The 51,507-nt window shown below is 70.0% G+C and carries 54 protein-coding genes and 8 pseudogenes; 26 read left to right on the top strand and 36 right to left on the bottom strand.

Features of this window, described 5'->3' with window-relative positions:
- Positions 1-261 precede the first annotated feature (261 nt).
- Positions 262-1,425 carry a hypothetical protein gene (locus tag ACF073_RS37120; protein ID WP_392075901.1) on the top strand — a complete coding sequence of 388 codons (1,164 nt, stop codon included), beginning with the start codon at positions 262-264 and terminating at the stop codon, positions 1,423-1,425.
- Here ACF073_RS37120 and ACF073_RS37115 read toward each other — a convergent pair.
- From ACF073_RS37115 to ACF073_RS37100, 4 genes and pseudogenes are all read right to left on the bottom strand, one after another.
- Entirely contained in the window at positions 1,396-3,522 is a 2,127-nt protein-coding gene (locus ACF073_RS37115) for an ATP-binding protein (protein ID WP_392075900.1), read from the bottom strand. The genes ACF073_RS37120 and ACF073_RS37115 overlap by 30 nt on opposite strands.
- Complete coding sequence (locus tag ACF073_RS37110) at positions 3,452-3,712, bottom strand: transposase (RefSeq protein WP_392075937.1); 261 nt, start codon at positions 3,710-3,712, stop codon at positions 3,452-3,454. The genes ACF073_RS37115 and ACF073_RS37110 overlap by 71 nt, the downstream gene beginning before the upstream one ends.
- A 230-nt stretch (positions 3,713-3,942) precedes the next feature.
- Positions 3,943-4,138 (bottom strand): annotated as a pseudogene (locus ACF073_RS37105) (IS630 family transposase); the annotation flags it as partial.
- Between the two features lie 300 nt (positions 4,139-4,438).
- Positions 4,439-5,026: an HdeD family acid-resistance protein gene (locus ACF073_RS37100; RefSeq protein WP_392075899.1), complete on the bottom strand. Its 588-nt coding sequence runs from the start codon at positions 5,024-5,026 to the stop codon at positions 4,439-4,441.
- Positions 5,027-5,248: 222 nt separating this feature from the next.
- Here ACF073_RS37100 and ACF073_RS37095 point away from each other — a divergent pair, with 222 nt between their 5' ends.
- Together ACF073_RS37095 and ACF073_RS37090 are read left to right on the top strand one after the other, a co-directional pair.
- Positions 5,249-5,671 carry an Hsp20/alpha crystallin family protein gene (locus tag ACF073_RS37095; protein ID WP_392075898.1) on the top strand — a complete coding sequence of 141 codons (423 nt, stop codon included), beginning with the start codon at positions 5,249-5,251 and terminating at the stop codon, positions 5,669-5,671.
- A 50-nt stretch (positions 5,672-5,721) separates the two neighbouring features.
- Positions 5,722-5,901, top strand: a complete 180-nt coding sequence (locus ACF073_RS37090) for a hypothetical protein (RefSeq protein WP_392075897.1) — start codon at positions 5,722-5,724, stop codon at positions 5,899-5,901.
- 967 nt (positions 5,902-6,868) lie between these two features.
- Here ACF073_RS37090 and ACF073_RS37085 read toward each other — a convergent pair.
- The 21 genes and pseudogenes from ACF073_RS37085 to ACF073_RS36985 all read right to left on the bottom strand — a co-directional run bounded on the left by ACF073_RS37085 (position 6,869) and on the right by ACF073_RS36985 (position 21,862).
- Positions 6,869-7,897 carry a collagen binding domain-containing protein gene (locus tag ACF073_RS37085; RefSeq protein ID WP_392075896.1) on the bottom strand — a complete coding sequence of 343 codons (1,029 nt, stop codon included), beginning with the start codon at positions 7,895-7,897 and terminating at the stop codon, positions 6,869-6,871.
- Positions 7,898-7,931: 34 nt separating this feature from the next.
- Positions 7,932-8,222 carry a DUF317 domain-containing protein gene (locus tag ACF073_RS37080; protein WP_392075895.1) on the bottom strand — a complete coding sequence of 97 codons (291 nt, stop codon included), beginning with the start codon at positions 8,220-8,222 and terminating at the stop codon, positions 7,932-7,934.
- A gap of 256 nt (positions 8,223-8,478) precedes the next feature.
- Positions 8,479-8,568 (bottom strand): annotated as a pseudogene (locus tag ACF073_RS37075) (hypothetical protein); the annotation flags it as partial.
- A 224-nt stretch (positions 8,569-8,792) separates the two neighbouring features.
- Positions 8,793-9,281, bottom strand: coding sequence for a hypothetical protein (locus tag ACF073_RS37070; protein WP_392075894.1), 489 nt, complete (start codon positions 9,279-9,281; stop codon positions 8,793-8,795).
- Positions 9,282-9,311: 30 nt separating this feature from the next.
- Positions 9,312-10,181, bottom strand: coding sequence for a DUF317 domain-containing protein (locus ACF073_RS37065; RefSeq protein WP_392075893.1), 870 nt, complete (start codon positions 10,179-10,181; stop codon positions 9,312-9,314).
- Between the two features lie 28 nt (positions 10,182-10,209).
- On the bottom strand, positions 10,210-10,830 hold the full coding sequence (locus ACF073_RS37060; protein WP_392075892.1) for an HAD-IA family hydrolase: 621 nt from the start codon (positions 10,828-10,830) through the stop codon (positions 10,210-10,212).
- Positions 10,827-11,952: pseudogene (locus tag ACF073_RS37055) on the bottom strand (MFS transporter). Before ACF073_RS37055 ends, ACF073_RS37060 begins: the two are co-directional and overlap by 4 nt.
- Positions 11,949-13,175 carry an ATP-grasp domain-containing protein gene (locus ACF073_RS37050; protein WP_392075936.1) on the bottom strand — a complete coding sequence of 409 codons (1,227 nt, stop codon included), beginning with the start codon at positions 13,173-13,175 and terminating at the stop codon, positions 11,949-11,951. The pseudogene ACF073_RS37055 and the gene ACF073_RS37050 overlap by 4 nt, the downstream one beginning before the upstream one ends.
- Positions 13,176-13,445: 270 nt before the next feature.
- Positions 13,446-13,748, bottom strand: coding sequence for a hypothetical protein (locus ACF073_RS37045; protein WP_392075891.1), 303 nt, complete (start codon positions 13,746-13,748; stop codon positions 13,446-13,448).
- A 32-nt stretch (positions 13,749-13,780) separates the two neighbouring features.
- A pseudogene (locus tag ACF073_RS37040) lies at positions 13,781-15,015 on the bottom strand (MFS transporter).
- A complete protein-coding gene (locus ACF073_RS37035) occupies positions 15,012-15,530 on the bottom strand; it encodes a regulator (protein ID WP_392075890.1) in 519 nt (172 codons plus the stop codon). Before ACF073_RS37035 ends, ACF073_RS37040 begins: the two are co-directional and overlap by 4 nt.
- Complete coding sequence (locus ACF073_RS37030) at positions 15,527-16,369, bottom strand: winged helix-turn-helix transcriptional regulator (RefSeq protein WP_392075889.1); 843 nt, start codon at positions 16,367-16,369, stop codon at positions 15,527-15,529. Before ACF073_RS37030 ends, ACF073_RS37035 begins: the two co-directional genes overlap by 4 nt.
- Before the next feature lie 42 nt (positions 16,370-16,411).
- On the bottom strand, positions 16,412-16,825 hold the full coding sequence (locus ACF073_RS37025; RefSeq protein WP_392075888.1) for a hypothetical protein: 414 nt from the start codon (positions 16,823-16,825) through the stop codon (positions 16,412-16,414).
- Between the two features lie 10 nt (positions 16,826-16,835).
- Entirely contained in the window at positions 16,836-17,279 is a 444-nt protein-coding gene (locus ACF073_RS37020; RefSeq protein WP_392075935.1) for a hypothetical protein, read from the bottom strand.
- Positions 17,276-17,758 carry a hypothetical protein gene (locus tag ACF073_RS37015; RefSeq protein WP_392075887.1) on the bottom strand — a complete coding sequence of 161 codons (483 nt, stop codon included), beginning with the start codon at positions 17,756-17,758 and terminating at the stop codon, positions 17,276-17,278. The genes ACF073_RS37020 and ACF073_RS37015 overlap by 4 nt, the downstream gene beginning before the upstream one ends.
- A 97-nt stretch (positions 17,759-17,855) precedes the next feature.
- Positions 17,856-18,203 (bottom strand): SH3 domain-containing protein, encoded by a 348-nt coding sequence (locus ACF073_RS37010; RefSeq protein WP_392075886.1) that lies wholly within the window; start codon positions 18,201-18,203, stop codon positions 17,856-17,858.
- A gap of 150 nt (positions 18,204-18,353) precedes the next feature.
- Entirely contained in the window at positions 18,354-19,097 is a 744-nt protein-coding gene (locus ACF073_RS37005) for a hypothetical protein (RefSeq protein ID WP_392075885.1), read from the bottom strand.
- An 18-nt stretch (positions 19,098-19,115) separates the two neighbouring features.
- Positions 19,116-19,814, bottom strand: coding sequence for a hypothetical protein (locus ACF073_RS37000; RefSeq protein WP_392075884.1), 699 nt, complete (start codon positions 19,812-19,814; stop codon positions 19,116-19,118).
- A gap of 17 nt (positions 19,815-19,831) precedes the next feature.
- A complete protein-coding gene (locus tag ACF073_RS36995) occupies positions 19,832-20,317 on the bottom strand; it encodes a hypothetical protein (RefSeq protein ID WP_392075883.1) in 486 nt (161 codons plus the stop codon).
- Entirely contained in the window at positions 20,314-20,856 is a 543-nt protein-coding gene (locus ACF073_RS36990) for a DUF4913 domain-containing protein (RefSeq protein WP_392075934.1), read from the bottom strand. Before ACF073_RS36990 ends, ACF073_RS36995 begins: the two co-directional genes overlap by 4 nt.
- Positions 20,857-21,106: 250 nt before the next feature.
- The gene (locus ACF073_RS36985) at positions 21,107-21,862 is read right to left on the bottom strand and encodes a DNA-methyltransferase (RefSeq protein WP_392075882.1); all 756 of its coding nucleotides are present in this window, start codon (positions 21,860-21,862) and stop codon (positions 21,107-21,109) included.
- A 512-nt stretch (positions 21,863-22,374) separates the two neighbouring features.
- On the opposite strand from ACF073_RS36985, the gene ACF073_RS36980 reads away from it, so the two are divergent.
- From ACF073_RS36980 to ACF073_RS36895, 18 genes and pseudogenes are all read left to right on the top strand, one after another.
- Positions 22,375-23,508, top strand: coding sequence for a C40 family peptidase (locus ACF073_RS36980; RefSeq protein ID WP_392075881.1), 1,134 nt, complete (start codon positions 22,375-22,377; stop codon positions 23,506-23,508).
- Positions 23,509-23,648: 140 nt separating this feature from the next.
- Positions 23,649-23,963: a DUF6112 family protein gene (locus tag ACF073_RS36975; protein WP_011031268.1), complete on the top strand. Its 315-nt coding sequence runs from the start codon at positions 23,649-23,651 to the stop codon at positions 23,961-23,963.
- Positions 23,963-24,655, top strand: coding sequence for a hypothetical protein (locus tag ACF073_RS36970; RefSeq protein WP_392075880.1), 693 nt, complete (start codon positions 23,963-23,965; stop codon positions 24,653-24,655). Before ACF073_RS36975 ends, ACF073_RS36970 begins: the two co-directional genes overlap by 1 nt.
- A 36-nt stretch (positions 24,656-24,691) precedes the next feature.
- The gene (locus ACF073_RS36965) at positions 24,692-26,077 is read left to right on the top strand and encodes an ATP-binding protein (RefSeq protein ID WP_392075879.1); all 1,386 of its coding nucleotides are present in this window, start codon (positions 24,692-24,694) and stop codon (positions 26,075-26,077) included.
- Between the two features lie 82 nt (positions 26,078-26,159).
- The gene (locus ACF073_RS36960; protein ID WP_392075878.1) at positions 26,160-27,632 is read left to right on the top strand and encodes an SCO6880 family protein; all 1,473 of its coding nucleotides are present in this window, start codon (positions 26,160-26,162) and stop codon (positions 27,630-27,632) included.
- Between the two features lie 106 nt (positions 27,633-27,738).
- Positions 27,739-28,200 carry a DUF6238 family protein gene (locus tag ACF073_RS36955; protein ID WP_370666686.1) on the top strand — a complete coding sequence of 154 codons (462 nt, stop codon included), beginning with the start codon at positions 27,739-27,741 and terminating at the stop codon, positions 28,198-28,200.
- Between the two features lie 28 nt (positions 28,201-28,228).
- The gene (locus tag ACF073_RS36950; RefSeq protein ID WP_392075877.1) at positions 28,229-29,743 is read left to right on the top strand and encodes a VirB4 family type IV secretion system protein; all 1,515 of its coding nucleotides are present in this window, start codon (positions 28,229-28,231) and stop codon (positions 29,741-29,743) included.
- Positions 29,744-29,820: 77 nt separating this feature from the next.
- The gene (locus ACF073_RS36945) at positions 29,821-30,603 is read left to right on the top strand and encodes a ParB N-terminal domain-containing protein (RefSeq protein WP_392075876.1); all 783 of its coding nucleotides are present in this window, start codon (positions 29,821-29,823) and stop codon (positions 30,601-30,603) included.
- The gene (locus ACF073_RS36940) at positions 30,600-31,103 is read left to right on the top strand and encodes a hypothetical protein (RefSeq protein ID WP_392075875.1); all 504 of its coding nucleotides are present in this window, start codon (positions 30,600-30,602) and stop codon (positions 31,101-31,103) included. Before ACF073_RS36945 ends, ACF073_RS36940 begins: the two co-directional genes overlap by 4 nt.
- A 385-nt stretch (positions 31,104-31,488) precedes the next feature.
- A complete protein-coding gene (locus tag ACF073_RS36935; protein ID WP_392075874.1) occupies positions 31,489-31,668 on the top strand; it encodes a hypothetical protein in 180 nt (59 codons plus the stop codon).
- Between the two features lie 344 nt (positions 31,669-32,012).
- Positions 32,013-32,927 (top strand): hypothetical protein, encoded by a 915-nt coding sequence (locus tag ACF073_RS36930; RefSeq protein WP_392075873.1) that lies wholly within the window; start codon positions 32,013-32,015, stop codon positions 32,925-32,927.
- A 29-nt stretch (positions 32,928-32,956) separates the two neighbouring features.
- Positions 32,957-33,730 carry a hypothetical protein gene (locus tag ACF073_RS36925; protein WP_392075872.1) on the top strand — a complete coding sequence of 258 codons (774 nt, stop codon included), beginning with the start codon at positions 32,957-32,959 and terminating at the stop codon, positions 33,728-33,730.
- Between the two features lie 290 nt (positions 33,731-34,020).
- Entirely contained in the window at positions 34,021-34,803 is a 783-nt protein-coding gene (locus tag ACF073_RS36920; RefSeq protein WP_392075871.1) for a hypothetical protein, read from the top strand.
- 167 nt (positions 34,804-34,970) lie between these two features.
- Positions 34,971-35,486 (top strand): hypothetical protein, encoded by a 516-nt coding sequence (locus tag ACF073_RS36915; RefSeq protein WP_392075870.1) that lies wholly within the window; start codon positions 34,971-34,973, stop codon positions 35,484-35,486.
- A gap of 48 nt (positions 35,487-35,534) precedes the next feature.
- A pseudogene (locus ACF073_RS36910) lies at positions 35,535-35,900 on the top strand (glycosyltransferase family 2 protein); the annotation flags it as partial.
- Between the two features lie 25 nt (positions 35,901-35,925).
- Positions 35,926-36,831, top strand: coding sequence for a glycosyltransferase family 2 protein (locus ACF073_RS36905; protein WP_392075869.1), 906 nt, complete (start codon positions 35,926-35,928; stop codon positions 36,829-36,831).
- A 128-nt stretch (positions 36,832-36,959) separates the two neighbouring features.
- On the top strand, positions 36,960-37,730 hold the full coding sequence (locus tag ACF073_RS36900; protein WP_392075933.1) for a MerR family transcriptional regulator: 771 nt from the start codon (positions 36,960-36,962) through the stop codon (positions 37,728-37,730).
- A gap of 52 nt (positions 37,731-37,782) precedes the next feature.
- Positions 37,783-38,118: a YnfA family protein gene (locus ACF073_RS36895; RefSeq protein WP_392075868.1), complete on the top strand. Its 336-nt coding sequence runs from the start codon at positions 37,783-37,785 to the stop codon at positions 38,116-38,118.
- A 16-nt stretch (positions 38,119-38,134) separates the two neighbouring features.
- Here ACF073_RS36895 and ACF073_RS36890 read toward each other — a convergent pair whose 3' ends face one another.
- The 6 genes and pseudogenes from ACF073_RS36890 to ACF073_RS36865 form a co-directional block, all read right to left on the bottom strand.
- Positions 38,135-38,917 carry a sulfite exporter TauE/SafE family protein gene (locus ACF073_RS36890; protein ID WP_392075867.1) on the bottom strand — a complete coding sequence of 261 codons (783 nt, stop codon included), beginning with the start codon at positions 38,915-38,917 and terminating at the stop codon, positions 38,135-38,137.
- A gap of 79 nt (positions 38,918-38,996) precedes the next feature.
- A complete protein-coding gene (locus ACF073_RS36885) occupies positions 38,997-39,716 on the bottom strand; it encodes a cation transporter (protein WP_392075866.1) in 720 nt (239 codons plus the stop codon).
- Positions 39,713-40,051 (bottom strand): ArsR/SmtB family transcription factor, encoded by a 339-nt coding sequence (locus tag ACF073_RS36880; protein ID WP_392075865.1) that lies wholly within the window; start codon positions 40,049-40,051, stop codon positions 39,713-39,715. Before ACF073_RS36880 ends, ACF073_RS36885 begins: the two co-directional genes overlap by 4 nt.
- A 504-nt stretch (positions 40,052-40,555) precedes the next feature.
- Positions 40,556-40,803 (bottom strand): annotated as a pseudogene (locus ACF073_RS36875) (transposase family protein); the annotation flags it as partial.
- A gap of 166 nt (positions 40,804-40,969) precedes the next feature.
- Entirely contained in the window at positions 40,970-41,164 is a 195-nt protein-coding gene (locus ACF073_RS36870) for a DUF1918 domain-containing protein (RefSeq protein ID WP_392075864.1), read from the bottom strand.
- A 223-nt stretch (positions 41,165-41,387) separates the two neighbouring features.
- Positions 41,388-41,612, bottom strand: coding sequence for a hypothetical protein (locus ACF073_RS36865; protein WP_392075863.1), 225 nt, complete (start codon positions 41,610-41,612; stop codon positions 41,388-41,390).
- A gap of 368 nt (positions 41,613-41,980) precedes the next feature.
- On the opposite strand from ACF073_RS36865, the pseudogene ACF073_RS36860 reads away from it, so the two are divergent.
- Together ACF073_RS36860 and ACF073_RS36855 are read left to right on the top strand one after the other, a co-directional pair.
- A pseudogene (locus ACF073_RS36860) lies at positions 41,981-42,108 on the top strand (IS5/IS1182 family transposase); the annotation flags it as partial.
- 309 nt (positions 42,109-42,417) lie between these two features.
- The gene (locus ACF073_RS36855; RefSeq protein WP_392075862.1) at positions 42,418-42,963 is read left to right on the top strand and encodes a hypothetical protein; all 546 of its coding nucleotides are present in this window, start codon (positions 42,418-42,420) and stop codon (positions 42,961-42,963) included.
- A gap of 197 nt (positions 42,964-43,160) precedes the next feature.
- Here the strand turns inward: ACF073_RS36855 and ACF073_RS36850 are convergent, their stop codons facing one another.
- The 3 genes from ACF073_RS36850 to ACF073_RS36840 are packed head-to-tail and all read right to left on the bottom strand — an operon-like array spanning position 43,161 to position 47,511.
- Complete coding sequence (locus tag ACF073_RS36850; RefSeq protein WP_392075861.1) at positions 43,161-43,745, bottom strand: DUF6262 family protein; 585 nt, start codon at positions 43,743-43,745, stop codon at positions 43,161-43,163.
- Positions 43,742-46,339 (bottom strand): tyrosine-type recombinase/integrase, encoded by a 2,598-nt coding sequence (locus ACF073_RS36845; protein WP_392075860.1) that lies wholly within the window; start codon positions 46,337-46,339, stop codon positions 43,742-43,744. Before ACF073_RS36845 ends, ACF073_RS36850 begins: the two co-directional genes overlap by 4 nt.
- On the bottom strand, positions 46,336-47,511 hold the full coding sequence (locus ACF073_RS36840; RefSeq protein ID WP_392075859.1) for a tyrosine-type recombinase/integrase: 1,176 nt from the start codon (positions 47,509-47,511) through the stop codon (positions 46,336-46,338). The genes ACF073_RS36845 and ACF073_RS36840 overlap by 4 nt, the downstream gene beginning before the upstream one ends.
- Positions 47,512-47,643: 132 nt before the next feature.
- On the opposite strand from ACF073_RS36840, the pseudogene ACF073_RS36835 reads away from it, so the two are divergent.
- Positions 47,644-48,012 (top strand): annotated as a pseudogene (locus tag ACF073_RS36835) (glycosyltransferase); the annotation flags it as partial.
- A 76-nt stretch (positions 48,013-48,088) separates the two neighbouring features.
- Here the strand turns inward: ACF073_RS36835 and ACF073_RS36830 are convergent.
- Positions 48,089-49,132 (bottom strand): hypothetical protein, encoded by a 1,044-nt coding sequence (locus tag ACF073_RS36830; RefSeq protein WP_392075858.1) that lies wholly within the window; start codon positions 49,130-49,132, stop codon positions 48,089-48,091.
- Between the two features lie 473 nt (positions 49,133-49,605).
- Here ACF073_RS36830 and ACF073_RS36825 point away from each other — a divergent pair, with 473 nt between their 5' ends.
- Positions 49,606-50,064 carry a hypothetical protein gene (locus ACF073_RS36825; protein ID WP_392075857.1) on the top strand — a complete coding sequence of 153 codons (459 nt, stop codon included), beginning with the start codon at positions 49,606-49,608 and terminating at the stop codon, positions 50,062-50,064.
- Positions 50,061-51,248, top strand: coding sequence for a hypothetical protein (locus ACF073_RS36820; protein ID WP_392075856.1), 1,188 nt, complete (start codon positions 50,061-50,063; stop codon positions 51,246-51,248). Before ACF073_RS36825 ends, ACF073_RS36820 begins: the two co-directional genes overlap by 4 nt.
- Before the next feature lie 93 nt (positions 51,249-51,341).
- Here the strand turns inward: ACF073_RS36820 and ACF073_RS36815 are convergent.
- A partial coding sequence (locus ACF073_RS36815; RefSeq protein ID WP_392075932.1) for a transposase occupies positions 51,342-51,507 on the bottom strand: 166 nt, incomplete at its 5' end.

Here is a 51,507-nt window from a genome sequence, read left to right as displayed (position 1 = left end):
CGTGCCGGGAGCCGGGAGCCGGGAGCCGGGAGCCGGGAGCCGGGAGCCGGGAGCCGGGAGCCGGGAGCCGGGAGCCGGGAGCCGGGAGCCGGGAGCCGGGAGCCGACGTTCGGCCTGTCTCGCGAGTGGCTCCTCGTCGATGGCGAACCATTCGTGGACGGTCTCGTCCTGTCCCACCCGGAGCAGTTCGAGCGCCTGCGCCGCGCGTGCCCGGAGGCCGAGAGTGCAGCGGTATTCGCCGGGGATCCCTGCTTCGACCGCATGCTGGCGGCCCGCCCGTACCGTGAACGGTTCCGCCGCGCCTTGGGCGTACGTCCAGGGCAACGGCTCGTGGTACTGAACTCCACCTGGAACCCCGAAGGCTTCTTCGGGAACGGGGGAGGGAAGGACGTCCTGCCGAGTCTGCTGCCGCGCCTTACGGCCGAGTTGCCGGCCGACGAGTACCGGCTGGCCGCGATCCTGCACCCGAACATCTGGTATGGGCACGGACCAGGTCAGATCCGTGCCTGGCTGGACCGAGCGCGCCGCAGCGGGCTCACCTTGATCGACCCCGTGCACGCCTGGCGGCAGGCCCTCATGGCCGCGGACGTGGTTCTGGGCGACTTCGGCGCGGTCTCCTACTACGCTGCGGCTCTGGGCCTCCCCGTGATGCTGGCGGCTGCCGCGCCGGACCGGCTGGATCCGGTGGCACCGCTCGCGTCGTTCGTGCGGGACGCACCGCGTCTCGATCCGAACGATCTCTTGCGGGAGCAGATCGAACGGGTGCTGACCAGGCACCGGCCACTCGCCGAGCCGGCCGGGTTCACTACTTCTGCTCCCGGTGCCTCGGCGGCCTTGCTGCGAGAGCATTTCTACAAGCTAATGGACCTCCCGGAACCCGAGGCTCCCGCTCTCCTGGAGCCGTTGCCGCTACCGGCGTATGACCCACCGCGGCGCACGGCCCCCCTGCACGTGTGGACACGTGTCCGGGGAACGGACGTCATCATCGAACGCTCCACGGGGCGTCCGCGCCGGACCGACGGCAACTCGCACCTCGTCGTCCACGAGGACGACCTGGACCCCGACAGCCTGGAGACTGCCGACGTGATCACGCGTGAGGGACAGCCGGATGACCCGCGACTCGGAAGCCCAGAGGCTTGGACCGCCGAGGTGCTGCGCCGCTATCCACGCTGCCCGGTCGCCGCGTACGTATCGGGCCCGCACACGTGCACCGTGCGGGTGCGCGACCACGGTGCGTTCCGGCTGTCGGCCGAACCGGGCGCGGACGCCGATCCGGCGGCGTACGCGTCCTCGCTGGCCGCGTGGTTCGCCACGGGCGGCAGGGTGCCACCCAGCGGCATCACGCTCCGGGTGCACGTCGCAGGCGGCGTGCACCCAGTGACTGCGGAGCCGGTCCTACCCGGCGACCTCGCAGCGCAGCCGTAGGGCAGCCAGGTATCCCAGGTGCGGGGTGGCGCTCGACGGGAGGAGACGTTCAGCCTCCTCGATCTTCGCCAGCGCCTCGGTATTCTCGCCCATGTCGTGCAAGGTCTCGGCCAGGTCCGTAAGGGCACGGGCCTGGTTGTACGCCTCCCCCTGCTCACCGAAGAACTCCGCCACAGCCGTCAGCAGGCTGCGCGACTCGTCGAGCCGTCCCATGCCGCGCAGCGCCCGTCCTCGGTGGCGCCGTGACAGCGCAAAGGCGCGCGGCAGGTCCTCCGCGCCCTCCTGGCCGGGCGCGATCCTGCCGTAGATGGCCTCTGCCGCGATGAACCGCTCGAGTGCCCTCTCGTAACGCCAGCGGTAGAGGTTCAACAGACCCTGCAACTCCACGGAAGACGCCTCGCCACGAACGTGTCCGGCGTCGCGCTCGGCCCGGGCGGCGGCGTCCGCCTCCCGGTCGGCCTCCTCCCACCGGCCCAGTTCGCCCAGGCAGTGAGCGAGCTGGAAGTGCAGCGCCCCGGCAATTCGCGATCCCGGCTGGTGTTCGTCGGCGCAGCGGGCCGCGATGCGGAGCGCAGGCAGCACTTCGTCCCAGTGGCCCGCCTTGAGTTGGAGGGGCCAGAGGGCACGCCCCAGGCGGAGCGCGGTGGTGGTGTGCTGGTACTCCCGGGCAACGAACACGGCACGAACGAGGTTCCCCACCTCTGCCGCCAGCACTTCGACGCCTTCCGCTTCGTCGCGGTACGGCTCACCGTGCGCAGGCGCCGACTCGGTGCGCCAGCTCTGGGGCAGAGCCGCGTGAGCCGCGTGGAGTGCCCGGTGCAACAGAGCTTCGAGGGTTCGGGCGATCGCAGCGGAGCACTCTGGGATCCCCTGCTCCGGTCCTGCCGTGTCCGCCAGGTAGCGACGTACCTCAGGCCGGAACCGATAGCGCTCGTCGGGCAGCGCTTCCAGCAGTTGAGCATCCGCCGCCTCGGCCAGCATGTGAGCGGCCTCTTCCTCGGCGACGCCTGCCGCAGCCGCGGCGAGATGGACAGCGACGGACGGCCACTCGCCCAGCGCCGTCAACCGGCAGAGCCGAGCGGTCTCCGGCCGGACACCGAGGCAACTGGCCTGCGCCGCGGCACGCACCGGGTCGCTCCCGGACGCCCCGGTCACCAGGGCTGGGAGCTCAAGCTCCGCGTCTTCGTGCAGCAGGCGCATCGCCGTTGTCCGCAGAGCGAAGGCGTTTCCTCCGCAGTGGGCCAGGACGTCCGGCATCCGCGGCCTTGCACGCTCGATCCGCTCCCGGCCGGCAATCCTCCCTATCATCTTCAGCGCGTCCCGGTCGCTCAGCCCAGGCACGGGAACTGGCTCCGCCTCCAGCGCGAAGGGCGAGCCTGACACGATGACCAGCAGAAAGACCTCGGGGGTGGACGGAATGAGTGCCCGGACCTGTGCCACCGAGGACACGTGGTCGATCACCACCATCGCCCTTCGGCCGGCAGTGAGCCGCCGATAGAGCTGTTCCCGGCCTGCCTCGGTAGGCGGGATCCGGTCGGGCCCGACACCCATCTGCCGAAGCAGACGCAGCAGGACCGCCGCCGGGGCCGGTCCGTGGTCTTGGGAACCGTCTCGAAGGTCGACGTAGAACTGACCGTCGGGAAACCGGGCGTGACAGATGGCACCCAGGTGTAGGGCCACCGCTGTGGTGCCGATCCCCGGCGGACCGTAGAGCAACGCGACGCGCGGCCGGCCCGCAGCGGGGCGGGTCGCCTCCCGTCTCAGTCGCCTGACGATGTCCTTGCGGTCGGTGAAGTGCCGTGTAGCGGGAGGCAACCCGCTCCCGGACGAGAGTTCCGCCGCATGCTGCGGGAAGCTCCGAAGGAGCAGTGACCACTCCGCCGCCTGCCGTGGGTCGTCAGCCAGACGGGCATGCAAGTGACTGGCCAGCGACTCCCAATCTTCACGGCCGGCAGGCAACGGGGTGTCTCTTCCCGTCGCCCTTCTCGCCAGCGCACCCGTTGACAGAAGCAACTGCTTGCCCATCTCACCGGCCGCACCGTTGCCCACAGACGTAAGGAAGGCGGTCAGCGCACTGAGCGCCACAATCTCCAGCATGTCGGCTCCCCCCCAAGTACCCATCCGCCACTGGCCGGACTGTATCCCCGCGCCACCAACTTGCGGAAACATTCAGACAACTCCCGACGGCCTCGGTAGGCGCCGCGACCGTCTGCCACGTTCCGCACTCCGACGGCATGTCCCGCCACGGAACACCAGTCCGCCCTCGCCACCGAATCCCACTGACCAGCTTCCGTCACCTACGGCCGGCCCAACACACGACCAGCAACAAGACTCCAGTACTGATCACTGCCGGTCAGGACGAGCGTCCCGGCCCACACCGAGATCATCCCGACGCAGGACGAGGGGACTGAGGCAGTCACAAAACACGGCACAGTGGCCCAGGCTGGATCGCCGCCTGCGGAACGCCCCACCACGACACGTGCATGCAGCGCCTGTGGTTGGGGGCGGAGCGGTAACGATGTCGGCGCCCTTGTGGGCGGAGAGGTTGTCCAGGACCACGTAGATCGGGGGCCCCGTCGGACCGGGCGGCGCGGATCGACTTGAACGCGGCCAGCTTGTTCGCGGGCGCCCTTCTTGCAGCGGTTGACGCCCACAGGTTGACGTCGCCGACCGAGTAGCAACTGTGGAAGTAGCGCACCCCGTGGGTGCGGTTACCGACGTAACACACGAACGTTGAATCAGCCGGAACGCTGCCTGGCTCTGGTTGCAGTTCTGGTTGCATTCGCCCCCGTCCGGCGCCGTACACCGCCTACGTTCACTCCCACTCAGCCGCAGGTCAGGACGCTCCCGGGCGTTCCCGGACCCTCGGACGAACATTGCGGCAGCGAGCGGCGAGCGCCCACCGGCACGGCAGCCGCACCACCAGATCGCCCTCATCGATGTGCAGCCGCGTCATCGCACATACTCACCTGCCTTCCCGTACGCCACCGTGCCGGTGGAGTGAGCGTGACCGTCAGTGGGCCACGCGTGCACCGGACGGCCGTGACGTCCACGAGTGGGAGCGGTGATTGGTGTGCATGCGGTACTCCCGCCAGGCGGCGGCGAGCCAGATCCCGCCGGCGATCAGGGCGTACACACCGAGGACAAGTGCGATGGCCATCGCACCGGCATCCGGCCACAGCCACAGCAGTACACCCGCCGCCACCGACACCGCGGCGGAGACCCGCCACCACCAGGCGTGGCGCAGCTCGTGCCGCATCCGCGTGGCGACCCACAGCTCCAGACAGCCCGTGGCGATGGCCCACGCGCCCGCCATCACCACCAGGGCCAGGGCCGTCAGGCCCGGCCACAGGGCGGTCATCCCACCAGCCACGACACCCAGCGCACCGGCCACCGCACAAGCCAGCGCGGGCCGGCCCTCACGCCGATGCCGCCATGCCGCGCCCAGAAGCACCGCGCCATCGGCCAGCGCGTACGCCCCGAACACCCAGGCCAGCGCCAGCACCGTCATCTGCGGCCGCAGCAGGGTGAGCACCCCGAACACGACCGCGGCCACACCGCGGGCCACCAGCAGCCAGACCGTCTTCCTGCTCTCTGTCACCAGCGACCTCCCTTCCGGCCTACGGCGCGCTGGCGAAGAGTCCGTCGGCGCGCCTGGAGTCTTCACTGCACGAGACACGACCTTGAGTCGATTGCTGTCAACTTCATCCAGTGCCAGCTTGTCAAATAATCTGCTATGGGCTATACGGAAGGGCGGGATTCGTTTCTGGTCGGGCCGCCTGCCGACGGCCCCACGTCCAGGGAGTGAAGGGAGAACAGGAACATGCTTGCCCGCACCGGCGCACTCGGGGATCTCGACCGGCTCGTGAACCAGCTCGCTCAGACCGCCACCGCGGTCGGCACCGTGATCCCCGCGGATGCCTGGCGCGACGAGGAGGCGCTCTATCTGCAGTTCGACCTGCCCGGCATGGACCGCTCGAGCATCGAGGTGACCACAGAGCGGGACACGCTGACCGTGAGCGCCGATCGGCTCTCTCCTGTGCCTGCCGGGGCTCGGCCTCTGCTCAGCGAACGCCCCACCGGCCGGTTCACCCGCCGCCTGACCCGGTCCGACGTCCTGGACACCACGGCCGCCGAGGCGTCCTACGACACCGGTGTCCTCACCCTGCGCATCCCGCTGGCCGCACGCGCCAAGCCTCGCAAGATCGCCATCAGCGGCGGCACCCCCAGGCAGCTCACGGCTTGAGAAGCGCGTCGCACCCGTCCCATTCCATCAACTGCGAGGAGGTTCTGATCGTGGGCGCCCTGCTGTGGCTGCTCATCCCGATGACTGCGGGCATCACCGCCAGCGTCTGGGCCTGGGGCAGCGGACGCCGCCACCCCAGCCCGCCCGAACGCGACACCTGGGAAGACCTCGACCGCTACCAGCGGCTGCGGACCGTCCTGAGCAGCAACGAACACTGCAAGGCGGCATAACTGCAGGCGCACGCCAAGCCATCAGCGGGTACTCCGCTCTGCTTTCGGTCCGTGTGCGGCGCATGGAACTGGCTCCCCGCGCTCGCGTGGGTCCCGACGCCGGACTCCATATCGTGGTGCATGTTGCCTTGCGTTGCCTGTCGGTCCTCTCACCCGTTGGGGGTGCAACACGCGCACCGTACGGCCCTACAGGCCAGATCGGTACAGGTCCGTAGCCCCTTGGACGTCCACCGTCGGCACCAGTCAGTCGGCGGCGGGGTCATGTACCCACGGCCCGAGGAGCCGCGGGTACTAACGAGCTCGGGCATGGCAGGGCGGCTTTCATCGCTTCTGCGTACGGCTTCCGGATGTCGGTGCTGCGGGACAATGGGCGAACTGGATTGCCTGCAACTGGGTGCGGTGTCCGTCGGGGCGCCGGATGATTGGGGCTTTGATGAAAGCGCACAGGCGGCTGGAGCCGGTGGCGCTGCTCACCAACCACGGGCGCGTGCTCCTGACCGTCGCGCGCGACGGGTCCGCGCGGCTTCGCGATATCGCCGCGGCCTGTCACATCACCGAGCGCACGGTCGTGGCGATCGTGAGCGACCTGGAGCAGGCCGGTTACCTGAGCCGGGAGCGCATCGGGCGCCGTACGCGCTACACGCTCCACCCGGAGGGAAGCCTGCGGCATCCGGCAGACTCCGGGGAGATCGTGCGGGGCCTGCTGGCCTGGCCCGGGAGCCAGGTGCGCAGATCGAGCTCAGGAGGGCGGACGGCCGGCCAGGTTTCCGCCCGGGTCATCGACCAGCTCGATCGCCGTGGTGATGCGCTTGCCCTCCGGCTCTCGGTGGACGGCGAAGCTCTGGCACACGGCCATGACGAGTCAAGTCCGTGCTGCCCGACGCGCCCAGGGTCGGCCGACGTCACATCAAGACGCCAGCAGGCCCCCGGGTCCCCGGGGGCCTGCTGGCGGTGGTTGCTTCTTGAGTTAGCTGGTCTTGCCGCTGTCGTCGGGCTCGGACCGGGTAGGCGAACGACGGCGGACGGCGACCAGGGTGAAGGCGCCGGCGGCGACGAGGCAGGCCGCGCCGGCGGCGATCCACGGGGTGGCGTCGGCACCGGTGTGGGCGAGGGAACCTGCCGGCGCCTTGGACCTGGAGTCACCGGCTGGGGCATCAGCGGTGGACGAGGAATCACGATCCGGTGTGTCGGTGCCCTGCGCGGAGGGCTTGGCTCCTCCACTACCGCTGCCCGGCTTGCCCCCGGGGGTGGACGGGGCGCCGCTGGGCTTGTGTGTCGGCTCGTCCGTGGGGTTGGGGTTCGGGTCGGTGGCGGTCTTGGTGTTGGTGACGGTCACGGTCACCGGGGCGCCGGGGCCTGCGGCGAACATCCTGGACGGCTTGTAAAGGCCGTAGCCGGCGGGGGCCTTGATCTCCTTGACCCAGAACTGCGTCCTGCGACTCGTCACCGGCAGTTCCCCGGAGGCCGTGCCCTTGGCGCCGGTGGTCAGGGTGAGCAGGGTGGAGGTACCGGTGCCGATGTTCACGGTCGCGCCGGGCAGGAGCTTGCCGGTCTTGTCGTCCTTGGCCTGCAGGAGGACCTTGGCTGCCTTGAACGGGTCGGTGATCGCCAGGCGTGTGACCACGCCCGGGGTGACGATGACGTCCTGGTCGGCGACAACCTCGTGGAGCTGGCTGCCGGAGGCCGTCTCCTTGAGCCGGTAAGCCCCCGGCGCAAGGTCGGAAAAGATCACCTTCCCTTGTGCGTCGGTCTTCCCGCGTCTGGCTTCTTGTCCGGCGGAGTCGAGCAGCAGGAACGCGGCGCCGGGGAGCGCGTCACCGGCCGTGTCGTTGGTGGTGATCTCGACGCTGCCCGCCTCCGGGACGGGTGTCTCGGCAGGGGTGGCAGACGCCGAGGGGGTCGGCTCGGAGGGTCGGGCGCTCGCGGCCGGTGCCCAGGTGAGGGTGCCGGTCACCGCGATGGCGATGGCGGCGGATCGGACGAAACGTGCGTGCACGGGAAGAGGACTCCTTGGTCAAGGGGGCGGGAAGTCAGCGGATTCGGCCAGAGGCCGGGGCAGGAGGCGGCGGGGCGGCTGGCGTGTTGCCGTGCGGCTGCTTGGGTGTCGTGGTGGCGACGTAGAGAGCACGGCGCGTGTGGACGGGAATGTCCTGGACGGTGCGGTGCACTGGCTCGGTGGAGATGAGCGAGGCGGTGAAGGCCGCGACGAGCGTGGTGGGCGTACCGGAAGAGAAGTGCGCTCTCCAGTGCGGCTCGCTGGGGTATCCGCCCAGGACCGCCAGACCGGCTCGTGGGAGCCGCTGCTCGCGTAGCGGTGGCACACGCCGCCGAGCCCCTCCGGGGTGAGGAAGGTCTGGGTGCCGTCGGTCTTGACGTCGTGGCTCCAGCCGCGGGTGAGCAGCTGCGCGTATGCCGCGTGCGGCGCCGTCTCGTCCTCGAACAAGTGGTCTCGGTTGCTGTGACGGTCTTCGAGGTACAGATCGAGCAACTCGGTGTGGACGTCGCGCAGGATTTCGGCGGGGTAGTGGCGTCGAAGGTGATCTCCCAGGCCCTGGGGCCGAAGGGGACACGGTCCATGCCGATGGTCCACGTCCCTTGGCCTCGTTCCCCGGGTTTGGGGGCGAACCGGGTCCACAGCCGGGCGCAGGGGCTGATGGCGAACACCATTTCGTCGATCGGCCGGTGACGATGCCAGCCGTCGTCGAAGGTGAAGGGCCAGACCCTCTCAATGTCTGCCGGGCCGGGGCCGGCGAGGTGGCGCGGGAGAACCCTCACTGTCTGGGCGGGATCGAGATCCTTCAAGGGGTCGGCGGGCGGATCGGGCAACACGAGAAGAGGCTCCTGCTGGGTAAATGGCGCGGCATGCAGTGCGCGGTGACCGGGACGCGGGCTCAACGGGCGCGGGCCTCGGCAGAGCCGGCTGCCGGGGCGGGAGTGCTGCGTGGAGTACGGCCAGCCGTGCGCGTGGGCGCGGAGGCGGCCCATGCACCGGGGAACCAGACGGCGCTGTACCGCTCAATGGCGTCGCGCAGCCCCGTGGTGACGGCCCCGTCCCACGGCGGGTGGCCGGGGCGGTGGTGGGTGTCGAAGGTGCCGTACTGCTTGGTATTCGGCCGGGTGTTGCTGGCTTCGTCGCGGCGGTGGAAGGTGCCGTGGTCCACGAAGCTGAGTGCCACCGCGTCGATCTCGCCGCGTTCCGGGTGGACGACCGCCAGGCGCAGTCCGCCGTAGGTGTCCGCGTGGATGGTGAGGGTGAAGTCGATCCGCAGCCGTAGCGGTGCGCCGGGGACGGGGGCGGCGAAGTAGGTGTTGCCCACGACGGTCTGGTCGTGGAACGGGAGGCACAGCTCGGCGAAGAACTCGGCGGCCTGCAAGGACAAGAGGGGTCTCCGGTAGGGGTCGGGCTGGTTTTACCGGCGTGGGCCGGGCAGGGCGGGACGGCTGGTGGTGCTCCAGCGCGGAACGCTGGACGCGGGCAGCGCGGCCGGGCGGCGTGACGCGACAGCCCGCTGCACGTCGAGCGGAGTGGGGGTCGGCGGTCCAGGCGGGAGGATCGGGGTGAGCTGGGCCATGCCGTTGATGTAGCTGAAGGTGTCCTCGCGCCACCGGGGCAGGGGATCCGGATCGGCAACGCTGTGGGTGACGGCGGTGAGCAGGGCGACGGGGGTGTCGGTGCTGGCCGTGGCGTAACAGATGGGCCGGTCGAGGGACTTGCCCGCCCACAGCTGCCAGCGGGCGTCCCGTGTCGTCAGTTCGGCTTCCGGATCGAGGTCGCCGGTGGTGAACTCCAGGCCGGCGAGTCCGTCCGGGGCCTGGAGGGCGAAGACGCCCCAGCGCGGACGGTCGATCTCCCAGCCCTGCTGCAGGAGAGGCACGACGGCGAGGAAGGGATCGTGCTGGTCGGTCCCGGAGACGGGGCGGGCCAGGTAGGCGTCTGGCCCCTGTTGGTACGCGGTGGCGAGGGCCGTGGTGAACGCGGTCACGAATTCGGTCGGGGTGCGGTCGTTGAAACAGACGTCCCAGGTCGGTGGGCCGAACGGATCGCGGTAGGCGTTGATGCGCCAGAGCCCGTCGTCCTCGCCCTCGGGGAGGTATCCCAGGCGGACCTTGCGGTCGGGAGCGTTGACGTAGGCGTTGCCGAGGTCGTCGTTATGCAGGTCCCAGCCCAGATCGATGAGCGGGGCGAGGGCTGGGTCGCCGATCCCGGTGGTAGAGGCCAGGTGACGCGGAGAGACGAAGACGTCTCCGTCGATCGGGTGCAAGTCGTCGTGAGTGGTCACAGGTTCCTGAGTGGTGAAGACGGGCGGGTCAGGCAGCGAGTGTCAGGGCTTTGTGGAGCGCGTTGCTGGAGCCGGTGTAGTGCAGCGTCCGAAGGCTCAGGCGGGCAGCGGCCTGGCAGTTGTCGGCACGGTCGTCCACGAAAAGGACGCGCCGTGGATCGCGAACTCCGGTGGCCTGCAGCGCGTGGTGGTAGGCGGCCGGGTCGGGCTTGCACACCTGAAGTCGGGCTGAGTACAGCGCCTGGGTCATCTGGCGTCGCCACTCGTGGGTGTCGAGCACGGTGCTGAGGTGGGCGGGTGCGTTGGACAGCAGCACCATCGGCAGCCTTGTGGCGTGGGCGCGGCGTAGGACGGCCAGGACGCTCTGGTCGGTCCCGGTCCACATGGCTGTGGCCGCGGCGAGGAGGTCGCGCAGCAGGCGGGGGCCAGGGTGGGCGCCGAGGACGCGCGCCCAGTACGCCAGGTCGCTGAGCTGTCCGGCGTCGTAGAGGTCGCGGGTGTTCCAGAAGGCTCGCTGGAAGCCGGCGAGATCGTCTTCGGGCCAGGAGGCGGTGCGGGCCAGTTGAAGCCAGTGGGCGCGGGTGGGCTGTAGTCCGATGACGCCGTTGTAGTCGAGGATGACGGCGTCGAGGCGGGTGGGGCGGGTCAAGGGGCGGTCTTCTCCAGGGCGCGGCGGGCTAGGGCGGCGAGGGCTGCGGCGAAGAGTGCGGGCAGCAGCAGGGCGGTGGGCAGGGTGGTGATGGTGGCGAGGGCGCCGATGACGGCGGGGCCTGCAAGCAGGCCGAGGTAGCCGGTGACGGAGACGGTGGCGACGGCCTTCGGACCGTGGATGCCGGCGGCGGTGATCAGGGAGGGGACGGTGCCGGACAGGCCGAGCCCGAAGACCGCCCAGCCGACCAGCGCGGCCGGCACGCTGTCGGCCAGGACGCCGGTGGTCAGGCCGGCTGCTGCGAGCACCGTGCCGGCGCGGACCACGCCAGGGGCGCCGAAGCGGGTCGTGAGCCGGTCGCCGGTCAGCCGGCCGATCGCCATGCCGGTGCTGGAGAGGGCGAAGGCGCTCGCGGCGACAGCGGCACCGGCGTGCAGGGAGTGCACGTGCACGGCGGCCCAGTCGGCTGCCGCTCCCTCCCCCAGCAGGCTGGCAGCAGCCAGCACGCCCAACAGCCAAACCCTTCGCGGTGCCCGGTCCCGGCTGGTGGGGCCAGAGGTCTCGGGGTCGGCTCCGGTCAGCGTGAGGGTGTGCGGCCCGGCCACGAGCACGCTCGCCGTCATCGCGGCGCCGACCGTCAGGAACAGAGCGCTGTGGGCTGTGCCGGCGGTGGCGGCGGCCAGGGCGGCGCCGCCCAGCGCGCCGATCGAGTACGCGGCGTGCAGGGACGACATGATGGGCTTGCCGCAGGCGATCTGGCAGCGGACCGCACCGGTGTTCGCGGCGACGTCCAACACACCGTGCGCGGCGCCGAAGACCACCGCCGCTGCGAGCAGCGAAGCCAGCGTCCGGCATTGCCCCAGCACGGCGAGGGCTGCCGCCAGTGCGACAGCTCCGCCGATCAAGAGCGCGGGGAGGCGGTCGGGACGGGCGAGCCGGCCGCCGGCCTGCAGTCCGGCGACCATGCCGACAGCGGCGGCAAGCAGCACGAGCGAGAGGCTGCCGGTCGTGAGGTGGGCGGCATGCTGGACGGCCGGCATCCGCGCGCCCCACCCCCAGGCCGAGGAAGTAGCCGGTCAGCATGGACCGGCTGCGCCGGAGGGAAGTGTCCATTCGGCTCATGCGGGGCGCCCGTCGGCAACAGGCTCGCCAGCGGGGCGGGGCTCGAGGTGGACCTGGATACGGCGGACCGTTTCCTCGGCGCGGGCCTGTGCGAGGTGAGCGGTAGGCGCGGTGGTGATCAGGTAGCCGATCCGCGCGGTCCACATGTTGCCGCCGTCGGCCGGGAGAAGCAGCTGGTCGCCGACCTGGTGCTGGAAGTGCACGCGGTCCAGCCATTCCGGGTCGACGCCGTCGAAGCCGAGGCGGAGCAGGGTGCCGGAGGTGTCCGGGTAGAGCAGCTGGATCGCGGCGGCCGAGGACCTGGTCGGGGTGACGTCGGGGGCTCGGCCGCAGGCGATGTCGGCGGCGGCGCGCGGCAGGTCGATGCCCGTGGCGAGCCGGACGAGGTGGCCGATCATGTCGCCGGCGATCCGGCCGTTGACCTCGACGAGCCGTGGCCGGCCGTCGACCAGCCGCATCTCGACATGGCAGACGCCGTCGGTGATCCCCAGAGCACGGATCGCAGCCCGGGCCACGGGGGTCACCACGTCGAGGAGCGGGTCGGCGGCGTCCACGCAGTGGGCCAGTTCCTCGAAGAAGGGCGGGGCGCTGACCGTCTTGCGGGTGACCGCGACCACGGTGGTCTCGCCGCGGTAGGTGACGCACTCCACCGACACTTCGGGCCCGTCGAGGTACTCCTCCACGAGCACGCTGGTGGACTCACGCCCGAGCCCGGCCGCCTGGTCGGCGAACTCGAAGGCTGCGGTGAGCTGTTCGGGGGTGTCGGCGCGGATCACTCCGATACTGGCCGCGTGCGCGGCGGGCTTCAGCACGAGCGGGTAGCCGATCCGCTGGGCCGCCGCCTCGGCCTCGGCCAGGGTACGTACGCAAACCGAAGCAGCCGACGGCACGCCATGCCGTGCGAACAGCGCACGGGAGGTGGCCTTGTTGCGGCACGCCTGCATCGCCTCCGGGGAAGTGGTGGGCAGGCCGAGCTGGCGCGCGAGGCGGGCCACGGGCACGAGGTACCACTCGGTCCAGGTGAACACCCCGGCCAGGTCGTAGCGACCGGCCAGGGCCCGGCCGGCCGCGGCCAGCTCCGCCTGATCGGTCGGATCGGACACCACCACGCAGTCCCGCAGGTACGGCACCTCCCACGACGGCTCTTCACCGGTGATCAGGACAACGTCATAGGCGGCGGCCACGGACTGAAGGCAGTACCCGCGGTACGCCTCGGCCTCCATGTCGGCTGCGGCAACGACCAGGACGACGGGACGGTCGGACAAGAACTAGCTCCTCGGGATCGGAGGGTGGGAATACGGAGGGGTGGCGGAACTCGGCGGCAGAGGACGGCTGCTCGTCGAGCAGCCGACGTGCGGCCAGCGGCGTGGTGGGGTCCGGGTTGAGGCTGCTCAATGCCGCCCGCAAACCGCGGGGCGGCATTGACGAGGGCACGCCCGGCGGCCTTCGTCCGGTTGAGGAAGGCGTGGAAGCGATGGAAGAGAGGGGGATTGTCAGGCGGCGCGGCGGCGGCGCAGTTCGAACACGTCGGCCCAGCGGGGGTGGTCGCCGATCAGGCGGCGGGCGTAGAGGGCAGTGAAGTTGTTGTTCAGCCCGACGACGCCGTACGGGAGTTGGCGGCGCAGTTCTTCGAAGAGGTCCTTGAGGCTGACCCGCGTGGCGCCGGCGGCCACGCGGCGGGCAGCCATGCGTTCCAGAGCGCGGTACACGTGCGGGTTATCCGCGTCGAAGGCGTGGAACTGCTCGGTGATGGTGTGACCGCTGGCGCGGTTCCTCCCGAGGAGGGTGGCGGGCATGAAGTTCTCCACGGGCTGGGGACGCGGCAGGGTCAGGTGCGCAGGGCGGGATCCGTGCGCAGTCGGGTGAAGGCGAGGAACAGGCCGAGGGCCTGCAGGACGGCGCAGGCGGTGATGACGGGGCCCAGCGCGTCGGGCGGGGTAAGCGCGGTGAGTACGCCGGCGATGGGGAACGGCAGCAGCAGGATGAGAATGGTCGCCGATAGGGTGCTGCCGAACTTCTGCGCTGGGATCAGGCGGGAGCGCAGGGTGCGCAGGACGACCGTCATGCCGCCGTCTGCCGCCATGAGGACCGCGACCAGGACCAGGTAGGACGGGTAGTCGGGGGCCTGGGCGGCGGCGAGGCAGGCGAGCGAGGCGAGGGCCGCGCAGGCGGCGCCGACCGGCCACAGGCCCAGGCGGTCGAGCGCGAACCGACAGAGCATGACGCTGAGGAGCGTCGCGGCGGCAGCGGCGGACCAGACCAGGCCGACGGCAGTGGTGGATTGCCCGAAGTGTTTGACGACGATCACCGGGCCGGCCGCTTGGAGGAGTCCGGTGGCCAGGTTGGACAGGGTCAGCCCGGTCACCAGCCAGCCGAGCGCAGGTAGGGAGCGGATGGTGCGCCACCCGGTAAGAAGTCCTGCGCCCGACCGTGCCTTCGGCGCGCGGGCCGAGGCAACGGGCGAGGGGGGTGTGCGCAGCGCGAGCATGGCGGCGACAAGCGAGAGCCCGGTGATCACCGCCAGCATCGACGCCGGCCCGGCGAGCAGGAGCAGTCCGGCGAGCGCCGGGCCTGCCAGCGTCGCGGTCTGGTCGATGCCGAGCAGGACTGCCTGAACGTGATGGGCCCGGCTTCCTGCTCGGCGGCCGGCGGCGGCACCCGCAGTCTCGGCCGCGATGTAGCTGAACTCGGTGAGCACGCCGGTCGTCGCCGCGAGCACCATCACGGTTGCGCTCGCCACGGTGCCGGACGGATGGAGATGAAGGAGGACCGCGCCGGCGGCGAGGGCCAGCGCGCGTCCGAGGGAGGCGAGGTGGAAGACCACGGCTGCCCCGCGCCGGTCGACGATCGATCCGGCCCCCCGAACGCCGCCAGGCGCGGGATCCACTCCAACGCGAACGCAGCACCTGTCAGTGCGGCGGAGCGCGTGGTGGCCAGGACCAGCAGCGGGATGCCGTAGGTGGACATCGCGAACGCGAGGGCGTCAGCTGTGCGTGGCAGGTAGATGCTGCGCAGCAGCCCGGCGGTGTGGCGCGCGTGCCGGGGGGTAACCGCTGCGCTCACGCGACCGGCTCGGGCTCGGACACCCGAGTGACCTGGGGATTGCCGGCCAGCCACTGGATCAGGAGAGTGCGGGGGCGGGCAAGGTCCCCCTCGGCCTCGGCGCTGGGCAGGCGCCCGGCTGACGGCCGCGAGGGGCCGTCGGCCGGCTCGGCCGCGAGCGAGGGCCCCAGGAGATCAAGGACGTGTCGGACGCGAACGCTGAACTCGCAGACCGGTGCCGGGTAGGCGTGGTGCCGGGCCCAGCGCGCAGCCGCGTCGTACAGGTCTGCCAGCTCCGATCCTGACTCGGTGAGTTCCAGACCGGCGCCGGGCGCGATCCGGACGAGACCGCGGGCACGGGCCTCTTCGGTAGCACGACGCAGATGGTGCGAGGAGAGGTCGGGGAGGATAGCGGCCAGCCGCCTGGGCGGTATCGCCCCGTTGTCGTCGATCTCGGTGACCAAGCGGATCAAGGAGCGCGAAGCCAGCAGCTTGATCGCGCTGCTCACTTCGGCAGAAGTGAAAGGGATGGTCATCGGCGCGGACCTCCCGCCGGGATGGCCGCCATCGGGCGGGCGGGGCTGGCGTGGGAGAAGAGATCGCGGTGGTGCCAGGCCGGAGCGGACTCACCCGTCCGAGCAGGTGGGATCGATGTGAGGGCTGGCCGTGACTGGCTGCTGACCCACGGCCTCGGCGTGGGCTTCGCCTGCGGGTGCCCCCAGACGGGGTGATGGGCCGCCTGGTTGAGGGGCCGCCCGGCGGACCACGCGGACAGGGCGCCGAGCACGGGGCCGAGGCCGTTGCCCGCTGCGGACAGCCGGTAGGGCTGGCCCGTGCCCTCGGTGTCGATCAGGCCGTCGGCGACGAGCTGCCGCAGCGGCGGGTACACGTTGGTCCAGTCGCTGCTGGGCATCACGATCCGGGCCAGGGCCCGCCCGCTGACCTCCTCGCGGGACTTGAGCACCCACAGGATGGCGGCGGCGTGCCGCCGTGTTAGGAGGGTGAGGCTGTCCTCGATCTGCTCGATCGCGGGCAGCGGGCGGTCCGTCTTCTCTAGATGCTCCTCGGCCCAGGTGACGATCAACGGCAGGACCGGCAGCAGGGCGGCGCCACGCTCGGTGTGGCCGTAGGTCACGTGCCGCGGGGTGAGTTCGGTGCGCTCGACGAGTCCGGCGTCGCACAGCGACTTGAGCTTGGGGTGGAGCTGGCCGTTCTGCAGCCAGGACACCTTGGCCGCCAGCTCGCTGTAGCGCTGTGGCGGGCCGGAGAGCGCCAGCAGGATCCTCACGTTCCAGCGCGGGGTGATCATGGCGAGGGCCTCGGTAACCCGGGCGATGTCGGCGTCGGTGTCAGGGGGCAGAGCGGTGATGGCCAAGGGAGGAACTCCTGGGTAAAGGAAAGGGGGATCGCCCGCGGGTCAGCGGCTGTGCGCAGTGCTCTGGGCCAGAGGGGGCGGAGCAGGTAGTGGTGGTGATGGCGTCGGCGGGGACGGCGTGGGGGCCGGAACGCGGGCGAGGCTCTGCAGAACGGCCAACACGGACTTGGCCTGGACGTCGCGCACGGCGACTGCCTCGGCGAGCCGGCGTGCACCATCGAGAAGGTGGGAAACCTCGTGCCGGCCGATCTGCCGCTCGGGGTGGATGAGCCGGGCGAGTTGACCGCGGTGGACGTCGATGCTGCGCTCGGCGAGGGCGAGGCCGTCGTGCATGCCGAGCAGGGCGGAGAGCATGCCGGGCGGCTGAACCTGGGCGTGGGCCTCGAGTTCGGCGAGCGGTGCGCCGTACAGGTCCTCGATCCGTCCGGCTATGTCGGTGGACGTGAGGTGGGGCAATCGGGGGCTTTCACAGTCGGCGGGGCCGGGCCGCCCCGGCACGCGGAGGTGCCGGGGCGGCGGACGGGGGCAGGGTTGCGGTGGCCCTGAGCTGAGCCGTGCGGACGGGCCGGGCCTGCTGGGCCGGTGGGGGCATGGTGCGCAGCAGCTCGCCGAGGGCGGCGCGGTAGCCGTCGCGGGCCTCCAGCGCCGCCTCCAGCCACTGGGCGTCGAAGCGGAGCTTGTCCGCCGACAGCTCGCCCATGTCGCGGTCCGGATCCATGTCCGCGTGAACACGGTCGCGGACACGGGCGACCTGCTCCTCGGTCAGAGCCAGGAAGGACCGCAGCTCCAGGACCCGGGCGAGCGCAGGCGAGGCATCGTGGCCGACAGCCGTCTCGTACAGCTCGGGTACCGGGCGCCCGAAGACCTTCTGCAGGTCGGCGTCCATGGTGCTGGCCTTGTCCCGGCTCATCGAGCGGCCCTCGTCGGCCGCCACGCCGTCGCCGGTGCGGCTGTACCAGCAGGCCGGTGGGGGGCGCTGGTCTGCACCGCCGGCCCGGTTCGAGGTCGAAGGCGGGCGAGGCGCTGGGCGGCGAGGTCCTTCTTCCCCGGAGCGTCCGGGTCGAGGAGCCATCGCACGACCATGGCCCGGCCGTCGCGAGCGGTGACGGCTGCGTTCACCCGGTGTGCGAGACCCATTGTCGGGTCGTCGACCTCGCTGGGCTGGCTTTGCAGTGCGGTGAGGAGGTCGTCCTCCGCTCGCTCGAGCACGGACTGGGCCTCGACGAGAAGGCCGTGCCACTTGACGACGTCGGTGGCGTCAGGATTGGCGGTCGGCGCGGCGGCGACCGCGGCCTTCAACTGGTCGATACCCATGTCGAAGTGCGCTTCGATCCGTTCGGTGAGCACGCCCACGACATCCTCAGACTCATCGGATACGCCGTCGGACAAAAGAGGTCTCCTGTTCTGAAAGGCCGATGCCTGGGGGAATGTGAGAGGCGGCTGTACTCGGCGGCTCAGCTGCTTACCGGGGCGTGCTGAATTCCGGTCAGTCGAGACACATTCGGACGTCGCGGTAGACGTACGTGCCGGACACCCAGCCCTTGATGCCGGTGGTCTTGTCCGTGATGTAGACCCAGTTGCCGCTCTTCTTGGAGACGGTGAACTTGTGGCTCTTGTAGAGCACACCGAGCGCTGTGGACTTCGAGCTGGCCTTGGACCGGATGGTCACGGCCTTGGCGTGCACTGCGTACGGCAGGTACGGGTGGTCGTAGCAGTCGCTCGCGGAGAGAGCGGAGGCGGCGGTCGGTGCCGCGCTGGCGGTGGTGGCGGACAGCACCGGCAGCGCGAGTGCGCCGAGCATCGCTGCGGATATGGCAATTCGGGTGGAGCGCATGCGGAAGAAACCTCCGTGAGGGCATGAGGGAATGTGTGGAAGGGCGCCGCAGGGGGTTGTCCCGGCGGCTGTATAAGAGTCCGGAGAATCGCCGGTTTGGCTAACCGGCGATCGTCGGCTATGTTGCGCCGCCCGCGTGGGGCTGAGCGCTCAGCGTGAACGGCCGGGCGGGCGCGGAGCAGGGGCCTTCGTCACACCGGCTGGGCGGCTGGCGGCGGCTGCCGGGCGGACCGGCGGGAGAGGGCCGGCCTCGCCGGTGAGCCGGTCGTCGCACCACTGCAGTGCTTCGCCGAGCGTGTCGAAGCCGCCCTCGCGCAGGGTGTGCGTCCACGTCTCGGTGTCGACCTCTTCGACCACGACGCGGAACGGCGACGGGGCGCGCTCGTCCAGGGCGCGCAGGGCCACGACGACGACCATGTCGTCGGGGTTGTCGCTGGTGTAGGAGTAGCCCATGGCGTAGTGGTCGCCGTCGCCGGCGAGGCGTCGCTCCAGCGCTCGCGTGGCGTCGTCCGCCGACGGCGGGGTTAGCTCGGGGTCGAGGCCGATGGCGTCGGGCGGGCAGCCTCGATGGATGAGCCAGGACTGCGCCATCGCGGGCAGCGGAAGCGGGGCCTGCTCGAAGCTGAACGTCTGCTTCTTGTAGTCCCGTTGCAAATGGACGGCGAGCACCTGGGGCGTGCCGGGGTGTCCCCAGGTGGCGGTGCGGTCGAACAGGACGTAGTAGCTGTGCGGCCCGTCGTGGTGTTCGGCGAGGGGGACGAGCATGTCCTCGTGGACGCCGACCTTGCGGTAGAAGTCGAGGTACGTCTCGTCGTCGGCGTCGAGGTCGTCCAGATTGAAGTCGACCTGGGGGATGGGCGTCCGGACCGGCTCCGGTTCGGTGGGAGACAACAAGGGGCCTTTCGGTGGAGTTCAGCGTCGCTGCGCCGGGGTGGACGGCGATGTGCCGGGGCGAGCTGGTACCTTCGGCGTCTGCGTCGTGGGGGTCCTGCGGGCGGCGAACAGGGCGGCTCTTCCGGCGTCGGTGAGCGCGACCGGTTGGCCGGCGTGTACGGGGTGGCCGGTGTCCCGGACGACCAGGCCGGCGTCCTCCAGCCGCTGCAGCTTGGCGTGAGGAATGCGGGTGCCGGAGGCGGCTGTGACGGACATCCGGCCGGTGAGCAGGTGTTCGTAGAGCTTGGCGCCGCCGGCGATGGCGAGCAGCGCCGCCTGGTCGTCCGTCGAGAGCTGCTGCACGTCGGGCGCGGAAGCCGCCGCTGCAGCTTCGATAGGCTCCAGGGCAGCGAGTACCTTCCTAGCCGCGGCGGTTCGCGTGGCGGTGGCCTCTTCCAGCTGGTCCACGGTGCGGTCGATGCGCGTGATGAGAGCGCTGTCGACGTCGAACTCGCCGCTGGAAAGGCGGTTGAGGAGTTTGAGGTAGAAGGTGACACCGGTCTGGGCCTTGGCCAGTTCACGGTGGCGGTCGACCACTTGGGCGTGCTGCTCGTCGAGGACGCCGCGGTCGCGGTAGGCCCACAGGGTGTCGATGTCGTGCCCGGTGACGGCTTCAAGGCGGTGGTCGAGCGGGGAAACCGCACGCCGGGTGGGTGTCGGCGCGGGTTCAGCGGGCATGGGCGACCTCTGTGCGTTCAGCGGGTGGGATGGTACGCGGGGTTCTGGGCGGGACGGGGCAGGCCCGGCAGTGCGGTGGGCGGCGGACCGGGGCGGGGCACGGGAGTGCGGGTGGTCAGCTGCGGGGAACGCGAGCGTGCCGCGTGGGTGCGGGCGCTCAGCGGCCGGCGGGTCATCCCCAGGCGGCGGCCGACCTCGTCGTAGACGTCGTTGCCCGCGCGCGGCCGGACCGCGACGACGTGAATCTCCTTGGGGTGCGCGGACTCCGCGGGTGCCGGACGGACGCCGTAGACGAGGCGCCAGTCCTTGCGGGCGTCCACGAACAGCTTGCGGAATCCCTCCAGGTCACCGTCGAGACGCAGCCCGAAGCGTTGGGCGTTCACGACTTCCTGCAGGTAGGCGAGGGTGAGGTCGCGTATGTCGCTGGGGGCCTGGAGGAGATCGGTCAGCGCGCGGGGGTCGAAGCTCAGTCCGAAGGCGGGCTGCCCCTGTCCCGCGGTCATGACGTCGGCTCGTCCTGCTCGGCGGCTTCCGCCGTGGCCGCGGTCTCCGTGCGCACGGACGGCGGCGGGCCGGGCAGAAGGCGGTGCGCGGGCCGGTCGGGAGAGGTCATGCAGGCCGACAGCGGCCCGCCCGGCGCGCGGATTGCCGCGACGGCGTGGGTGAGGAAGTCCCGGTGCCACACGAACAGGCCGGCGAGCCCGGCTTCGGGGTCCTTGTGCTGCTGGTAGGCGAGCCACAGGGCGTGGAGCCAGGCCACGACGTCGTCGTGCTCCTGCCACTGCAGGCACCAGGGCGCAGCGGTGGTGACCTCCGCCCCGTACACCGGGAGGAAGAAGTCATCCACCCAGTCGGACAGGGCGTCGAGTTCGTCCTCGCGCTCTTCTCCGTCGAGTTCCAGGATCGGGCGGGGCTCCGGTGGAGCGGCGGCCGGCGGCCCGCCGAGTCCCGGCAGGCCGAACGCGGCGAACGGTGAACCGCTCGGCGGCGGGGCGGACGCGAGGTGGTCGAGTTGCTGAGCCTGTTGCGCCGACTGCTCCATGAGCCGCCGCACGCTCGCCTCGATTCCCTCCAGCTGTCGATCCGGAATACGAACCGGCTCCAGCTCTCCATCGCCAGGCTGTTTTGTGGATTCGGGCATGAAAAGTTCGGCCTCCTACGAGACACGGGATGAGAGAAAGACGGAAGCGTCTGCGGGGTTCGCCCGGCGAGCTACACGGCCACTCCCGCGGTATTTCGCCGACGGCTGCGCTTGGGGAGCCGGTCGCCTTGGCGTCAGGCAAGGACGGGGCTCAGTCGGTGAGAGCCACGTCGTCCTGTGTGAGGGTTGCGTGGATCGTCTCGGTGAGCCGGTCGGCCGCGATCGACGCGTAGTGCTCGGTCTTCTCCACGCCGATGAAGTCCCGGCCTTCCAGCAGAGCGGCCACGCCCGTGGAGCCGGAGCCGGCGCAGAAGTCGAGGACCGTGCCGCCCTCGGGGCTGATCTTGACCAGCTCGCGCATCACCTCGACCGGCTTCTGCGTGATGTGCCGGCGCTGCGCGCCCGAGGGCTGAGACGCCGAGTACATGCCGGGCAGATAGACCGGGTTCCGGGAGCCGTCGATCGGTCCCTTCGACGCCCAGACGATGAATTCGCAGTTCTGGGTGAACCGGCCCTTCTGCGGCCTGGCCTGCGGCTTGTGCCAGGCCAGCACGCCGCGCCACAGCCACCCGGCGGCCTGGATCGCGTCCGTCGTCGTCGGGAGCTGACGCCAGTCGGTGAACAGCAGCGCGGTCCCGCCGGTCTTCGTCAGACGGTGCGCCTCGGTCATGATCTGCGTCAGCCAGAAGCCGTAGCTGCGCTGGTCCATGTTCTCGCCGGTGAAGTCGGCGAGGTCGTTCTTGGAATCGGCGGAGGTGTACTTCTGCTTCGCGGAGCGGGTGGTGCGCTCCTTCGCGGTCCGGCCCCCGCTGTTGTACGGCGGGTCGGTGATGACGGAGTCAACGCAGCCCTCCGGAAGGCCGGAAAGAACGGCCAGGGCGTCGCCCTGGCGAAGGGAAAAAGGCAAAGAGGGACCCCTAATTCGGGTGCGGATTCACGGGAAAGTAGCCACCTCGCACAGGAGTCCTCGCGGGCCGGAAGTGGGCATGGAAAAGCCCAGGGCCGCGGACCGAGGAGGCGAGGGGGAGTCCAAAAACTGTAGAGGCGAATTGGCCGACGGCCAAGAAGTGCTGTGCCGAGGTGCCGGATTCCGGCACCTCGCGCCGACTTTTTGGTCAACCGCCAATCCGGGCCTACTGTTTTTGAACCGCCCGGCGCACACCGCCGCTGGCTACCCCCCGCCACGCCTCACGGAGGTACCCCCTTGCCCCGGCACACCTAGCTCACGGCCCGGCCAGCTGGAGCGAGCGGCAACTCGCCCCGCATCGGTCCGCCTTGATCGCCCACCCCGGCCGCCGCGCCCTTCCACCACGCCTCGCGCACGCGGCACGCCGGACACTGCACCCCGAAGGACACGCTCATGACGTCTCGCTACCCACCCCTGCCCGACCTCGCTGACCCGCGAGCGGTCCGCTCCGGTTGAAGGCGCTCGCCGCCGGCATCGGCGTCATCTTCCTCTCCCCACTCCTGCTCGCCGGTACCGGCATGATGATGGCGTCCTCCGCGGACGCCGTTCAAAGCAGCAGCAGTTCCCTCATCTGCCTGAACGACATCGACACCGGCAAGGTCGCCGAGCAGGTCACCAAGATCCTCGACGGGGCGTCCGGCAAGAACGTCCACGTCGAGGGCCTGGACCTGCCCGCCGAGCAGGTTCCCAATGCCCAGACGATCGTGGCCACCGGCATCAGCCTCGACGTCCCCAAGAAGGGCCAGATCGTCGGGCTCGCCACGGCGATGCAGGAGTCGAGGCTGCGCAACCTCAACTACGGCGACAGGGACAGCCTTGGGCTGTTCCAGCAGCGTCCCTCCCAGGGCTGGGGCACCGCCCAGCAGATCCGTGACCCGACGTACGCGAGCGAGCAGTTCTACAAGCACCTGCTCAAGGTGAACGGCTGGCAGCAGATGACCGTCACCCAGGCCGCCCAAGCCGTACAGCAGTCCGGTCTGCCGGACGCCTACGCGCAGTGGGAGCACCTGGCCACCGCGCTGCAGGAAGCCATTGCCAAGACCTTTCCCGGCGCCGGCAACGACAAGGACACCAAGGATCCCAGCCAGGGCAAGAAAGCCGGCACTGGCACCACCGGCTGTACTCCCGGCCAGGACGGCTCTGGCTTCGGCCCGATCCCTGAGGGGAGCGTCCCGAAGGGATACACGATCCCCAAGGACGCCGGCCCCAAGGCACGCAAGGCCATCGAGTGGGCGATGCACCAGCTCGGCACCCTCTATCAGTGGGGCGGATCCTGCACAAACGCCCACGGCCCGGACCCGATGGGCCGCTGCGACTGCAGCTCGCTGATGCAGCAGGCGTACGCGCACGCCGGCATCACCCTCACCCGCACCACGTACACACAGGTCAGCGAGGGCAAGGCTGTCTCCCCCAGCCACCTCCGGCCCGGTGACCTGATCTTCAGCCGCGGCACCGCGAGCCGTCCCGAGCATGTCGGCATGTACATCGGCGAGGGCCTCGTGATCGAGGCGCCGCGCACCACCAAGCCGGTCCGGATCACTCCGATCAAGGACTGGACGATTCTCGCCGCCCGCCGCGTCCTGTGACGCCGCCCCCGCCCGGACGCTGCTCCGGGCGGGCCGCCGCTGCGGCCTCTTGCGCTCCCTGAGCGCCTTTTCCCTCTTCGCTTCCCCTCTCCCCGCCGGCCCTCGCCTGGCCCGCGTATGCAAGGAGCCCCGCCACACCTATGTCCGTCCCTCTCGCAGACCGCGTCATCCAGCTCGCCTACGACCCAGGAATCTCACCCAAGGGCGGCGGCCTGCCCGGCCTGAGCGTGCTGAAGAACGTCGTCAACAGCATCAACATGTTCGGCATCATCGCCGTCGTCGGCGCCCTCGCCGTCTCGCTCGGCGTGTGGGCCTGGGGCCACCACACCGGTGGCCACCAGGCCGAGGCCAACGGGAAGAAGGGCGCGGTCGTGGCCGCCGGCGCCGCCCTCGGTCTGGGTGCCGCGAACGGCATCGTGGCCTTCTTCTCCGGCCTCGGGTCGCAGGTCCACTGATGCGGAAACGATCCCCCTCTTTCACGCTGTCCTCGTACGGCGCGGGATGGTCGGCCAACCGGCGCATCGCGATCGCCGCCTCCGTCATCGCCGTCCTGCTCGCCATCACCGGGATCGTCGCCCTGCTGACCGGGGGCGGCAACGGCCACCGGGCCCCGGACGTCGCCTCGCCCGCCCCAGCTGGCAGCCCTTCCTCCACCGTGACCGCCCCGAAGCCTTCCCCCGGATCCGGGTCCGTGCCCAGGCCACCGCAGATCGCCGAGCCGGTCGCCTACGCCAAGGCCGCAGCCCAGATGCTGTGGTCCTACGACACCCGCGACACCAGCCGCGACCAGCAGCTCGCGGGCATGCGCGCCTGGATGACCACCGAGACCAAGTACGCCGACTGGGCGTCCGTCTCCGGTCAGGTGCCCGACCCGGTGCTGTGGTCGAGGATGGCCGACCAGGACCAGCACGCCACCGCCCACGTCACCGAGGGCCACTACCCCGGCGCGTTCAAGCAGGCCCTCGCCGAGGACCCGTCCGCGATCACCGAGGCGTACATCTACGTCGTCACCGTCAACGGCAAGCAGCAGATCGCTTGGAAGAAGGGCGGCGGCGGGGCCGAGGAACGGGCTGTGACCCTCGCCGTCCAGTGCCGCCCGAGCCGCGACTGCACTCTGGCCGCCATCGCTACGAGCGTCACGCAGTGACCCGCGCCTGAGACAAGAAAGGAGGAGTAACTCCCCGTGGGTTTCTGTGATTACCCCCTGGCCGACAAGCTCTGCGCGGTCGGTGACGCGGTCGATTTCGCCTCGGACCCCGGCAAGGCCATCGGTGACTGGATGGCGAAGTCCGCCGGTGAACTGGCAGCCGCGGCGGCCGATCTGGCCGCCGAAGCGGTCAACACCACCACGAAGGTCGACCTGAACGCGTCGTGGTTCGTCGACAACTACGAGATGCTGCTGCCACTGGGCCTGGTCCTCTTGGTCGCCACCTTCTGCGCACAGCTGGTCCGGGCCGCTATCAGACGCGACGGACAAGCACTGACACAAGCCTTCACCGGCACCATGTCAGGGGTCCTGTTCGCCTTCTGCGCCATCGCCGTGACCACGGTCGCGGTCGAAGTGGTCGACGCCGTCAGCGACGGCCTGTTCAAGACCGCTCACATGAACATCGAGTCGGCCGTGCGCCGCATTGTGAAGGTCAGCCAGATCGCATCGCTGGCGGGCCTGGGATGGCTCATCCCGGTCGTCGTCGGCCTCGGTGCCGCCATCGGGGCCTTCCTCTACTGGTGCGTGATGATGGTCCGCAAGGTCGGCATCCTCGTCATGGTCACCCTCGCCGTCTTCGCCTCGGCCGGCGGCGGCTGGGAGGTCGCCAGACGCTGGCGCAAGGGCTGGATCGAGGCCACCGCCACCCTCGTCGTCTCGAAGTTGCTGATGACCGTGATCTTCGTCCTCGGTATCGCCGCCATGGGCAAGACCGAGGCCAAGGACGGCATCGCCGCCCTCGCCGACGTCATGTCCGGCATCGTGATCATGATCCTGGTGCTGCTGTGCCCGTACGCCGTTTTCAAGTTCGTGCACTGGGCGGCCGACGGCACGGACGGCGAGTCCATCCACCGAGCCGGCGGCACTGGAGCGCAGATCGCCAAGACCCACGCCGAGAACGCCGCCCGCAAGGCCGCGGCGGCAGCCGCCACCGCCGGGAGTGGCGGCGCGGCAGCCGGAGCGGGCGTCGCCGCCGCGCAAGGCCCCGACGCCGCAGGCGGAGGCGGATTCCCCGGCGACATCGCCGCCAACCCGACCGGCGGCAGCGGCGGCGGCAAGGGCGCTTCGCAGGGTGGCGGAACCGGCGGCTCACCCGGCGGCGACGCGGTCAAGTCCGGCCTGGAGAAGGCCGTCCAGCCCGCGCCGACCAGCGTGTCCGACGACACCAGCGGCCAGGTGGGCGGCAGCCCGGGACCTGGCGGATCCGGCGCCAGTACCGCGTCAGGGCAGAGCGGCGGATGGCAGTCCACTCCGCCGACCACCACCCCGCCGCCGCCGCAGGGCGCACCACCGTCCTCCGGCTCACAGAACGCCCCGTCCGCCGGGTCGAGCGGACCCCCGCCGCCTCCGAGCGGCCTCTGACACCCCCTGACCGACTCCCGGGGGCGGGATGTGCACGCCATCTCCCGCCCCCGGCTTTCCCCGCGCCACCAGGACCCGCCCCTTGACTGATCTCTCCGTCGCCCCGGTCACGGTGAAGTTCCCGCACCGGTCCCGCCGCGGCATCCTCCTCGGCCTCTCCCTGCCCCAACTCATCCTCGTCTCCTGCACGCTGGCGCTGCTGCTGATGACAGTGATGTCAACCGGACTGCTCGGCGCCATCGCCCTGACACCGCTGTGGGCCACGTCCGGGGCACTCGTCGCGATCCGCCGGCACGGCCGCTCCCTCATCGACTGGACGCCGATCGTCGCCCGCTACGCACACCGCCGCCGCACCGGGCAGACGCTCTGGCTCGCCCGGCCCGTCACCCGCCCCCGGCAGGACGGCATCCTCCACCTGCCCGGCAGCGCCGCCTCCCTGAAGGTGGTCACCCCCGGCGACTCCGCCAACGGCGCCGCGGCCGTCCACGACCCGCACCAGCAGACCCTGACCGCCATCGCCCGCGTCAGCAGCCGCGCCTTCGCCCTCCTCGACCCCACGACCCAGAACCACAACGTGAGCAGCTGGGGACGCGCGCTCGCGGGCATCGCCCGCACCGGGCACATCGCCACCGTGCAGGTACTGGAACGCACCGTCCCCGACAGCGGCGACACCCTCACCCGGCACTGGACGCAGAACGGGCAGCCCCAGACCCCCGTCGCCGGGCAGATCTACTCCGAACTGGTCGCCTCCGCAGGCCCCGCCGCCGCACCGCACGAGACCTACCTCGCCATCTCCCTCGACCTCAAGGCCGCCCGGCGCCTGATCAGCCAGGCCGGCGGAGGGCTGCCGGGTGCGTTCACCGTCATGGAGCAGACCACCGCGTCCATCGCGCAGGCAGCCCGCAACGCCGGACTGATGGTCACGGGCTGGTTGAGCGCGCGGGAGATCGCCGCCGTCATCCGCACCGCCTACGACCCGGGGGCCCTCGCCGCGCTCCAGCAGTGGTCGGAGACCGGCCGCGCCGAGGCCGACCCCGCAGCCGCAGGTCCCGTCGTCCAGGTCGAGGAGTACGACCGCCTCGCCACCGACAGCGCCCGGCACGCGACGTACTGGGTGGAGAACTGGCCGCGTACCGAGATGGGGGCGGGGTTCCTGCACGGGATCATGTTCACGGCCGGCGTGCGGCGCAGCCTGTCCCTTATATACGTGCCGCAGGGGCTCGAGTCCGCGCTGCGGGACGTCCAGCGGAAGAAGGCGGCGATCATCGCCGACGCCAACGAGAGGGCCCGCCGGGGGCAGGTCGACCGTGAGGAAGACTCCGTCGAGTACGCCGACGTCAAAATGCGCGAACGGCAGCTCATCGCCGGGCATGCGGACGTGGCACTGACCGGCCTGGTCACCGTCACGGCCGAGACCGACGCCCTCCTGGACGCCGCCTGCGCGCAGATCGAGACCCACGCCGTCAGCTCCGGGGTCGATCTCCGCAGGCTCAACTACCAGCAGCCGGACGCCTTCGCTCTCACCGCGCTCCCGCTCGCCCGCACCGCCCTATGAGACGGCGCCGCCCCCAGCGGGCAGCGCCTTGGTCCGCTGTTCATCGATCACCCGCGACGCATCACCCGTCACCGCACCTGCCTTGCGGCAGGAAGGACCAGCACCCTTGACCTCTCGCACACCTCCGCACGACGCGCACCCCTACCTCCGCGCGGCGAGCGCCGGACTCCGCCACCACACCCGGGCCCTGGCACCGCCGGACGCGAACCCGCCTCGGCCGGCGGACCGCCTGCACCTTGATCTGCTCCACGCCCATCTCACCGCTCTGCTCCAGCTTTTGGACCGGCTCGCTGAGAGCACCCGGCCTTCGCATCCCGGTGCCGGCCGCCACCTCGGCACCGTGCACACACGCCTCTGGCAAGCCGCCACCGAGATCCACTCGGCCTTCCACCTGCTGCCCAGCAGTACCGCAGCAGGAGCCGAGGCGAGCGCGTGCCATCCCGAGCGGCTGCCTGAGGGTCCGCCCGTGCTGACGATCTGCCAGCGCCACCTCGCCGCCGGACACGTCGTCCGCCGCAAGACCACCCCCACCGACCTCCGCCCGCACACCACGGCCTGCGTGCGATGAGCACCACCCGCAGAATCGAGGGCCCTCGATGAGCCACCGGCCCGCCCGTCGCGCCCGCCGCGCCTCCGCCAGCCCGCTGTTCACCCCCCACGGCACCGACCGGGCCAGCCGCAAGGCAGCCCGCCGCCAGCTCGCCGAGGCAACCGCCAAGGCCCGCGCCGAAGCCAGCGCCCACCAGGCCGAGAGCACCTCTGCCGAGCACGAGATGCCCGCCGCGCTCTACCCTCCGAGCGGACGTCCCGGGCCGGCCTCCGCCCGCAACAACCGGCTGAAGCTGCCCGCCCACCGCATGACCACCGCCGTGGCCGCCGGTGCGTATCCGTTCCTGGCCGAAGGCGGGCTCGGCGCCGAGGGCATCTACATCGGGCGCGACGTCCACGCCGAGGCATCGTTCGTCTTCGACCCGTTCGCGCTGTACGGCAAGGTCGAGGGATTCACCAACCCCAACCTCCTGCTCGCCGGGGTAATCGGCCAGGGCAAGAGCGCGCTCGCCAAGTCCTTCGCGCTGCGTTCGGTCGCCTTCGGCTACCGCGTCTACGTCCCGTGCGACCCGAAAGGCGAGTGGACGCCGGTGGCACAAGCCCTCGGCGGACGCTCCGTGGCCCTCGGGCCCGGACTGCCCGGACGGCTGAACCCCCTGGACGCGGCCCCGCGCCCGGCAAGCGTGACGGAGGCCGACTGGGTCGGCGAGATCCGCAAACGGCGTCTGCTCCTGCTCGGCTCCCTGGCCCGCACGGTCCTGGGCCGGGACCTGATGCCGATGGAGCACACCGCCCTGGACGTCGCCCTCGACGCCGTTGTCACCCGCGCCGCCGACACGCACCGTACCCCGCTGCTCGGCGACGTCGCAGCCACCCTCAACAACCCCCACGCGCTCGACGAAGCCGCCGGCATGATGTCCGGCCAACTCGGCGACGCCGCACGCGACCTGGCCCACGCGATGCGCCGCCTCGTCCACGGTGACCTGGCCGGCATGTTCGACGCCCCCTCCACCGTCGCCTTCGACCCGCACGCGCCGATGCTCACCATCGACCTCTCCCGGCTCGGCGGCTCCGGCGACGACACCGCCCTCGTCCTCGCGATGACCTGCGCAAGTGCATGGATGGAGTCCGCCCTCTCCGATCCGAACGGCGGCCGGCGCTGGATCGTGTACGACGAGGCATGGCGCCTGATGCGGCACGTCGGCCTGCTGCAGCGCATGCAGGCCCAGTGGAAGCTCAGCCGCGGCCTCGGCATCGCCAACCTCATGGTCATCCACCGGCTGTCCGACCTACTCACCGCCGGCGACGCCGGATCACAAGGCCGCGCCCTGGCCGAGGGCCTCCTGGCGGACTGCTCCACCCGGATCATCTACCGCCAGGAGACCGACCAGCTCCACGCCGCAGCCTCCCTGCTCGGCCTGACCTCCGTCGAGATGGACGCCATCGCCCACCTCAACCGCGGCAGGGGCCTGTGGAAGGTCGCCGGACGCTCTTTCATCGTGCAGCACCTCCTGCACGGCCACGAACTGGCGCTCTTCGACACCGACGCCCGAATGCACTGAAACCCCGATGAGTGCATCCCAGACCACTCGCGACAGGAAACACGATCGAATCTCACCCGACCACCGCGCTGTTCCCCATGCTCGACGAGGACGAACTCCAGGCCCTCGCCGACGACATCCGGGACCTCGGTCAACTACAGCCCATTGTCCTGGACTCCTCCGGCCGGATCCTCGACGGCAGGAACAGGCTCCGTGCCTGCGAACTCGCCGAGGTCACACCCGAGTACGTCACCTACAGCGGGGACGACCCGAGCGCCTACACCTTGTCGGTCAACCTCCGCCGCCGCAGCCTGTCGAAGGGCCAGGCCGCGATGATCGCCGCCAAGGCGTGTTCAGTCTCTGAACGGGACCCCCGTTCAGAGACTGAACGGTCCGCCCGTTCAGTCTCTGAACAGGCCGGCGTGTCGCTGGGACGGATCGGCCAGGCGAACATCGTCCTGCGCTACACCCCTGATCTCGTCGACTCCGTGATCGCCGGCGCCGTGGGCATCGATGAGGCGTACCAAACGGCACGGGAGAAGAAGGCGCAGGCTGACTCAGCAGAAGCGCAGCTTGCCCGGCTCCGAAACGAGGATCCCGCCCTCGCCGACCGCGTCGTCGAAGGTGAGCTGACCTTGCAGGGCGCCTGGGCGGAACGGAAGGCCCGGATAGAAGAGGACCTACGGCAGCGACGAGTCGCCACGCAACTGCTGTGCGAGGTGGTCCCCTCGCTCGCTCAGGTCCGGGGCAGCCGCACCTTCGCCCTGTACGACCCCGAGTTCGCGCCGCCCGGGCGCGCCGTGACCCGAGAGGTCATCGCGCATGCGGCCACGGCACTGGCCGAGATGGCTTCGGTGTGGCAGGAGCGTAACCTTCCGTGAACTTCACCTCCGACCCCGTCCTCCGGAAGATCGCGCTGGAGGCCGCCCAGCAGGTCACCACGGACACCGGCCGTATCCACCAGGACGAGCTTCTCGAAGCGCTCTGCGAACGGCTTGCTCCGCGCGAGGAACTGCTCGGCCTGGTTATCAAGAAGGCCGGCCAGGCCATGATGCGAGACCTCGGGGAACGCCACAGCCCGCGCCGTCACCGCACCACCAACGGGATGTACCACCCCAAGAGCATCATGAAGCTCGGCAACGGCATCTGGGTGTGGATGAAAGACAGCACCGCCACCGACATGACCGAGTGGGGCCGTATCTCCTCGCGAAACTTTGTCCGGACCGCCACGGCAGAAGCACACAAGCAGGAGTACGTCAGCAGCCGAAGCGACGCCTACCGGGAGAACCCCCACTGCAAACGGCTCTCCACGCTCGAAGAGTCCGTCTTCGGCTACCGGCAGGACCCCCTCGACGGCTTCCCCGACACCGACAACCTGTAGCCCTCGCCCGAAGGACTTCCGCATCATCTCGCGCGACCCAGAGTTCGACCTGTACGACAACGTCGGCCGCGACGCCGACCAGATCCACGCCGCCCGGTACAACCTCGCCACCCGCGGCGACCTGAAGCGGTGGGCGCGACGCGACGCGCAGCCCTTCCGCGACGCTCATCCGCTGCCGGACCAGCCCTGGCCCGCACCCGACCTCACCCCCTACCTGGACGCCCTCGCCGCGGCTCAGACTCCGGCAGAGATCGAAGCAGTCACCGACCACGTCCTGGACGCCGCCGAACCTGCACTGCGCGCCGTGAGCGACTGCCTCGTCGCCGCCGCCCGGTGGCGGCGGGAGAACCGCGGTGCGGCCAAAGGATCTCCCTCAAACCTGCTGATGACAGCGGCCAGCCGGGCGCTGTCGGTCCTGGCCCTCGCCGACGAGGCCGGCCTGAGCAGGCTGCGCGCCGCCTACGACCCGGCCCCCACCCCCGCGACACCGACCGGCGGCCAGCCTGGGGCCAGCTCAGGCGTCCCGCCCGCTCCTCCGTCCCCCGGCACCGCACCCCGCCGATAGCTCTCTTTCTGCGATTCCAGTCCCGGCCGACTCTCGCATACGCGATCCCGAGGGACCACCACTGTTGATCGACACGGCACCGCCACCGCCTGCACACGGAGTCCTCTTGAAACGTCCCCCTCACCTGAACGCCACCGAATGGGCCGAATACCAACAACGCCGAGCCCAACTCGACGACCTCATGGCACAGGTCGCCGACCAGGAAGCCCAGATGGAACACGACCTGATCGCCACCCACGACGAGTACGAACTCGGCTTCAGTCAGGAGTCGCAACCGGGAGCCACCCCCGCTGGACGGACGCCTCCACCGCACCGATCGCCCGCCTCCTCCCGCGGGAGGAACCGTGGCCGCTGACGAAGCGAGCACCCCAGACTCCCGCCGCGCGGCTTCGCTCGCACCGCTTCCCGACCACCGCAACGTGGACACCCCGTGGTGGCAGGAGCTGTGGCGTCGCCACGCGCACATCACCACGCCGCTGCGGGCGCGCGGACTACAGTGCGACATCGAGTTCGGCCTCAGCGCCTACATCGTGCGCGTCTCGCTCCCCGACGACAGCTGCCTGATCATCGGTCCGCCGCAGGAGCCGTCCTCCGAGCGCCCGCCCGGAGACCCCGAGGGCTGGATCGCGACGCGTGAGCACCCCGACGACCCGTCGCTGTTCGAGGTCCTCTACGACTCCGCCCCCTCCGCCGACCCCGGCGCTCCCCAGCGGCCCGAAGCCCGCCACGGCGGCAACGCGGAGCCCCTGATCGAGGCGATCGACCACCGCCTCGCCCAGCTCGGACTGCTACCACCCCACGAAAGCCCCCACGTGCGCTCAGTCCAGCCGACGCCCCCGCCCCAGGCCCGGGATGTCCCCGGCACACCAGACCGTGCTCCCGTCTACGTCTACGGCAACGCGCTGCGCGCTCTGACCGACCGGCTCAACGGAGCCCAGTCGCATGCGGATGCCGCTGCCCTGCTGCACCAGATCCTGGAGCCCACCGACGGCCTGCTGGCGCAGCTCGGCGAGTTCTTCGAAGCAGCCGGCGAGAAGGCCAAGGAAGCCGAGGAGGACGACGGCTTCGACCTGTCCTACGACCTCGCCGACGCTGCCGCCGAGATCCGTAACCTCGCAGAGGTCCTGCACGTGGCCGAGGACCGGATGCGGGCACTGACCCCGCTGGTGCCCGCGCCGCGGCTTTCGTCCACTGCGGCCCGTGCACCGTCTCTTCCCCCGCGAGTACTTCCGCCGGCACAGCCGCGGCACACGCGCTGACCCCGGACCATCGCTTCCCTCCAGGACACATGACCTCACCCCGCACCGACCTGGCCGCCTTCGCCGCCGGCCTTGCCGCACGCCTGCCCGGCACCTGGACCAGCGAGTACCAGCGCCATTCGCAGTACGCGGACCAGTTCCCCCGAAACGAGAGGCTCTGGGGCACCGGTCACGTCGACTATGTCGTCAGCCAGTACGTCTTCACCCACGACGCCGTGCTCCACGGCCCGGCTGGCCAGCGGCTGTATGTGGCCGACCGGCCCCGCTACCCGTACCAGTTCGTCGTCGCTCCCCTCGCCCCCGACGGTGCGCGCATCAAGCCCCACCACTTCGCCGGAATCGAGGAACCCAACGGCATCGCCGTCCCCGCCGATCCCGCGCGGGCCGCGTCACAAGTCGCCCGGCGGGTGCTGCCCCGCTACGAACAAGCCCTGCGCGCGGTACTCGACAACGCGGCAAACCAGCCCGAGCCTCCGCACCGGCCCGCCCCACCGCAGGTCGATCAGGTCCTCACGCTGACCCTGTACGGCGACGGAGCCCTCGGCGCGCCGTACGAGAGCGTGCCGGTGGATGCCCGCATGACGCTGTACGCCCACGGCTTCCAGTACCACCCGCACCAGGCGGCGTTCCTCGTGCCCGCAGCCTACGGGGAGAGCGGTCGCGCGCTTCGTGTCCATGCCGTGGCTCAGCAGCTCACGGCCAAGGGCATCGGCGTGAACCTGCGCCACTCGGCGCCCACCACCAGCGCCGGCATGCCGCCGGCGTCAGCGAAGGCCGCGTCCCCGCTCCGCCGTACGCGCTGACCCGCCCCCGCCCATCAACCCTTGGAGTCTCCATCCGCATCGCCCGCCGCACCCTGCCGCTGCTCGCCGGCACCGCCTGCCTCGCCCTGGCCCTCACCAGCTGTGCCGACAATGGCACCGCCGTCGCCAAGCAGACGCCCAGCGCCAGCAGCACGCCGAAGCCGGCACCTGCTCTGAGCGCCGCCCAGGCCCGCGACGTCATCACCCACTACGCGAAGATCAACAACGCGGCCAACGCCGACCGCAACCGCGCCCTGCTCGACACGGTCGAGGACGGCCCGCTCTACGCCATGTCTGCCTCGGACTACACCGAGACCGAGGGACTTCCCGCAGCCGACCGCACGCCCTACAAGCCCTGGTCCTACGACACCGCCAGCGCCAAGCTGTACATCCCGCGCCTGGCCGCCGGACAGAACCGCTGGTTCGCCGCCGCGCTCTCGGACCAGAAGGGCAAGGCACCCTCGCGGCTGGCCGTGTTCGCCGAACGCCCCCAGCACAAGCGCTGGGAGATGGTCTCCGTCGTCGACCTCGACGACAGCCCGAAGCTCCCGGACATCGCCCTCGACCGGGACGGGTACGCGACGGCCGTTGCCGCCGACGGCAACAAGCAGCTGGCAGCGGGCGCCGACCTGCTGCGCACAGCCGTACTGGACAACTTCGCCACCGGCGGCACGCACACCGGGACGAAGGTCTTCGCCCCGACCGAGGCGAGCAAGCGGCAGATCGAGGTCCACGCCAAGTCCGGCACCCGCTTCGGGAACCAGGGGACCTCCGTCTTCGCCGACGCCGCCAACCGCTACACGGACGTCTACGCCCTCAAGACCACCGACGGCGGCGCGCTGATCCTCTTCTCCCACACGCACACCCAGACCGACGCCGTCGCGCACTCCGGCCTGCAGATCAACCCCGGCAAGGAAGACCGGGCCTGGCTCCATGACGTGCCCCGCACCTCCATCACGTACACCTTCGTGTGCAACGACGCCGCCACCGTCCCCGCCAAGGCCGCCCCGTCCCGCCTGATCGGCTACACCTGCGCCCGCACCGACGCCTCCGGCCCCCCGGTCGCCTCCTAGTCGGACCGCGCGTAGACGCACACCCTGACCCGCCGCGCGCCAACTGATGGCCGCCCAACGTCCCCGCTCTCTCGCTCGATCCGGAGAAGCCCCTGTCCACACGCTCCTTCATCGCCCGCCCCACCACCGGCACGAAGTACAGCGGCATCCACGTCCAGCTCGACGGCGTGCCCAGCCACCACCTCCCCCTCCTCCTGGCCGCCTACCAGCACAAGTTCGGACGCGACGTGGAGGCCATGTCCCGGCACCTCATCGACGACGTCGCCGTCGGCTGGGACGAGCTGGGCACCGATCTCCTCGACGGCGCCCCGCCCGCACTCGTGGCCGCGCTGACCGGCGGCGAACAGTGGCCCAGCCGAACCCTCGACCACCTGATCACCCCAGACGGCTCCCCGCCGGTGCGCATGTCGGTCACCGACGAGACCGCCGCCGAGCAGGACATGCAATGGGGCTACGTCCTGCACAAGCACGGCATAGAGGTGATCAGCCTCCTCCCCGAGGACACCGGCCCGGTCGTGGACTGGGCCACCGACCCGCGCACCGCCTTCAACGACCACCCGGCGGCCTGGTCCTCCCCCGACCCCAAACCGGCCATCCGGGCATCGCGCGGCAGGCAACCCCAGAGCGCCCCCGCCGCAGCCCCGGCGAAATCCGGCGCCCCGCGCCCCGCCGCCCGACGCTAGTTCCCCCACGTCTCCCCGGAGCCTTCCCTGCCCCCGCACACCAAGCCCTTGATCACCGTCGTCATCGCCAGCCGCCTGCGCGAAAACCGGCTGGCCTACCTGACCGCCATGCACGCCAGCCTCACCCGGCAGTCCGTGCCATGGGAGGCCGTGATCGCACTCGACGGTGCTTCGCCGGACCGTCTGCCGGCCCCGCTCGCGCAGGACCCCCGCGTCCGCACGCTGACGCTGCCCCGGCCGGTCGGCGCCGCCTGCGCCAGGAACCTGGCCCTCGGCCACGTACGCACCCCGTACACCAACTGGGCAGATGACGATGACGAGTTCACCGACGACGCCATGGCCGTACGGCTGAACACCCTGGAGTCCACCGCGGTCGGCTGGTGTGCGGGCTGGAGCGAGGACCACTACCCCGACGTTTTCCAGCCGACGGAGGCGCTCTGTGGCCGGTGACCTGGGATTGAACGTAGCGGACATGCACGCCACGGCGCTCGCGAAGGAGCCCCAGTCCACTCGTTCGGGTTCCGCAGAATGCCAGTTGCACAACGTCGCCGCATTGAAAGGTAGAGCCCCACTGCGTTCCACGCCTACTGCCGAAGTCGCAGTCGTCACTCCGACGCGGCTTCGGCCGGACCGGATCGCGTACCTAATGGAGCTCTATGCGAGCCTTCGCGACCAGGACGTGAGCTGGGAATGGATTCTGGCCCTCGACGGCGTGTCCGTAGACGGCGTGCCCGAAATCATGCGCACGGATGCGCGGGTGAAGGTCGTTGCGCTTCCGCGGCCGGTGGGAGCGGGAGCTGCGCGCAACTTGGCTATGAACGAGGTGAGTGCCGACTGGCTCACCACGTCGGATGATGACGACGTCCTCCCCTCGAAGTCGTTGTCCGTGCGCCTGAACTACGCGCAGAAGCATGGTCTGGGCTGGTGCGCAGGCTGGTCTGCAGACCTTCGTCCTGACCGCTCGCTCACCACCTGGCGCTGCTCAACTCCGGTTGGATTCCACGAACCTGGTGATGTCTGGCGCCATTGGGCATCTCCGGATTCGACCATTCCGATGGGGCCGACGACGCTCATGGTGCGCACCGACATCGTCCGGGCGAGCGGTGGCTATGCCGCTCTCCCCCAGGGAGAGGACTACGCGTATCTCGTCGGTGTCACCGGTGCTGCCTGCGGTGCTCTGCTGCCGACCGTGGTCTACCACTACCGCAAGCACGCGGAGCAAATGACGGCCCAGCCCGAGTACCCGGCCATGGAGCAGCAGGCTCGCCGGTTCGCTTGGAACCATGGCAAGCACCTGGAGTCACTGAGCGTTTTCAGGCCCGGTGTAGGTTCCGCAATTCCGTGAGCATTTCCGCGTGATCATGAGCACCGATCGAGCATTTCCGCGTGATCATGGGCAGCGGTGACGCTCCGTGGATGAGCCGGCTTGACCTTCGACCCGGGTCGAAGGTCTACCGTCGAGGTGTGAGCACGATGAGGATCTCCCAGCTCGCCGAGCGCTCCGGCGTGCCGGCGACCACCCTGCGCTTCTACGAGGGCGCCGGTCTGCTGCCGGCCGACCGGACCCCAGCCGGATACCGGCTGTACGGCGAGGCCGCGGTCGAGCGGCTGGCGTTCATCGGCGCGGCCAAGCACCTCGGGCTGCCGCTGGAGGAGATCGGCGAGCTGCTCGGAGTGTGGGAATCGGGCGCCTGCCGGGACGTGAAGGCCGACTTGCGGCCGCGGCTCGCCGCCCGCCTCACCGAGGCCGAGGAACGCTCCGCCGAGCTGGCTGCGTTCACCGCCTCCCTGTACACGGCCCTGGAGCACCTGGATGCGCTGCCCGATCGCGCGAGCCCGTGCGATCCCGAGTGCGGCTTCCTCACCACGCCGATACCGGCCGTCGGCACCCAGGCGGTCGACGTGGCACTCGCACCCAGCCGCCAGGCCGCCGAAGCAGAGGCGGAGTCGTGGCGGACAGCGCCGGTGGCCTGCTCCCTCACCGGCGACGGCCTGCACGAGCGGACCGCGCAGTGGCGCAAGGCGGTCGACGGCGCCGTGCGGACGTCGGTGCCCGAGGGGCTGCGGCTGACGCTGCCGGTCGAGCGGACGGCGCGGGTGGCGGAACTGGCGGCGGCCGAGCAACGGTGCTGCCCGTTCTTCGACTTCCGGCTCCACCTCGACGGCCGGCGCCTGCACCTGGAAGTCCGGGCGCCGGCCGACGGTGCGGAACTGCTCGCCGACCTGTTCGGCCGCGCCGCCTGACCGCGCGGCCTTCCCCGTTACAACCGCTTCCCCCGGTCCGGAGAGTCCTACCGTGCTCGTCGCCCGTTCCATCGCCCTGTTCGTCGTCGCCGCGCTGCTCGAGATCGGGGGCGCCTGGCTGGTCTGGCAGGGCATCCGCGAGCACAAGGGCTGGATCTGGATCGGCGCCGGCGTCATCGCGCTCGGCCTGTACGGGGTGGTGGCCATCTTTCAGTCCGACGACAACTTCGGCCGCATCCTCGCCGCGTACGGCGGGATCTTCGTCGCCGGGTCGATCGCCTGGGGCATGGTCGCCGACGGATACCGGCCCGACCGCTTCGACGTCATCGGCGCGCTGGTCTGCCTCGCCGGGATGGCGGTCATCATGTACACCCCGCGCGGCCACTAAGCCGGCCGCCGCGGGATCAGGTCAGCGCCTGGACGGCGTACGCCGCGCCGAGGGCGGTGGCGAGGGCGCCGAGCAGGAGGCGGAGCGCGGTTTCGGGCAGATGGGGCTGAAGGCGTGCGCCGAGGTAGCCGCCGATCAGCCCGCCCGCGCCGCAGGCCAGGCCCAGCGACCAGTCGGGCGCTACGGGACCCGAACTCGCCAGGGCCAGCAGGGCGTATGCGGCGGCCCCGGCGACGGACGTGGTGAACGTCGCAGCGAGGGTGGCCGGTGCGATACGGGTCATGGGCAGGCCGCGCGCGGCGAGGATGGGTCCGAGCAGGGAGCCGCCGCCGATACCGTAGATCCCGCCGACTACTCCGACCGTCAGGGCCAGGGCTGCGAGCATGCGCGCCGCCGGTTCCGCCCCGTCCGGACGCCTCTGGGCCGGGAGCAGGGTCCGCAGGCACAGCCAGATGCCGAGCGGCAGCAGGAACGCGGCGACCAGGAGGCGGAAGACGCCGGGACCGGGGAGGGCGAAGACGCGGACGGCGGCGCCGACCAGGACGCCGGGCAGCGTCCAGGCGACGAGGCGCCGGGCCAGCCCGCCGCGCAGAGCGCCGTCGCGGCGGTAGCGCCACAGCGCCCCTGGCCCAGCCACCACATTGAACAGCAGGTTCGTCGGCGTGACCGCCGGACTCGACACACCGAGGACGCTCAGCTGAACCGGCAGGAGGAAGACCGCCCCCGAGACTCCGACCGGGGAGGTCACTGTCGAGATCAGCAGTCCGGCCGCGAACCCGACCCAGATCGTCCACTCCACCGCTGCCTCCGCCGCTCCTTGATCGCCCGGTCAGTATCGGCGGAGCCGGCGACGGTGGGGGGCGGCGGCAACGAGATGTTCACGAGCAGCAGGTGCAGCCCGGCGCGCAGCCGCAGGAGCCCGCTGCGGCTCCGGCGGTCCCGGCGGGATCCGGGGTGCGGGCCGTGGGTGCGCAGCAGCCCTTGCCCTGCCAGGCGTCGCGGCCCTCCTTGACCGCGACGGCGGCGATGACCAGGGCGGCGATGGGGTCGGCCCAGGACCAGCCGAGGGTGGCGTTGGCGACGAGGCCGACCAGCAGGACGGCGGAGAGGTAGGTGCACAGCATGGTCTGCTTGGAGTCGGCGACCGCGCTCGCGGAGCCGAGCTCGTGCCCCGCGCGGCGCTGGGCGGCAGACAGGAACGGCATGATCGCCAGCGACAGCGCGGCGATGACGATGCCGGGGATCGAGCGGTCGGCCTCGCCGGTGCCGGCCAGGGCCCGGACCGCGTCGATGCTCACGTAGGCGGCGAGAGCGAAGAAGGAGACGGCGATGATCCGCAGGGTGGTCTTCTCTCGGGCCTCGCGCACGGCGTGGTCGCGGGCGGAGAACTGCCAGGCGACCGCCGCGGCGGAGGACACCTCGATCACGGAGTCCAGTCCGAAGCCGACCAGGGCCGTGGAGGAGGCGATCGTGCCCGCGGTGATCGCGACGACGGCCTCGATGACGTTGTAGGTGATGGTCGCGGCGACCAGCAGCCGTACGCGGCGGGCGAGCGCGTCGCGGCGGGCCGGGGACGGGCCGAGGGATATCGCGCTCAACAGCAGCAGTCCTTCGTGGCGGCGTCCGGGCAGGTCTTGTCCGACTCGACCGCGACCACGGCGGCGAGAAGGTCGTCCAGGGCGTGGCCGAGGCGTTCGTCGGCGAGCTCGTAGCGGGTGCGGCGCCCGTCGGGCACGGTGACGACGAGGCCGCAGTCGCGCAGGCAGGCCAGGTGGTTGGACAGCCGGGTCCGGGAGATGTCGAGCGTGTCGGCGAGATCGGCGGGATAGGCCGGCGCCTGGCGCAGGGCGAGCAGGGTACGGCAGCGGATCGGGTCGGCGAGCGCGCGGCCGAAGCGGGCCAGCACCTCGATGTCGGAAACAACGGTCAGCACACGATGACAGTACACAAAGTCCTGAATTCAGGAAACTCTGTATTCAGGTCTGTGGGTGGTCGGCTGGCGTCGGGGGGAGGCGAGCTACAGCCAGCACTGCGGCGACATGCCCCTTACGCAGGCCCTGGTCGGGGTTCTCAGCCAGCGGGGGCGGAAGCCGGAATGAGGACGATGACGGTGCCACCAATACTCCGTTGACACTTGGTCGGTGGCAGAGGACCTCAGCCACGAGCGTCCGCCCGGCGGCGCAACGTAGCCGGTGATCGCCGGTTATGGAAACCGGCCTTCGTCGCGATCATTGAAGTACCCCCACCTCACTACCCAAGGAGGACGTCACGCCTGTTCCCGAATCGCTTCGACCACAGCGGCCCACCGTCACGAAGAGTGGTGTCCGCACACCTCCGGCGTGGGACTTCTGCTCATGATCACCCACCTGAACCTGTGCACACCGATCACGGAAACACACGACCTTCCAGGTGCGAGTGCTCACGGAATTGCGGAACCTACACCCGGTGCCTGCTCGGCGAGTAGGTCGGTGACCGATGCGACGTAGGAGTGGGCGGTGCCGACGGATAGAAGGCTGCGGCGATGCGGGCGAGGGTTTCGTGGCGGCGCAGGTACACGAGTACGACCAGTGCACGGCGGTGCGGCGGGAGTTTGCACCGCCGGTCACCCTCGCGGGTGACGATGAGCATCGTGACCCACTCGACCAGGGCGTGAGGCAGGTCGAGTGCGGCAGGATAGGGAACCAACAGGGCTCCTGTGCTGCTGGGTTGAGACGTCGAACATTTCCCTCAACGGCACGGGAGCCCTGTCCGTTGCGTACCTCAACGTCACGCCGTCCCGTCACCCGATCAGTAGCCACGCTGAAAACGCTCAGTGTCCGGACCGGCCGAGCCGGCGAGGACGACATAGATGTTAAGCGTCCGTGTCGGAAGCCGGGGTGATCACTGCGGTGGGACCGGGGTAGACCAGTTGCTCCTGCCCGTCGTCGAAGCGGACGAGGTAGGGAGGGGTACCGTCCGGACCCTTCACCTCCAGGATTTTCCCCGTGCGATTGCGCACACCGCTTCCTGCACCGTCGTTGTAGCGATCTCCCACATTGGCGCTCAAGACCGTTCCTTTCGTCGCTGTTCGATGTAGCGCAGCAATTACCCGGTGCACATTCTGGACATACGTCCTGTCACCCGAATGGGGCATGGCAGGACGACCACCAGCCCACATGACCCAACTGGTAGAGGTGCGCGGTACCGGCCCCCTCGGGGAGATCCGTACACAATCCGCAGAGTTCCCGGTTCGACCCCGGGTGTGGCACAGGGCCGTAAGTTGCCCGACGTTACGGCTTGGCGTGCTCCAGGACGTTCCCGTTGGCTGCGTTGTTCTTCTGGTTGCCGACGTACGCGGCGAGCACCGGAACCTTGGCGACTTCCTGGCCCACGGTCTCAGGGACGGGGCCGATGCCGGTTGCGAAGTTCCAGTCATCGTCAGCGTGAGCGGGGGCGGCGAGAGCAATGCTCGCGACGGCGAGTGCAGTGGCAGCAACAACCTTCTTCATGATCAAAGAAACGACCATGCCGGATCGGGGAAACGGTCCCCTGCGACTTTGAAGCCCGCCTAGCTCTATTGGCGGAGGTGCGCAGGCTTACGACCCGCAGAGTTCCCCGTTCGACTCCGGGTGTGGGCACTGTGCCTTTGACCAGACCATATGCCGTTGCTCCGAGGGTGACAACGAGCACCAGGACGACGAGCTAGAGGGGGTGCGGGACCGTGCGCTGTATCGACTGCACCGAGCCGGCGACGCACCGCGGACGCTGCGAGGAACACCACCAGGACTACGGCAAGCGGGCTTCGGTCCGTGCTCGGCGTGCTCGCCACCCTGTGCTCGTCCGGGTGTTCTCGGGGGCCGCTCGCCTCCGTGCTCTGGTCGGGTCCGCGGCCCGGGCACCTGTCAAACGAGGCATGGCACGACTGAAGTCCTGGCAGATCTTCCGCAGATCCCGCATCAGCCCCAACCGCATGAGCGTCATCAAGCCGTCCTCACCCTGGAGAGGCAACGCTGGAAACGCTCACTGCGGCGGAGAGCGTGTATGCAGGAGCCGCGGTCCTGCGGACATGCCCGCGTGATCATGGAAACCGATAGCGCCCAGCAGTGGTCGTTTCTAGCCAGCGGCTGAGGCCGAGCCCGCATGGAATCCCCCCGCTTGGCCTAGTCCGAGCGATCATCCGCGAGCCCCGGCATGCACTAAGGGTAATTCTCTGCAAACTATCTGCGACAGACATCACCACTGAAACACGGAGCTTCCATGCAGTCTGACTCCACGTCCACGCCAAGCACCCCTGCGCGGCCTTCTTCTCGACGCACCAGGATGAGCGCGCTCACGCTGGGGGTCGCGGCAGCCTTGTCCCTGCTGCCCGGGGCCACCACTGCGTCCGCGGAATCCACGCGTGCCGTGGCGAACGTCCCGATCTCCACCTACGCCAAGATCGTCGATGGAGACTACGACTTCGCCTACGCGACCACCACGGATGCGGGGCAAGCCCTCAAGGACCAGGGGTTCACGTACGAGGGTGTCGCTGCCTACATCTACCCCACGGACACGCGAAACCCGGACGCCGTACCCCTCTACCAGGTCTATAACGCCGGCCGCACTGACCATGCTCTTGTGACTGGCGAACTCGACGCGCTCAAGCAGCGGGGCTACGAGAACCAGGGCCCGATCGGTCGGGTCCTACTCGCCAGGAAGCCCGGTAGCGTCCCGATGTACGCCCTGTACAAGCGTACGGGCCACTTCTACACCACCAAGGAATCGGTCCGAAGGCAGTACGTGACAGCTCGAGGCTTCGCGGAGGTTCAAAAGGACAATCCCATGTACGCCTACACGACCCGACACATCGACAGCTCCGGCAACTGACCTCTACGGCCGCGGCGGCCCGTGCGCGAAGGACACACAGGTGCCGCCAGGAACGTTCTGAATCAGACAGCCTGGGCCCTGTCTCGTCGGTGGTCAGCAGCAGGGCGCGGCAGGCCGGTTCTCCTCGGCGAGATCGGCGAAGGAAATGGGACAGCAGGGGTACCGATTGCAAGCCCGGCGGTGAGGCCCAAACCTCCCTAGGAGGGTGGGGCGGTGAGCTGCTCTGCAATCTGCGCTTCGAGCGCGGCGATGCGCTTGTCGGCGAACCGCGCGTTGTCCCGGGCCGCGGCCAGGCGTTTGGTAAGGCGCTCCCGCTCGGCCGTCAGCGCTCTGACCTCCCGTTGCAGGGCGACGTTCGCAGTGGTGATGCGCACGACATCGGCGTCGGTCCACTCGCCCTGCAGTGCGGCAATCTGGCCGAGGAGTTCCGCGATACGTTCCCGCTGGTTGAGGACCTCCGCGTTGGTGTGCTTGAGGGCTTCCTCGGTGTTGAGTGCGCGTTCTCGCCAGGATGCCTCCACTGCGTCGCGCTGGGCCTGATCCGTCTGCGTTCGCAGTCCGCGGGCCCGGAGTGCGGCCTCGGCGACGAGGGTGCGGGCCGCGATGTGTTCGTAGAGGAAGGTGCGCGAGACGTCCGCTTGGCGGGCGACCGCGGCCACGGTGATCGGGCTGCCACTCTTGGCGAGGTGGTCGACGACGCACTGGATGCGCTCCAGGCTGGCTTCGGTCTTCTGGCGCCGCGCCTTGAGGGCTTGGGCGGTGCGGTGCGATGAGTCGGTCACGCAGGCTCCTCGTACGAGTCGGTGCCGTCGGGGATGGTCGCGGCGAGGTCGCTGGCCCGGAAGGCGAGCGACCACATGCGGTCGAAGTAGTCCTGGGGCCGGCGCAGGTCCAGGGCGAGCGCGTCCTCCAGCATGCCGAGGCCAGCCAGTGCCTTCTCCAGTCCGCTGATGGCGCGGGCGGTGGGCTCGAAGACGGTGTGCAGGTAGTCGGCGGTGCGGTCGTCCGGGGCGCGTTCGGCCAACGAGGCCCACTGTTCGGCTTTGCGGCGCCAGTACAGGAGGTCGGCGCCGGACATTACGAACTTGTCGCAGTTGTGGCAGTCCAGGTCCCACGGGCACGCGTCGCCTCGCACCACGGGCTGGTATGTGCACAGGCCGCCCTCGGCCGGGGTGCTGCGGCGCGAGAGATCGATCGCTATGGCCTGGGCCTCGGCCCTCGTCATGTGTTCGTTGGGCGATGCGAGCAGCAGGCCCGGTTCGGCGGATCCCGGTCCGCTGACCCAGACTCGCTCGAGTGCGTCGTCGACCTCCGAGGAGGCGACCTTCGCGTAGTGCTCGGCCATCCGTACGGAGATCTGGCCGAGGTACTGCTTGATGTGGTGCAGGCCGGCGCCGTTCTTCAACAGGTTCGTCGCCAGCGTGTGGCGGGCCTGGTGCGGCACCCAGGCGCCGACGTCCAGCGCCTCCAGCCAGTCGCGGAAGGCGTCGCCGAAGATGCTGTAGGTGATGGCGACCGTGCCGTCCGGGTTCTTGTGCGGCGAGGGGAACAGGGCGAGCGTCTTGCGCTCCTTCGCACCGGGGCTGCGGCCGTAGAGGTCCTCGAAGCGTTCTACGGTGAGCTGTTTGCGCAGCTGAAGCCGCTCAAAGAGGCGTTGCGGGATACGGATCGCCTCGTCGAGGTTGCCCACCTTGGTCTGGTCGTGCCAGAGGAAGGGGACGTTGCGGTGGATCGACGTGCATTCCAGCCGCAGCTCGGTGACCTCCGAGGCCCGGCGTCCGGTGAACACCAGAGCCTCCCAGATGTCGCGATAGCCCATGTCGTTCGGGTCGAAGCGGTCATCCAGCAGCTGCAGGTTCGTCTCGTCGGCCAGGGCCCGTGCCACCGGGTCGGGGAACGGGTTGCGGGTGCGGTCGGCCCGTTGAGCCTTCGGCAGGGCGATGATGAACTCCCGCGGCAGGCCGATGTGTTCGGCCTCCCCGGTCTCCATCGCATCGCGCAGGATCGAGCGGGCCTCATTGAAGGTCTGGCGGCGGGTATAGCCAGTGACCTTCATCGGCCTGCCGTCACGGCTAATCGCCAACGACGGCAGGCCCTCACGCGCCCGCTTGTTGTGATCGGCGACGAAACGCTGCATGTGATTTGCCGTCAGAACCGCCGGATCGTGGCCGCCACCGGGCGCGACAGCGCTCAGGAACACTCCGAGCTCGACGCACGCCTTGCGCCCGCCCTCGATGTGCTGCGGACTACGCGGCGCCTGCGGGGAACGCAAGCGGCGGTCCACCCGATCCCAGAGCAGATCACGCAGCCACCGCTGCGGTACGTCGGTGAAGTCGAAGTGACTGGAGCGGCGCTTGTAGCGGATGCCGTAGTGCTCGGTCTCCACGAAACCGGCCTCCTTGGCCTCCCTCTTCGTGACGTAGACGATCCGCAGCTCGTCCGCGGTCTCGCGCAGGATTCTGCGTTCGTGCTCGGCGAGCGCCGCCGGGTCGGACAGCAGGTCGAGCACAGAGTTCACGCCGCGCAGGCGGGCCAGGTTCGCTACCGCCTGGATGTGCCACAACGGCCAGGCCGTGCGCTGGGCCTTCTGGGCGTGGGCCAACAACCCGAAGCGGATCTCGGCCTGGACCAGCGGCGCAAGGCCGAGAAGATTGACCGTGCCGGCGCGCGAGGCGGGCCGGGCGGTGCGGCACCAGTGCCGGAAGGCATCAGGGTCAGTGCACATGATCTCGACGGGGTCGCGGCCGACGACCCGGTCGCCGCCCCACCCTGCCGGTCGCTGGGCGCCACCGGGCCGGCCGTCACTGCGATAGCGCTCGTCGTGGACGTAGCACAGCCGAAGAGGGCTGTCCGCCCGGCCGACACAGGACTCGACCAGGCAGTCGCCGTAGCCGGGGAGGGCCTCGGTCTGCAGCGCCACGAATTCGTCGTAGGTGAGATCCAATTTCCTGAACAGGACCTTGTTCCACCGGCTGAAGTGGGTCAGACAGAGCCGCAGCCCGAGATGACGGGATGGGCGCTCAGGACAGAACCGGCAGTCCGGCGGCTCCATGAGCCGAAGGTCGAGGACCTTGGGCTGGGCCGTGCGCAGGAACTCCCTGCGCGTGGAGCCGGGTTCCTTCTTCGCGGCTCGCCACTCGGCGCGATGGGGGTGGCACAGGTCCACGGTGTTCGTGCGGGTGGCGCGGCAGCCGTTGACCCGGCAGAACCAGCCGTAGACGAGGTGGTCGCCGGGCCAGCGCAATACGGCATCGCGATAGACCGGCTCGACACCTGGAGCCCCCAGAAGGGCGGTGAGGATCTCCAGCCGATCACGTCGCGCACGAGCCGACGTGCTGACCAGCAACTGCAAAGGGACACGCCGCGCTTCGCTCACCGCAGCTCACCCCACGTCGTCCGGAGGGCATCGTGAAACACCGGGTCGTTCACGTCGACGTGCGCGTAGATCTCATCGACGACCTCCGTTGAGGCCCATCCGCCCGCATCACGGACGATGGCCAGATTCCCGTCGGCAGCCTCCAGGACCGCGCTGGCCCAGGTGTGCCGGAACATGTGCGGCTTGATCAATCCCAGGCCCGCCCGTCGGCCAGCCCGCTTGAGCATCTTGCGCGCCCCCTCCGGGGCCCACGGCAGACCACGCGAGGGGCCGTGCTGCTGGACGAGCAACATGCCGTGCGCAGCACCGCGCGGATACTCCACGGTCAGGTACTCGAAGTACGCATGGACCATGGCCGGACTGACCCGCTTAATCAACCCGCCGTTGATCACCCCATCACGCAGCTCCCACTCCCACTTCGTCTTTGCCCTCGCCCCGTTGACCAGCCCGTCCCTGTGACAGACGTGGGCATGCGGACCCCGGCACTCCCCGCACGCGGCCTCCTCCCGCAGGTGCAGGTCGCACAGGTGCAGCCCGCACATCTCACCCGCCCGGAACCCACCATCGCTCAGCCACTCCACCACCATCCGATCCCGCAAGGAGTTGACCTCATCCAGCAACACCGCCCGAGCGCCGTCCGGCAGCTGTTTCTTGTGCCGACGCCGCACCGACTTCGGCGCCAGCGGATTCGCCTGCATGCTCCGCTGCAGATGACCGAGCAGCGACCGGTCCCGATCCCGCTGGGTCGGCATCCGGTGCAGCTTCAACGCCCCCACCAACTCAGTGTTGACGCCCAACTCGGCCTGCTTCAGATAGAAGCCCTTCAGGACCGCCGCGGCGCCGCGCAGCGCGTCGTTGCCGTACGGCCGCTTCCCCACCCGCCACGGCCGTCCATACGGTCCGGCGATCTTCGCTCCGACCGCGCCCATGTAACGCTCAAGGTCACCGAACCCGACGACCTCCGGCGTCAGCCCTTCGTGCTCCAGCCACCGAAGGTGATCGGCGAGAAGGTAGGCGTACGTCCGATCCGACCCCGTACAGGCGTAGTCGACCAGGTACCGGTCCGCCCCGCCATGCACTCCTCGCACCGAGTCGAAGATGGTGTACGCCTCACGGCCATCGCCGTACCGCACCGACTGCACCCTGAGCTGACCAACCGACAGCGTTCGCACCACAGTTCCTCCGAGCCGACCCGTCCACCGACATGGCGAACATCACGGCACCGGTCGGCAAACGAGCACGTGACGTACCCGGTCACTGGTCCGGCGAACATCCCGAACAACCCCGGACTCAGCCGGAAAACAGACGGCTCGACCACCCTGTGGCGCTGCCCCACGCCGCCCGGGCGACACGAGGCCGGTGACGTGTGGACGTACTGGAAGTCGCCGGCGGACACCATCCCCATCGGGCCGACCACGATCCTCGCCCGCACCGACCTCGTGCGCGCCGCGCCGATGGGCGGCCTCGTCCAGGGCGAGGACTACTGCGCGGCCCTCGGCGTGACCGCTCTCGCGCCCGGAATCCTGCTGCCAGTCCCCGTGTACAAATACCGCAAGTGGAACGGGCAGATGACAGCGCAGGTCGGATACGACCAGCTGGAGGCCGCTGCCCGGGAGCATGCCTGGCAGTACGGCCGCAGCCTGCGCGCCGTCCTCCGCCACGGTGAGGTCTAGGGTCCGCCACTTCGTGAGCACTTCCACGTGATCATGAGCAACGAGCTCTTCACGTGATCACGAGCATTGTCTACGTTCACCCTTCGGGTGCCGGTGCTGTGACCGGGGCCGCACACTCGAAGCAGAAGCCGACACTGCCAAAGCTGTGGAACTCGGGCAGCGGGCCGTCGTCCTCAGGGCTCGGGAGGAGGTCGCAAACGCGGATAACCTCTCGGGCCACAGCACGCGAGCTTCCACAGCCGAAGCATGTGGGGAGGTCGCCGGTATTCAGCCCGCTGTCGTGTATCACGGCGTATTCGTAGGCAAGCGCGGAAGGCAGCCATTCGACGTGGCAGAAGCGGCACCGTGGTGTCAGCTGGGGGTCACTGGCTCGGTTGCGCTCGACGACGAGGGTGTTGTGGAAGCAACGCGGGCACTGCACGGTGAGTGCCTCCAGCCCTTCGAGAGACGGCCGGATCCGCTCCAGGCGTTCGGTGATGTACGTGTGCATGCGGTTCGCGCCGGCGCTGATGTATTCGAGGTCCTGAAGGACGTCATCGCCAGCAGCGGCCAGTGCTTGCACGTCTGGATACAGCGCCTCGTACAAGAACCGAATGAGGAAGTCGAGGACCTTGGCAGCCAGCGCCTCGACGGACTCGTAGGTCTCGGTCAGCCCATAATGCTGCAGCGCGTTGCGTGTCTTCGCCAGGGCGTCGAGGCTTTTCTCCTCGGCTGCGGTGATCTCGAAACCGACGATGTCCCGGATGCGGCGTACTGCCTCACCGGGCGCGATGCTGGTGAAGTCACCCTTCTCGAACTTCGCCCGGCTGAATCTGCGTTCGGTGACTTTCTCCGCGACCAGGCTCCAATGCTCCTGCTCCAGACGGGCTTTGAGTAGTACCTCAGCCGCCGCCTGGAGGTGGAGGACGACGTATTTGAGCTGGCGTGGTCCGGGCTTCTCACCGTGCTCGTCGGGAGCGAGATGGTCGACGACCATGACCAGATAGTCGAGCCCATTATCGATGGGCGGGAAGGCGAGAGGGGTGCCGGATCCGACGGGATCACGCGGCGAGGGGCCGAATTTACTCACCCCCGTCCGCTCCTCGATCTTGAGTCGTCGCTCGTAGGGGTTGACGGTCACTGGCACACCTGGCCCTTCCGTGGGGAGAAAGACCGCAGCCATTCCTCCATGCCGATCGGGGTCAGCCGCGGGTTCGGGACAGGCTAGATGATGATGTGCGTCCGGCCTCGAACGCCTTCGGCCGGCCCCTGCTGTGACCCACACCGCCACTCGCCGTCTGTACCGGCCAACTCCCCAAGACCTGGCTCGAAGCTGAGGCGCAGATCCGGCCGACGCCGCGACTCTGCTCGACGGGGACGTCCGTCCACGGCGGTGCCGTGCCGACGCAGGAGCGCCATGCCCGCGCGTGGCCGGCCACCACCGAGAGTCAGCCACGTCCGGCGAGGTCTTCCTGCGCCAGGCCCGGACAAGCGCACCCACCGCCGCCCGACCCTCTCCGTCTCGGCGTCGGCCTGTCCCTCCACCACAGTCCGTTCCGAGCACCGCAGTCCCTGACCGTTCCACCCCAACAACGTGAGGAGAACCCCTCCCCCTTGCAACCCGGCACCCACTTCGCCTTCGGCGATCACGAGGAACACGGCTTCGTGGCCTCCTTCACCGCCGCCCTGCCCGCGCACATCGCCCATTGGTACCTGGAGCGCGAGCAGTTCGAGCCCGTTCCCGGAGAACCCGGCCTGTACCGGCTCAGCGAGCCCGAGCGCGACGGAGTCCGCCGCACCCGCCAGGCCGTCCACGACCTGCGCCGCCACGGCTACACCGTGCAAGTCGACATCCGTCTTGACCCGTCCCTGTCGGCCGGCCCGCCGCGCTTCGCCCGGCCCAACGGACTCCAGGACCGCCGCAGCCGTCTCGCCCAGGCCGCCGCCGGCCAAACGACGCAGCGCTCAGCACCGCCCACCACCTCCCCGCCGTCGGCCCGGCCGATCCCGCCGAAGCCCACCTATGCGCCGACCGTCCATTTGATGGCCGCGACCGGCGGGCGGTCCCGATGACACCCGCGAGCAGCCCGGCACCCGACGGGCCCTCTCCGACGGCTCCCGAACTGGCCAACCGGGCGCGCGACTTCCGACTGCGGATGGCGGTCATCGACCGCGAGACCGAGGCCGCGCTCGACATGACACGCGACCGGTACGGCAGTACCGTCCACGCGGGCGCCGCGGCAGCCGCACGAGGCAGCCGCGACAAGGCGGCGGTGGAGGCGTACGCCACCCACCTCGCCCCGCACGCCGAGGCTCTCCTCGATGCCGCCCGCCTCGTGCTCGATGAGCTGCCACCCGCCCGGCACCTGGCCGGCTGGCGGGCCGTTCTGGACGGCCTGGCCGCCTCCGCCGCCGAGATCCGACGGGCGCTCGACCGGCCGGCCACCCCCGGTTCCCCGGCCGAGCGCGCTCAGCACGCCGCCCTGTGGCCCCACCTCGCTGCCTGGGCGGACCACGGCTCCATCGCCAGCAACCTCGCCGACCAGCGCGACGGCCAACACCACAAGGCTCCGCTGACCGACGAGGAACAGCAGAAGTGGACCAAGAGGGCCCAGGCCGCGCAGCAGCGCGGCGAGCTGGAACTGACCGAGTCGTGGTACGCCGCCGACGGGCAGCCGATCACCCTCGCTCACCTGGTCGAGGACGACGACTCGACGGTGGTCGCTCTGCGCGGCGACCCAGACGCGCCAGGCTGGCAGGTGATCGGGCGCTACGCCCACGAGTACGAGGCGGGCAAGGTACTGCCCGCTCCGGTCCCGCCCGGCGTGCTGCGCGCGGACGTCTCCCGGTTCAACCGCCCGGCTCCGGTCCCGGAGGTGTCTTTGCAGGAACTCACCCGGGACGTCATCGAGGCCCAGCATGCCGGTGACGCGTCCAACGCCCTCCTCAGTGCCACCCAGCGCGGCTACAAGGCAGGGCCGATGGTCCGTCTCCAGGAACTCCTGGAGACGAGCAGCCAGTTCGCCAGTGCACTGGAGACCGTGCAGGGCCGCCAGATCGCCGCCCGCCTCTCGGCGCTGGGCCGGCAGATCGAGTTCCTCACCCACGAAGTCGAAGAAGCGGCCGAGGATCTCGGCGCGACCGTCGCCGTCCTGCCGCCGCACCGCACTCCCGTGCTGCGCATCCGCCCGCGCCCCGCCGTGGACACCGCACCACCCACGCCGCCGCGCACCACCACGACCGCCCGACACCGCTAACGCCGTGTCCTACATGGCGAACCCGAGCCTGCGCATGAGGAGCCGTCCGAGGCTGTCCTTGAGCGCCCGCGGCCTAGGTTCTGTCGTCAAATGTCACGCCCACATCAGGAGTGAGGCGAGGGTGACGGCTGCTTCGTAAGACTCAGTGGTCTTGTCGTACCTGATAGCGATCCCGCGCCACTGCTTCAAACGGTTGAAGCACCGTTCCACGACGTTGCGGTGTTTGTATGCCTCGCGGTCGAAGGCTGGCGGGCGGCCT

It is taken from the genome of Streptomyces sp. NPDC015171 (assembly GCF_043079545.1).
In the GTDB taxonomy this organism is placed as follows: Bacteria; Actinomycetota; Actinomycetes; order Streptomycetales; family Streptomycetaceae; genus Streptomyces.
The sequence above is the reverse complement of the archived record's forward strand: the minus strand, read 5'-3'. Positions and strand labels throughout refer to the sequence as shown.

Coding starts and splice junctions, on each gene's coding strand:
- ACF073_RS37120 (WP_392075901.1), top strand. CDS start 262: ATGCTGGCGGCCCGCCCGTACCGTGAACGGTTCCGCCGCGCCTTGGGC.
- ACF073_RS37115 (WP_392075900.1), bottom strand. CDS start 3,522: ATGCTGGAGATTGTGGCGCTCAGTGCGCTGACCGCCTTCCTTACGTCT.
- ACF073_RS37095 (WP_392075898.1), top strand. CDS start 5,249: ATGCTTGCCCGCACCGGCGCACTCGGGGATCTCGACCGGCTCGTGAAC.
- ACF073_RS37050 (WP_392075936.1), bottom strand. CDS start 13,175: ATGGAGGCCGAGGCGTACCGCGGGTACTGCCTTCAGTCCGTGGCCGCC.
- ACF073_RS37045 (WP_392075891.1), bottom strand. CDS start 13,748: ATGCCCGCCACCCTCCTCGGGAGGAACCGCGCCAGCGGTCACACCATC.
- ACF073_RS37035 (WP_392075890.1), bottom strand. CDS start 15,530: ATGACCATCCCTTTCACTTCTGCCGAAGTGAGCAGCGCGATCAAGCTG.
- ACF073_RS37020 (WP_392075935.1), bottom strand. CDS start 17,279: ATGAGCCGGGACAAGGCCAGCACCATGGACGCCGACCTGCAGAAGGTC.
- ACF073_RS37010 (WP_392075886.1), bottom strand. CDS start 18,203: ATGCGCTCCACCCGAATTGCCATATCCGCAGCGATGCTCGGCGCACTC.
- ACF073_RS37000 (WP_392075884.1), bottom strand. CDS start 19,814: ATGCCCGCTGAACCCGCGCCGACACCCACCCGGCGTGCGGTTTCCCCG.
- ACF073_RS36995 (WP_392075883.1), bottom strand. CDS start 20,317: ATGACCGCGGGACAGGGGCAGCCCGCCTTCGGACTGAGCTTCGACCCC.
- ACF073_RS36990 (WP_392075934.1), bottom strand. CDS start 20,856: ATGGAGCAGTCGGCGCAACAGGCTCAGCAACTCGACCACCTCGCGTCC.
- ACF073_RS36975 (WP_011031268.1), top strand. CDS start 23,649: ATGTCCGTCCCTCTCGCAGACCGCGTCATCCAGCTCGCCTACGACCCA.
- ACF073_RS36970 (WP_392075880.1), top strand. CDS start 23,963: ATGCGGAAACGATCCCCCTCTTTCACGCTGTCCTCGTACGGCGCGGGA.
- ACF073_RS36950 (WP_392075877.1), top strand. CDS start 28,229: ATGAGCCACCGGCCCGCCCGTCGCGCCCGCCGCGCCTCCGCCAGCCCG.
- ACF073_RS36945 (WP_392075876.1), top strand. CDS start 29,821: ATGCTCGACGAGGACGAACTCCAGGCCCTCGCCGACGACATCCGGGAC.
- ACF073_RS36935 (WP_392075874.1), top strand. CDS start 31,489: ATGACAGCGGCCAGCCGGGCGCTGTCGGTCCTGGCCCTCGCCGACGAG.
- ACF073_RS36925 (WP_392075872.1), top strand. CDS start 32,957: ATGACCTCACCCCGCACCGACCTGGCCGCCTTCGCCGCCGGCCTTGCC.
- ACF073_RS36920 (WP_392075871.1), top strand. CDS start 34,021: ATGTCTGCCTCGGACTACACCGAGACCGAGGGACTTCCCGCAGCCGAC.
- ACF073_RS36900 (WP_392075933.1), top strand. CDS start 36,960: ATGAGGATCTCCCAGCTCGCCGAGCGCTCCGGCGTGCCGGCGACCACC.
- ACF073_RS36855 (WP_392075862.1), top strand. CDS start 42,418: ATGAGCGCGCTCACGCTGGGGGTCGCGGCAGCCTTGTCCCTGCTGCCC.
- ACF073_RS36820 (WP_392075856.1), top strand. CDS start 50,061: ATGACACCCGCGAGCAGCCCGGCACCCGACGGGCCCTCTCCGACGGCT.